Source organism: Massilia sp. Mn16-1_5 (assembly GCF_004798585.1).
In the GTDB taxonomy this organism is placed as follows: domain Bacteria; phylum Pseudomonadota; class Gammaproteobacteria; order Burkholderiales; family Burkholderiaceae_D; genus Telluria.
Map to the genome: position 1 here is coordinate 1 of NZ_PPXQ01000017.1, position 57,671 is coordinate 57,671.

The 57,671-nt window shown below is 64.5% G+C and carries 48 protein-coding genes and 1 rRNA gene (1 of these 49 running past the window's edge); 33 read left to right on the forward strand and 16 right to left on the reverse strand.

What is annotated here, in order from left to right; translation table 11 throughout:
• Positions 1–6: 6 nt before the first annotated feature.
• The 7 genes from rrf (at position 7) to C2862_RS19315 (ending at position 6,426) form a co-directional block, all read left to right on the forward strand.
• A 5S ribosomal RNA gene (gene rrf / locus C2862_RS19285) occupies positions 7–119 on the forward strand.
• A 226-nt stretch (positions 120–345) separates the two neighbouring features.
• The gene (locus C2862_RS19290; protein WP_168710113.1) at positions 346–1,578 is read left to right on the forward strand and encodes a metallophosphoesterase; all 1,233 of its coding nucleotides are present in this window, start codon (positions 346–348) and stop codon (positions 1,576–1,578) included.
• A gap of 38 nt (positions 1,579–1,616) precedes the next feature.
• A complete protein-coding gene (locus C2862_RS19295; RefSeq protein ID WP_136221769.1) occupies positions 1,617–2,306 on the forward strand; it encodes a response regulator transcription factor in 690 nt (229 codons plus the stop codon).
• The gene (locus tag C2862_RS19300; protein ID WP_136221770.1) at positions 2,293–3,579 is read left to right on the forward strand and encodes a HAMP domain-containing sensor histidine kinase; all 1,287 of its coding nucleotides are present in this window, start codon (positions 2,293–2,295) and stop codon (positions 3,577–3,579) included. Before C2862_RS19295 ends, C2862_RS19300 begins: the two co-directional genes overlap by 14 nt.
• A 66-nt stretch (positions 3,580–3,645) precedes the next feature.
• The gene (locus C2862_RS19305) at positions 3,646–5,286 is read left to right on the forward strand and encodes a phosphoethanolamine transferase (protein ID WP_136221771.1); all 1,641 of its coding nucleotides are present in this window, start codon (positions 3,646–3,648) and stop codon (positions 5,284–5,286) included.
• Between the two features lie 2 nt (positions 5,287–5,288).
• Positions 5,289–6,062: a phosphatase PAP2 family protein gene (locus C2862_RS19310; protein WP_136221772.1), complete on the forward strand. Its 774-nt coding sequence runs from the start codon at positions 5,289–5,291 to the stop codon at positions 6,060–6,062.
• A 70-nt stretch (positions 6,063–6,132) separates the two neighbouring features.
• Entirely contained in the window at positions 6,133–6,426 is a 294-nt protein-coding gene (locus C2862_RS19315) for a hypothetical protein (RefSeq protein ID WP_136221773.1), read from the forward strand.
• Positions 6,427–6,429: 3 nt separating this feature from the next.
• On the opposite strand, the gene C2862_RS19320 is transcribed toward C2862_RS19315, so the two are convergent.
• Together C2862_RS19320 and C2862_RS19325 are read right to left on the reverse strand one after the other, a co-directional pair.
• Positions 6,430–7,860 carry a DHA2 family efflux MFS transporter permease subunit gene (locus C2862_RS19320; RefSeq protein ID WP_267873541.1) on the reverse strand — a complete coding sequence of 477 codons (1,431 nt, stop codon included), beginning with the start codon at positions 7,858–7,860 and terminating at the stop codon, positions 6,430–6,432.
• 123 nt (positions 7,861–7,983) lie between these two features.
• Entirely contained in the window at positions 7,984–8,541 is a 558-nt protein-coding gene (locus C2862_RS19325; protein ID WP_136221774.1) for an acyloxyacyl hydrolase, read from the reverse strand.
• A gap of 107 nt (positions 8,542–8,648) precedes the next feature.
• Between C2862_RS19325 and C2862_RS19330 the strand changes: the two genes are divergently transcribed.
• Entirely contained in the window at positions 8,649–9,548 is a 900-nt protein-coding gene (locus tag C2862_RS19330; RefSeq protein ID WP_136221775.1) for an NAD(P)-dependent oxidoreductase, read from the forward strand.
• A gap of 119 nt (positions 9,549–9,667) precedes the next feature.
• Here the strand turns inward: C2862_RS19330 and C2862_RS19335 are convergent, their stop codons facing one another.
• Positions 9,668–10,861, reverse strand: a complete 1,194-nt coding sequence (locus tag C2862_RS19335; protein ID WP_136221776.1) for a M20 aminoacylase family protein — start codon at positions 10,859–10,861, stop codon at positions 9,668–9,670.
• A gap of 146 nt (positions 10,862–11,007) precedes the next feature.
• Here C2862_RS19335 and C2862_RS19340 point away from each other — a divergent pair, with 146 nt between their 5' ends.
• The 4 genes from C2862_RS19340 (at position 11,008) to C2862_RS19355 (ending at position 17,873) form a co-directional block, all read left to right on the forward strand.
• A complete protein-coding gene (locus tag C2862_RS19340) occupies positions 11,008–13,113 on the forward strand; it encodes a molybdopterin-dependent oxidoreductase (protein ID WP_136221777.1) in 2,106 nt (701 codons plus the stop codon).
• Positions 13,114–13,171: 58 nt separating this feature from the next.
• Positions 13,172–14,224 (forward strand): aminopeptidase, encoded by a 1,053-nt coding sequence (locus tag C2862_RS19345; RefSeq protein WP_136221868.1) that lies wholly within the window; start codon positions 13,172–13,174, stop codon positions 14,222–14,224.
• A 168-nt stretch (positions 14,225–14,392) separates the two neighbouring features.
• Positions 14,393–16,090: a long-chain-fatty-acid--CoA ligase gene (locus tag C2862_RS19350; protein WP_136221778.1), complete on the forward strand. Its 1,698-nt coding sequence runs from the start codon at positions 14,393–14,395 to the stop codon at positions 16,088–16,090.
• Between the two features lie 100 nt (positions 16,091–16,190).
• Complete coding sequence (locus tag C2862_RS19355; protein WP_136221779.1) at positions 16,191–17,873, forward strand: long-chain-fatty-acid--CoA ligase; 1,683 nt, start codon at positions 16,191–16,193, stop codon at positions 17,871–17,873.
• 69 nt (positions 17,874–17,942) lie between these two features.
• On the opposite strand, the gene C2862_RS19360 is transcribed toward C2862_RS19355, so the two are convergent.
• From C2862_RS19360 to C2862_RS19370, 3 genes are all read right to left on the reverse strand, one after another.
• On the reverse strand, positions 17,943–21,776 hold the full coding sequence (locus C2862_RS19360) for an ATP-binding protein (protein WP_210736071.1): 3,834 nt from the start codon (positions 21,774–21,776) through the stop codon (positions 17,943–17,945).
• Between the two features lie 115 nt (positions 21,777–21,891).
• Complete coding sequence (locus tag C2862_RS19365) at positions 21,892–23,454, reverse strand: alkaline phosphatase (RefSeq protein ID WP_136221781.1); 1,563 nt, start codon at positions 23,452–23,454, stop codon at positions 21,892–21,894.
• Complete coding sequence (locus tag C2862_RS19370) at positions 23,455–23,895, reverse strand: acyl-CoA thioesterase (RefSeq protein ID WP_136221782.1); 441 nt, start codon at positions 23,893–23,895, stop codon at positions 23,455–23,457.
• Between the two features lie 62 nt (positions 23,896–23,957).
• Between C2862_RS19370 and C2862_RS19375 the strand changes: the two genes are divergently transcribed.
• Positions 23,958–25,808: an ABC transporter ATP-binding protein/permease gene (locus C2862_RS19375; RefSeq protein WP_136221783.1), complete on the forward strand. Its 1,851-nt coding sequence runs from the start codon at positions 23,958–23,960 to the stop codon at positions 25,806–25,808.
• A 161-nt stretch (positions 25,809–25,969) separates the two neighbouring features.
• Here C2862_RS19375 and C2862_RS19380 read toward each other — a convergent pair whose 3' ends face one another.
• From C2862_RS19380 to C2862_RS19390, 3 genes are all read right to left on the reverse strand, one after another.
• Positions 25,970–27,055 carry a type II asparaginase gene (locus C2862_RS19380; protein WP_136221784.1) on the reverse strand — a complete coding sequence of 362 codons (1,086 nt, stop codon included), beginning with the start codon at positions 27,053–27,055 and terminating at the stop codon, positions 25,970–25,972.
• A gap of 19 nt (positions 27,056–27,074) precedes the next feature.
• A complete protein-coding gene (locus tag C2862_RS19385) occupies positions 27,075–28,358 on the reverse strand; it encodes an amidohydrolase family protein (protein WP_136221785.1) in 1,284 nt (427 codons plus the stop codon).
• A 73-nt stretch (positions 28,359–28,431) separates the two neighbouring features.
• On the reverse strand, positions 28,432–29,700 hold the full coding sequence (locus tag C2862_RS19390) for a dicarboxylate/amino acid:cation symporter (protein WP_136221786.1): 1,269 nt from the start codon (positions 29,698–29,700) through the stop codon (positions 28,432–28,434).
• A 197-nt stretch (positions 29,701–29,897) separates the two neighbouring features.
• Between C2862_RS19390 and C2862_RS19395 the strand changes: the two genes are divergently transcribed.
• The gene (locus tag C2862_RS19395; RefSeq protein WP_136221787.1) at positions 29,898–30,623 is read left to right on the forward strand and encodes an amino acid ABC transporter ATP-binding protein; all 726 of its coding nucleotides are present in this window, start codon (positions 29,898–29,900) and stop codon (positions 30,621–30,623) included.
• Between the two features lie 18 nt (positions 30,624–30,641).
• On the opposite strand, the gene C2862_RS19400 is transcribed toward C2862_RS19395, so the two are convergent.
• Both C2862_RS19400 and C2862_RS19405 read right to left on the reverse strand, forming a co-directional pair.
• Entirely contained in the window at positions 30,642–30,941 is a 300-nt protein-coding gene (locus tag C2862_RS19400; RefSeq protein ID WP_136221788.1) for a type II toxin-antitoxin system RelE/ParE family toxin, read from the reverse strand.
• On the reverse strand, positions 30,938–31,207 hold the full coding sequence (locus C2862_RS19405) for a YlcI/YnfO family protein (RefSeq protein ID WP_136221789.1): 270 nt from the start codon (positions 31,205–31,207) through the stop codon (positions 30,938–30,940). Before C2862_RS19405 ends, C2862_RS19400 begins: the two co-directional genes overlap by 4 nt.
• Before the next feature lie 122 nt (positions 31,208–31,329).
• Between C2862_RS19405 and pyrC the strand changes: the two genes are divergently transcribed.
• The 4 genes from pyrC to C2862_RS19425 all read left to right on the forward strand — a co-directional run bounded on the left by pyrC (position 31,330) and on the right by C2862_RS19425 (position 34,612).
• A complete protein-coding gene (gene pyrC, locus C2862_RS19410) occupies positions 31,330–32,379 on the forward strand; it encodes a dihydroorotase (RefSeq protein WP_136221790.1) in 1,050 nt (349 codons plus the stop codon).
• Positions 32,380–33,180, forward strand: a complete 801-nt coding sequence (locus C2862_RS19415) for a DUF3025 domain-containing protein (protein ID WP_136221791.1) — start codon at positions 32,380–32,382, stop codon at positions 33,178–33,180.
• An 11-nt stretch (positions 33,181–33,191) separates the two neighbouring features.
• A complete protein-coding gene (locus C2862_RS19420) occupies positions 33,192–34,184 on the forward strand; it encodes a Gfo/Idh/MocA family protein (RefSeq protein ID WP_136221792.1) in 993 nt (330 codons plus the stop codon).
• 86 nt (positions 34,185–34,270) lie between these two features.
• Positions 34,271–34,612 (forward strand): hypothetical protein, encoded by a 342-nt coding sequence (locus C2862_RS19425; RefSeq protein ID WP_136221793.1) that lies wholly within the window; start codon positions 34,271–34,273, stop codon positions 34,610–34,612.
• A gap of 51 nt (positions 34,613–34,663) precedes the next feature.
• Here C2862_RS19425 and recG read toward each other — a convergent pair whose 3' ends face one another.
• Positions 34,664–36,832: an ATP-dependent DNA helicase RecG gene (gene recG / locus C2862_RS19430; protein ID WP_373888267.1), complete on the reverse strand. Its 2,169-nt coding sequence runs from the start codon at positions 36,830–36,832 to the stop codon at positions 34,664–34,666.
• Between recG and queA the strand changes: the two genes are divergently transcribed.
• The 5 genes from queA to secF all read left to right on the forward strand — a co-directional run bounded on the left by queA (position 36,831) and on the right by secF (position 42,534).
• Positions 36,831–37,868 (forward strand): tRNA preQ1(34) S-adenosylmethionine ribosyltransferase-isomerase QueA, encoded by a 1,038-nt coding sequence (gene queA / locus C2862_RS19435; RefSeq protein WP_136221795.1) that lies wholly within the window; start codon positions 36,831–36,833, stop codon positions 37,866–37,868. The genes recG and queA overlap by 2 nt on opposite strands.
• A gap of 11 nt (positions 37,869–37,879) precedes the next feature.
• The gene (gene tgt / locus C2862_RS19440; protein WP_136221796.1) at positions 37,880–39,019 is read left to right on the forward strand and encodes a tRNA guanosine(34) transglycosylase Tgt; all 1,140 of its coding nucleotides are present in this window, start codon (positions 37,880–37,882) and stop codon (positions 39,017–39,019) included.
• A 200-nt stretch (positions 39,020–39,219) separates the two neighbouring features.
• The gene (yajC, locus tag C2862_RS19445; protein ID WP_136221797.1) at positions 39,220–39,552 is read left to right on the forward strand and encodes a preprotein translocase subunit YajC; all 333 of its coding nucleotides are present in this window, start codon (positions 39,220–39,222) and stop codon (positions 39,550–39,552) included.
• Between the two features lie 69 nt (positions 39,553–39,621).
• Positions 39,622–41,499, forward strand: coding sequence for a protein translocase subunit SecD (gene secD, locus C2862_RS19450; protein ID WP_136221798.1), 1,878 nt, complete (start codon positions 39,622–39,624; stop codon positions 41,497–41,499).
• A gap of 15 nt (positions 41,500–41,514) precedes the next feature.
• Complete coding sequence (secF, locus tag C2862_RS19455) at positions 41,515–42,534, forward strand: protein translocase subunit SecF (RefSeq protein WP_136221799.1); 1,020 nt, start codon at positions 41,515–41,517, stop codon at positions 42,532–42,534.
• A gap of 510 nt (positions 42,535–43,044) precedes the next feature.
• On the opposite strand, the gene C2862_RS19460 is transcribed toward secF, so the two are convergent.
• The 3 genes from C2862_RS19460 to C2862_RS19470 all read right to left on the reverse strand — a co-directional run bounded on the left by C2862_RS19460 (position 43,045) and on the right by C2862_RS19470 (position 44,708).
• Complete coding sequence (locus C2862_RS19460; protein ID WP_136221800.1) at positions 43,045–43,878, reverse strand: HDOD domain-containing protein; 834 nt, start codon at positions 43,876–43,878, stop codon at positions 43,045–43,047.
• Positions 43,879–43,959: 81 nt separating this feature from the next.
• On the reverse strand, positions 43,960–44,241 hold the full coding sequence (locus C2862_RS19465; protein ID WP_136221801.1) for a hypothetical protein: 282 nt from the start codon (positions 44,239–44,241) through the stop codon (positions 43,960–43,962).
• Positions 44,238–44,708 carry a MarR family winged helix-turn-helix transcriptional regulator gene (locus C2862_RS19470; protein WP_136221802.1) on the reverse strand — a complete coding sequence of 157 codons (471 nt, stop codon included), beginning with the start codon at positions 44,706–44,708 and terminating at the stop codon, positions 44,238–44,240. The genes C2862_RS19465 and C2862_RS19470 overlap by 4 nt, the downstream gene beginning before the upstream one ends.
• Positions 44,709–44,830: 122 nt before the next feature.
• Between C2862_RS19470 and C2862_RS19475 the strand changes: the two genes are divergently transcribed.
• From C2862_RS19475 to C2862_RS19490, 4 genes are all read left to right on the forward strand, one after another.
• Positions 44,831–45,733 carry a DMT family transporter gene (locus tag C2862_RS19475; RefSeq protein WP_136221803.1) on the forward strand — a complete coding sequence of 301 codons (903 nt, stop codon included), beginning with the start codon at positions 44,831–44,833 and terminating at the stop codon, positions 45,731–45,733.
• Positions 45,734–45,754: 21 nt separating this feature from the next.
• Entirely contained in the window at positions 45,755–46,696 is a 942-nt protein-coding gene (locus C2862_RS19480) for a GlxA family transcriptional regulator (protein WP_136221804.1), read from the forward strand.
• 191 nt (positions 46,697–46,887) lie between these two features.
• The gene (locus C2862_RS19485) at positions 46,888–48,525 is read left to right on the forward strand and encodes a mechanosensitive ion channel family protein (protein ID WP_136221805.1); all 1,638 of its coding nucleotides are present in this window, start codon (positions 46,888–46,890) and stop codon (positions 48,523–48,525) included.
• Between the two features lie 54 nt (positions 48,526–48,579).
• Positions 48,580–48,933, forward strand: a complete 354-nt coding sequence (locus C2862_RS19490; protein ID WP_136221806.1) for a hypothetical protein — start codon at positions 48,580–48,582, stop codon at positions 48,931–48,933.
• On the opposite strand, the gene C2862_RS19495 is transcribed toward C2862_RS19490, so the two are convergent.
• Positions 48,930–49,379 carry a DUF488 family protein gene (locus C2862_RS19495; protein ID WP_136221807.1) on the reverse strand — a complete coding sequence of 150 codons (450 nt, stop codon included), beginning with the start codon at positions 49,377–49,379 and terminating at the stop codon, positions 48,930–48,932. The two genes, C2862_RS19490 and C2862_RS19495, sit on opposite strands and share 4 nt — an antisense overlap.
• A 210-nt stretch (positions 49,380–49,589) precedes the next feature.
• Here C2862_RS19495 and astC point away from each other — a divergent pair, with 210 nt between their 5' ends.
• The 6 genes from astC to C2862_RS19525 form a co-directional block, all read left to right on the forward strand.
• Positions 49,590–50,834, forward strand: a complete 1,245-nt coding sequence (gene astC / locus C2862_RS19500) for an acetylornithine/succinylornithine family transaminase (protein WP_136221808.1) — start codon at positions 49,590–49,592, stop codon at positions 50,832–50,834.
• A 96-nt stretch (positions 50,835–50,930) separates the two neighbouring features.
• Positions 50,931–51,956, forward strand: coding sequence for an arginine N-succinyltransferase (locus C2862_RS19505; protein WP_136221809.1), 1,026 nt, complete (start codon positions 50,931–50,933; stop codon positions 51,954–51,956).
• Between the two features lie 10 nt (positions 51,957–51,966).
• Positions 51,967–52,998, forward strand: a complete 1,032-nt coding sequence (astA, locus tag C2862_RS19510) for an arginine N-succinyltransferase (protein WP_136221810.1) — start codon at positions 51,967–51,969, stop codon at positions 52,996–52,998.
• Complete coding sequence (gene astD / locus C2862_RS19515) at positions 52,991–54,460, forward strand: succinylglutamate-semialdehyde dehydrogenase (protein WP_136221811.1); 1,470 nt, start codon at positions 52,991–52,993, stop codon at positions 54,458–54,460. Before astA ends, astD begins: the two co-directional genes overlap by 8 nt.
• A 2-nt stretch (positions 54,461–54,462) precedes the next feature.
• Positions 54,463–55,806: an N-succinylarginine dihydrolase gene (gene astB / locus C2862_RS19520; protein WP_136221812.1), complete on the forward strand. Its 1,344-nt coding sequence runs from the start codon at positions 54,463–54,465 to the stop codon at positions 55,804–55,806.
• 303 nt (positions 55,807–56,109) lie between these two features.
• Positions 56,110–57,671 carry the beginning of an NAD-glutamate dehydrogenase domain-containing protein gene (locus C2862_RS19525; RefSeq protein ID WP_136221813.1) on the forward strand. 3,151 nt of this gene lie beyond the right edge of the window, so 1,562 of the gene's 4,713 nt are visible here — the first part of the coding sequence; the start codon lies at positions 56,110–56,112; the stop codon falls past the right edge of the window.

Sequence of the window (57,671 nt, forward strand, 5' to 3'; positions counted from 1 at the left end):
GTCATGCCTGATGACCATAGCAAGTCGGTCCCACCCCTTCCCATCCCGAACAGGACCGTGAAACGACTTTGCGCCGATGATAGTGCTGCAACCAGTGTGAAAGTAGGTTATCGTCAGGCTAGTTATAAGCGAAACCCCATCCAGTGATCTGGATGGGGTTTTTTGCTTTGTGCGGCTCAGTAAGGCAATTCAGCAGTTCATCGCAAATTCACGACCTTATATGCATCGCCCAATTATGATTTCCGGTCAGAAATGACTTAAAGGATAGGGCGCATGAAGCGTGCAAGCATATTGAAATGGTCGATAAGTGCTGTCTCCTTGCTCATCATCGGGACGCCGCTCCTCATGCTCACGCAATCCAGGGTCGAAATGACGCCGAACGGTGTCCACACGCGCCTGATGCTGCCCACCGGCCTGAATCGCCACATCGGCATCCACCTGTATTCCGGCACCGGCGACACGCCGCGCATTCCCCACTTCCTTGATGGTCCCATCGTCCGTACCGCGGCGAACGGCCAATGGGCCGCCACCTGGTTCTGCGAGAACGCCGTGCATCGGCAATCCGGCAGCAGTGACGTGCTCGAGATCGACTGCGCGGGCAAGCAGACGCGCTATCCCGTGCGCGCAGCCAGCGTCCAGCCGGCCAGCAGCATCGCCGCGCCGGCACGCATGCTGGTCCTGAGCGACATCGAGGGCAACGCCGCCTTTCTCGATAGCGCCTTGCGCGAACTGGGCGTGCAGGATGCCGATGGCCGCTGGGCCTATGGCACAGGCCACCTCGTCATCGCCGGCGATGCCGTCGACCGCGGGCGCGACGTGTTTGCCGTGCTCTGGCGACTGTATACGCTCAGCCTGCAGGCGGCCGAGCAGGGTGGGGCAGTGCACCTCGTGCTTGGGAATCATGAGCAGTACATGTTGCTAGGCAATATGTCGCGTGCAAACCGCGAGCATATCCACACCACCGAACGCATGGGCGGGTTCAGCCGGGCCTTCGACGCCGATACCATCCTCGGCGCCTGGTTGCGGCGCCAGCCGGTCATCCTGCGAGCCGGCAGAGTCGTGGTCACCCACGGTGGGATCAGCCCGCAGCTTGCCGCAAGCGGCCTATCCGGCGAGCAGCTCAACGAGACGCACCGGACCTACTGGCAAGATCCCGCGAAGCCGGCGACGGAACTCGGTGCGGTGTTCGGTCCGGCCGGCCTCACCCAGTACCGGGGCTACTTCGACAGCGACAGCGAGACGCCACGCGCGACGCCGGCCCAAGTGGCACAGGCGCTCGAGCAGTTTGATGCGGACACGATCGTCGTCGGCCATACACCGGTGGAACAGATCACTCCCTTGTATCAAGGGCGCGTCTACGCCATCGACGTGAACACCCCGAGCGCCGTTTCCGAGGCCCTGCTCTTCGAAAACGGCGTGGCGCGGATCGTTCCTTTGCGAACCCAGCGCATGCTGGCGTCCGAACGGCTGCCCGTCAAAACGCGCGCCCTGAACCTCGCCACGGCCGAGGACTGGCGCATCCTCGAGTGCTGGTTCGCACGCAGCCGCGCACTGTCCCAGCTGTCGCATCCTTACTGAGGCGCACGCTCTCCGCCAGCTCGTCTTACAATAGACCGATGCGCATCCTCATCGTCGAAGACCATCCCGACATCCTGGCCAACCTGTACGGCTTCCTGGAGCCGAAAGGACATGTCCTCGACTCCGCCCGCAATGGCTACGCGGGACTGGCCCTGGCCTCGGAAAACGAATACGACGTCATCGTGCTCGATATCGGCTTGCCCGGCCTGAACGGTCTCGAGCTGTGCGAGAAGCTGCGCGGCGAGCTGGCAATCGCCACGCCCGTGCTGATGCTTACCGCGCGCGATAGCGTGAACGACAAGGTTGCCGGCTTCGACAGTGGCGCCGACGACTACCTCGTGAAACCCTTCTCGCTGGTCGAACTCGACGTGCGCCTGAAAGCCCTGGTACGGCGCTCGGAAGGGAGAAACGCCGGCAGCAGCAAGCTGCGCTTCGGCGAGCTTGCCTTCGATCCGGACACCCAGCAGGCCAGCCGCGCCGGCCAGTCCGTCACGCTCACCCGCACCGGCTATGTCCTGCTGCAAGCCCTCTTGAGAACCGCGCCGCGCATCGTCACGCGCGAGACGCTCGAACAAGCCGTCTGGGGCGAGCACCGTCCGGACAGCGATGCGCTGCGCACGCATATCCACGCACTGCGCCAGGCGATCGACAAACCATTTACTTATCCCATGCTGCTCACCGTTCCCGGTGTCGGCTACCGTCTGGCACTTCCCGATGCAAGCGCGTGAATCCCTGCAGCGGCGCATCGTCGTCGCTTTTATTTCCTTCGGCATCGTGCTGTCGCTGTTCTTTGCGGTCCTGGCCGCGGTGGCGGTCGAAGGCATCGAAATGCACCTGGTCGACAATCGCCTGACGGAAGTCGCGAAATGGGCGCTGCCGCGCCAGGCGGCCGGACTCGCCGTCGACCTGCCTGCGGGCCTGCGCTTTCACCGCGGCGGCGCCATCCCTTTGTCGCTGCGCGGCTTGCCTGCCGGCGTGAGCGACGTCGAAGTCGATGGCGTCGGCCTGCACGTGCTGTCCGGCAGCGATGCCGCGGGTGCTTACGTCGTGGTCGACCACGAAAGCGACTACGAAAAGGTGGAGCTCGTCGTGTACTCGATGTTCGCCGCCTTCTTCATGGGCTTTTTGCTTCTTGCCGCCGGGCTCGGCGGCTTCGTCGCGCGGCGGATCGTGAATCCGATCAGCGAACTGGCCGATGCCGTCGGCCGTGGTGGCTCGCCCCTGCCTGGCCTCGAACGCAAGGACGAACTCGGCATCCTGGCGCGCGCCCTCGAGGCCCACACTACCGAATTGCGTGCTTTCCTCGACCGCGAACGCTTTTTTACGGGCGACGTCAGCCACGAACTGCGCAGCCCGCTGACCGTGATCATGGGGGCAGCCGAAATCCTGATGACGAACGCCGCCGACGAGGCGACCCGCGCACCGGCCGAACGCATCTACCGCGCCGCGCACGAGGCCGCCGAATGCGTCACCGTGCTGCTGTTGCTGGCCCGCTCGCCCGAATTGACACGCCTGCCGCCGGTCGACGTCAAGGCCATCGCCGCGCGTGAAGTGGAGCGCTATCGCCTGCTGGTGGACGCCAAACCCGTCGAGCTCGCGTACGAGGACGGCCCCGCGTTCGCGATCCAGGCGCCGGCCGAACTGTGCGCCGCCGCCATCGGCAACCTGATCCGCAATGCCTGCCAGTACACGGAGCAGGGCGTGGTCAGCGTCGCGCTGGGCTTGGGCCGTGTCGTAGTCGAAGACACCGGCCCCGGCTTACCCGCCGCCGTGCGCGAGACCCTGGCCGGTCATGGCGCGACGGCCCACGCGATTCCATCGCGCGGCTCGGCCGGCACCGGACTCGGTCTGTCGCTCGTGCTGCGCATCTGCGAATACCTCGGCGCCTCGCTCGCCTACGAAGACCGCCCCGGCGGCGGCAGCCGCTTCACCATCCACTTCGCCGGCGCGCATGCGGCGCCGATTTCACGCGATCTTAACGCCTCCCTGACCGGGCGCTGACAGGGTGTTCTCTATCCTCGTTGCATATGTGGCCGATTCCGGCCCTAATGCTTCGATGGATGAGTTTTGGACAAACTGTTTGCTCGGCGCATCAGCGCACCTTTCCTGACCCTGGCGGTTGCCCTCCTGCTGGCCTCGGCCGGCAATCTGCCGTTCTGGTCCACGCTCATGCGTGCGACCGGTGGCCTGACGCTGGATAACCTCCCGCTGCTGCTGGGTGCGTTTGCCATCGTTGTGCTGTTCTTCAATGCCTGCCTGACCCTGGCCAGTTTCCGCTTCGTCGCCAAGCCGGTGTTGATCGTGCTGGTCCTGACCGCGGCCAGCGCCAGTTATTTCATCGCCAACTATGGCATCGTGATCGACAAGGCGATGATCCAGAACGTGTTCGAGACCGATACCCGCGAGGCGGCCGAACTGTTCAGCTGGCACATGGTCTTCACGATCGGCCTGCTCGGCTTGCTGCCCGCGTTCCTGATCGCGCGCGTCAAGGTCGGCTTTCCGCAAGGGACGCGCGGCCTGATCAAGCGCGCAGGAATTGCCGGCGGCTCGCTGGCGGTCGCCTTGGTGCTGCTGGTAATGCTCTTTAAAAGCCTGGCGCCGGCCGTGCGCGAGCACCGCGAACTGCGCTTCCTGCTGACGCCCACGAATACCATCCAGGCCGTACACGGCTACCTGCGCGGCAAATGGGCAACGCCGGTCGTGGTCGCGCCGCTCGGACGCGATGCCATGAAGGGCCAATCTTGGGCCGGACAACAGCGGCGCACGGTGACGATCCTCGTGGTCGGCGAAACGGCGCGCGCCAAGAATTTTTCCCTGAACGGTTATCAGCGCGAGACCAATCCGCTGCTGGCGCGCCAGCAGGGCCTGATCAATTTCTCGCAGGTGTCCTCATGCGGCACGGCGACCGCCGTCTCCGTGCCTTGCGTGTTTTCCGCCCTGGGCCGTGAGCATTACTCGGAAACCAAGGCCACGAGCCAGGAAGGCTTGCTCGACGTCTTGCAGCACGCCGGCTTCCAGGTCCTCTGGCGCGACAATAACTCCGGCTGCAAGGGCGTCTGCGCCCGCGTCGGCTTCGAAGACCTGTCGCAGGCCACGCCGGGCGATCCGAATTGCGAAGGCGACGAATGCCACGATGAGCGCCTGCTGGCCGGCTTGCCCGAACTGATCCGCAAGAGCAGCGGCGACATGGTGATCGTGCTGCACCAGAAGGGCAGCCACGGCCCGGCCTACGCGCGCCGCTATCCCAAAGGTTTCGGACGCTTCGGTCCGGTTTGCGATACCAACGAATTCGAAAAATGCTCGCGCGAATCGATCGAGGCGGCCTATGACAACACCATCCTGTACACGGATTATTTCCTGAGCAAGACGATCGATTTGCTGCGCCAGACCGCCTCGAATGAAGGTGTCGACACGGCGATGCTGTATTTTTCCGACCACGGCGAGTCGCTGGGCGAAAACAATATGTACCTGCACGGCGCACCCTATCTGTTCGCGCCCAGCGAGCAGACCCGGGTGCCGATGATGCTGTGGATGTCGGACGGCTTCAGTTCGCGCTTCAGGATCGACCGCACCTGCCTGATGGCACGCCGCAATCAGCCGATGTCGCACGATAACGTGTTTCACTCGGTGCTCGGCATGCTGGACGTGAACACGGCGGTGCTGAATCCGAAGCTGGATTTGTTCCGCGCCTGCACCCGGGGCGCCTGACGATGCGCGCCTCCTTTGAACCCGCACCGAACCTGCTCGGTGCGCGCCAGATCCTGTTCCTGTGCGCCGGTTTGTTTGCCACGGCACTGGTGATCTTCTGGATAGGCCGCGCCACCGATCTCGATCTCGTACTGGCCGACTCCCTGTACGACGCCGGCGCCGGCACCTTCCCCTGGCGCCATGCCTGGCTGACCGAGACCTTCAATCACGTGATCCTGAAAAGCATCCTGACGCTGGCGGCCGCCTGGTTCGTCGCCACGGCAGCCTGGGATGTCTTCCGTCCGCGCGCCGGGCGCCAAGCCATCGACCGGCTGCGCCTGCGCGTGGTCGGCGCATCAAGCGTGCTGGTGCCGCTCGTGATCAGCATGCTGAAACAGGCGAGCGTGGCCCATTGCCCCTGGGACCTGGCGCGCTACGGCGGCACGCAACCTTACCTGCGCCTGTTCGAGGCCTTGCCGCTGGGCGTCCCTGCCGGTCATTGCCTGCCGGCGGGGCATGCCTCGAGTGCGCTGTGGCTGGTGTCCCTGTGCGTGTACTGGCTGCCGGGCCGGCCACAGGGCGCGCGTCAGGTGGCGCTGCTGGCGCTGCTGCTGGGGGGCCTGGTTGGATGGATGCAGCAATTGCGCGGAGCGCATTTTCTTACCCATACGCTGTGGTCGATCTGGCTCGCCTGTGCAGTGGTCCTGATCGTGATCGTCAGCCTGCAACGCCTGTCTGCGCGGCGTACAGCCAGCGTGCCCGAGTATCTGGCGGAAACGGTCGAAGACGCAGCCTGATTGCTTCAGCTCAGCGCGCAGTATTTTCCTGGCGGCAAACTTTCCTGGTTGCCCACCACTGGAGAAACCCATGCACGCCGTATCTGACGCATCCGCCCTGGCCGACAAGCTGGCCGCTCCCATGAATGCCATCGTCTCGCGCCATCGCGCCGCCCTGATGCCCATGCTGGGCGGCAGCAGCTCGGCCGCACGAAGTGCACTGGTGAACGACGAGGCCGTGCGCAAGGTAGCCGTGTTCTGCTATCCACTGCTGCCCGGCATCGTGCGCCTGGCGGTGAAGGAACACAGCTTCGTCAACTTCGTGATGAACCACCGCGAACACCTGCTTTCCCGCCTGACGGCCGATACCGCTCCGACTGCCTGAACGCTACTGCGCCACCGGTTCGGCTTCCTTGGCGACGGCACGGCCGCGGCTGATGCTGTCGCCATCCTGGCGCCGCAATCTCCAGAAAATCGCCGCCGACAAGACCGTCATCACGGCCAGCGCCCAGAAGGCATGGTGCAGGGCGCCGGTCACCAGCACTTGGTTCGTCTGCGGCACGCGGCCCAGGAACCAGGCCGTCACCAGCGATCCCGCCGCCAGGCCAAAACTCATCGACAATTGCTGGAAGGAGCTGGAAATCGTGCTCGCCATGCTGGTGTCATTCGCCTCGATGTCGGCATAGGCCAGGGTGTTCATGCTGGAAAACTGCAGCGAGTTAAAAAAGCCCTGCATCAGGCTGATGCACACGATCACGGCCAGCGGCGTGTTGCGCCCGACCATGCCATACAGGGCGATCGTCAAGCCAATGAACAAGGTATTGAAGACCAGCACCTGGCGGTAGCCGAAGCGGGCCAGCACTTTCGGGGCGATCAGTTTCATCCCCATGGCGGCCGCCGCCGACGGCATCATCAGCAGGCCCGATTGCCAGGCCGGCAAGCCCAGGCCCAGCTGGTACAGCAGCGGCAGCAGGAAGGGCAGGCCGCCCACGCCCAGGCGCGTAACGAAGCCGCCGACCACCGAGATGCGGAAAGTACGCACCTTCAGCAGGGCCAGACGCAGTAGCGGGAAGCGGATGCGGCTCGCATGCCAAGCGTAGGCGGCGAGCAGGCCGATGGAAACGGCCAGCATCAGGAACATCGTGGCGCCGCTCAAGGTATGTTCGCCGAAGATTTCCAGCAGCCAGGACAGGATGGCGGTTCCGGAACTGAACAGGATCAGGCCGAGCACGTCGAGCGGACGGCGTTCGTCGCCGTGGTAGTCCGGCATGTGGCGCCAGACCAGGTACATGGCGATCAGGCCGAAAGGCACGTTAATAAAAAAGATCGCCCGCCAGGACGTCCAGTGCACCATCAGGCCGCCGACGGTCGGTCCCAGCAGCGGACCGATCAGGGCTGGGATGATGACGAAGTTCATCGCCCCCAGCAGTTCGGATTTCGGGAAGGTACGGACGATGGCCAGCCGCCCGACCGGCATCATCATCGCGCCGCCCAGGCCCTGCAGCAGGCGCGCGGCCGTCATCATGGAAGCGTTCGGCGCCAGGCCGCACAGGACCGAAGCGAGCGTAAAAATACCGATCGCGGTGAGGAACACGCGGCGCGTGCCGAAGCGGTCGGCCATCCAGCCGCTGACGGGGATGCCGACGGCCAGGCCGAGGATATAGCTGGTGACGACCGATTTCAGGCTCAGCGGCGTGACCCCGAGGCTGGCCGCGATGCTGGGAATGGCGGTATTGACCACCGTGGCGTCGAGCTGCTCCATGAACAGGGCAGTGGCGACCAGCCAGGGCAGATAGGTCTTGACGGTGGAACTGTTCAAACGGGCCTCATCCAGCAAAGCGCGCGCGAATGCGCAAGCTTGTCTGGATTGTCACATAAATCATGAGAAGCCGATTTTCTGGCGGACGCCGTCTGTACGGCATCCGCTTACCCGACGGCGCTCTCAGAACTGGTAGCGGGCGCTGGCAACCAGGAAATTGGCGCCGCTGTTCGGACGCTTGATGCTGGCGTTCGAATAGTGCTGGATCTTGATGCCCAGATCCCATTTGCTCTGCGTGACGTAGCCGACGCCGATGTGGTCGCCGAACTGGAAGGCGGTCGACAGCTGGTTGTCGTCGTTGTTGTACAGCTCGGAGAACAGGTTGGCGCCGATACCGCCCTCGACATACCAGCCGAGCTTGTCATCGCGCTGGTAGCGTGCGACCGGCGTGAAGCCGACCACGAACAGGTTCTGGTGCTGGCCCGGCACGTTGCGGTAGGCCGTGCCGCGCCAATAGGCGGCCGAGAGGTCCCAGTAGCCGGACAGATGGCGTCCGTTCGAGGCGAACCAGCGCGCGTCCCAGTTCTTTTGCACGGCCAGGCGCGCCAGGCGTACCTTCGGGCCGGTGCCAAAATCGAAGGAGGCGGAATCGACCCAGCCGCCGCCGTCCGCGTGTGCGCCGCCGGCCAGCAAGGCGGTGACGATGCCGGACAGGATGGCAATCTTTTTATTAATGGCCATAATTGCTTTCATAATAAGGTATGCGCCAGTCCACGCTGGCGAATAGAAATATTGTACTAGCGCGAACAAAAGCGCGTAGCGCACGTCATATTTTTGAAAGGAACTCCATGCCGCATCCTGTTGTCGCCTTCCTTGGCATCGGCCTGATGGGCCGTCCCATGGCCGCCCGCCTCGCCGGCGCCGGCCTTTACCCGCGCGTCTGGAACCGGACCCTGGCCAAGGCCCAGGCGCTGGCCGGAAGCGGCGCCATTCCCTGCGCGTCCGTGGAGGAAGCGGTGAGTGGCGCGGCGATCGTGATCTCGATGCTGGAGGCGGGGCCGATCGTCGGCGCCACGATCGAGGCGGCCCTGCCGGCCATGACTCCAGGAACGCTCTGGATCGACATGAGTTCCACCCGCCACGACGAGGCGCTGGCTTTTCATGCGCGCCTGACAGGGCAGGGCATGCGCTTTCTCGACGCGCCGGTGTCGGGCGGCGTCGGCGGCGCCGAAGCAGGGACGCTCGCGATCATGGCCGGCGGCAGTCTGCACGATTTTAATGAGGCCGCGCCCGTGTTCGCACCCATGGGCAATGCGCAGCTGGTGGGACCGCAGGGCAGCGGCCAGGTCGCGAAACTGTGCAATCAATTGATCGTCGGCGCGACCATCAATGTAGTCGCCGAGGCCTTGTTGCTGGCGCAGGCGGCAGGCGCCGATCCAGGCGCGGTGCGCGAGGCGATCCGCGGCGGCTTTGCCGGCAGCCGCATTCTCGAGGTGCACGGGCAGCGCATGCTGGATCGCAATTTCATGCCTGGCGGGCAGGTGAAAAGCCAGTTGAAGGATCTACGCAATGTCCTGGCGGCGGCCGGGGAGGCGGGCCTGGTGCTGCCGCTGACGAGCGCGGCGGCGCAAAGCTACGAGTCGATCGAAGGGGAGTTGCCGCATGCGGACCATGCGGCGGCGTTATTGGCGCTGGAAAAGCTTAATCCAGGACAGCGAGTAGGAACCCAGGCCGATCAGTTGCCGTGATGTTGTAGCGGTGCGGGCGTGAATGGGTACGAACGCGCGGGCATGCCCGCCCTACGAAAATCAACCGTAGGGCGGGCATGCCCGCGCGGATTCACCGCGTGCACACCGGTGTCCTCATTTCAACCGACCGGCAACCCCGTCTCGACGAGCCGCACCCAATAACTCGCCCCGATCGGCAACAACTGGTCATTGAAATCATAACTCCCGTTATGCAACTGGCACGGCCCGAGCCCATGCCCGCCCGGGCGGTGCTCGCCGTCACCATTGCCGATAAAGACATAGCACCCCGGCTTCTCCTGCAGCATGAACGCAAAATCCTCCGCGCCCATGGTCGGTTCGACCTCGGTATTCACGTTGGCGGCGCCCACCACCGTGCGCATCGCCTCGATCGCAAACGCGGTTTGCTCGGGATGGTTGATCAGCGGCGGATAATTGCGCTTGAAGCCGAAATCGACGCTGGCGTTGAACGCCGCCGCAATCCCGTTCGCCATCTCCGACATGCGCTGTTCAACCAGGTCGAGGACGGAGGTTGAGAAGGTACGCACCGTCCCGATCATGACCGCCTCATCGGGAATCACATTGGTCGCGCTGCCGGAATGGATCTGCGTGATCGACAGCACCGCCGTCTCCAGCGGATTTTTTTCGCGCGAGACGATCGTCTGCCAGGCTTGCGCAATCTGCACCGCCACCATCACCGGATCGATGCCGCGATGCGGTTGCGCCGCGTGCGCTCCTTTACCTTTGACGACCACACGGAATTCGTTACTCGATGCCATCATCGGCCCCGGAATCACGCCGAAACTGCCGGTCGCCAGCCCTGGCCAGTTATGCATGCCGTACACGGCTTCCATCGGGAACTGGTCAAATAAGCCATCCTCGATCATGCGCCGCGCGCCGGCGCCGCCTTCTTCGGCCGGCTGGAAAATCAGGTAGACGGTGCCGTCGAAGTTGCGGTGACGCGACAAATAGTGGGCTGCGCCCAGCAACATCGCCGTATGACCGTCGTGGCCGCATGCATGCATCTTGCCGGGGTGGCGCGACGCATGGTCAAATGTGTTGAGTTCCTGCATCGGCAGTGCATCCATGTCGGCGCGCAGGCCGATGGCACGTGACGAATTGCCATTCTTGATGATGCCGACCACGCCGGTGCCGCCCAATCCGCGTACGACCGGGATGCCCCAGTCTTCGAGGCGCGCGGCGATGACGTCGGCGGTGCGGTGTTCTTCGTAGCAGAGTTCCGGATGCGCGTGCAGGTCGCGCCGGATGGCTTCCAGTTCGGTCTGGAATGCCAGGATAGGTTCCACGAGTCTCATCTTGTTCTCCCTGTTGCATGGACATGAATGCAAGCTGTTTGAAGATTGTAGCCCGCCTCAACCTGGGAAATCCAGCATCAGACACCGGCCCCGGCCGAATCAGCTAAAGTATTGGTTTGTCGACGTTTTTCCCAAGAATAGAACCGATGTCCATCACACAAGTCCGCGCCGCCTGCCCCCACGATTGCCCCGATACCTGCGCCTTGCTCGTCACCGTCGAAGATGGTGTGGCAACCGAGGTGCGCGGCGATCCCGAGCATCCGACCACGGCCGGCGTCTTGTGCACGAAAGTGTCGCGCTACGTCGAGCGCACCTATTCGCCGGACCGCCTGCTGCACCCAATGCGCCGCGTCGGCAAGAAGGGTGAGGGCAAGTTTGAACAGATCAGCTGGGACGAGGCGCTCGATGAGATCGCCGCGCGCCTGAAACCGATCGCTGAACGCGACCCGCAAGCGATCCTGCCGTACAGCTATTGCGGCACCATGGGCCTGGTGCAAGGCGAAGCGATGGCCATGCGCTTCTTCAACCAGCTGGGCGCCTCCCTGCTCGACCGCACCATCTGCGCCACCGCCGGTTTTACTGGCTACAAGTACACGATCGGCGCCTCCATCGGCACCGACATGGAGCAGTTCCAGGACGCGAAATTGATCATCATCTGGGGCGGCAATCCGATCGCCTCGAACCTGCACTTCTGGATGCGCGCCCAGGAAGCGAAACGCCGCGGCGCAAAACTGATCGCGATCGATCCCTACCGTTCCCTGACGGCCGAGAAGTGCCACCAGCACATTGCGCTGCTGCCCGGCACGGACGCCGCCTTCGCGCTCGGCCTGATGCACGTGCTGATCAATGAAGACTTGCTCGACCACGACTACATCGCGCAGTACACGCTCGGCTTCGAGGAGCTGAAGGAGCGCGCCAGCGAGTGGACGCCGGAACGCACCGCCGAGACCTGCGGCGTCACGGCCCAGGAAATCATCGACCTCGCGCGCCTGTACGGCGAGACCGCCAAGCGCGGCGAGCCGGTCGCGATCCGCTGCAACTACGGCGTGCAGCGTGCGCGCGGCGGCGGCATGGCGGTGCGCAACATGAGCTGCCTGCCGGCCCTGGTCGGCGCCTGGCGCCATGCGGCGGGCGGTATCCAGTTGTCGACTTCGGGCTCCTTTCCGGCGAACAAAGCCAAGCTGCAGCGTCCGGACCTGCTGGCCGGCCGCAACCCGCGCACGATCAACATGACCACCATTGGCGACGACTTGTTGAAAGACGCCTCGCCGGAATTCGGCCCGAAGGTCGAAGCCGTCATCGTCTACAACGCCAATCCGCTGGCGATCGCGCCCGATTCGAGCAAGGTGCAGAAGGCCTTCGAGCGCGAAGATTTATTTACCGTGGTGCTGGAACATTTCAGGACCGACAGCGCCGACTATGCCGACATCCTGCTGCCGGCCACCACCCAGCTCGAACACGTCGACGCACACCTCGCCTATGGCCACCTGTACATGATGGCGAATAACGCCGCCATTTCTCCGATGGGCGAAGCGAAGCCGAACACGGAAATCTTCCGCCTGCTCGCCGCGCGCATGGGTTTTACGGATCCGTGCTTCCAGGAGAGCGACGACGAACTGGCCGCGCAAGCTTTTGATAAGACCCACACCCGCGCCATCCACTTCGACTGGGAATCGCTGAAGCAAAAAGGCTGGCAAAAGCTGAACATGCCGGATGCGCCGTTTGCTGAAGGCGGCTTCCCGACCCCGTCGGGCAAGTGCGAGTTTTACTCAAGCACGATGGCGAACGACGGCCTCGATCCGGTGCCGACCTATATTGCGCCCTACGAATCGGTGGCATCGAACCCGATCCTGGCAAAAAAATATCCGCTGGCGATGATTTCTCCGCCGGCACGGAACTTCCTGAACTCGACCTTTGTCAATGTTCAGAGCCTGCGTGCAACCGAGGGCGAGCCGCACCTCGACATTCACCCGAACGACGCCGCCCCGCGCGGCATCGCCCACGGTGACATGGCCCGCATCTATAACGACCGCGGCTCTTTTGTTGCCAAGGCGCGCGTGACCGAGAAAGCGCGACCGGGCCTCGTGGTGGGCTTGTCGATCTGGTGGAAGAAACTCGCCAGCGACGGCAAGAACGCCAACGAAGTGACCAGCCAGCGCCTGACCGATATGGGCAGGGCGCCCACTTTCTACGACACCCTGGTGCAGGTCGAAAAGGCCGCACCCCGACCCGGACATGAAATCCTCACCTAAATATCCCCGCTTCTTCCGGCGCGGCGCCTTGGCCGCCGCTGTCATCGCCGCCGCCGGAATGCTTGCCAGTTGTTCTACTCTGAATTACTACACCCAGGCCGCCCAGGGCCAACTCGAACTCCTCTCCGACGCACGACCCATCGATGACTGGCTGGCCGACCCGGCCACCAACACCTCGCTCCGGCACCGCCTGGAAACGGCGCGCCAGATCCGCCGCTTTGCGGTCCAGCAGATGGGCCTGCCCGACAACGACAGCTACAAGAACTACGCCGCTTTGAAACGCCAGTACGTGCTGTGGAACGTCGTTGCTACGCCGGAACTGTCTCTGAAACCCCTGCAGTGGTGCTTCCCGGTGGCCGGCTGCGTCAATTACCGCGGCTACTACAGCAAGGAAGACGCGCAAGCCTATGCGAAGGAGTTGCGCGCCCAGGGCCGCGACGTCGAAGTCGGCGGCGTCAGCGCCTATTCGACCCTCGGCTGGTTCAGCGATCCGCTGATCTCGACGTTCATCAATTATCCCGACGCGGAACTGGCGCGCCTGATCTTCCACGAACTGGCGCACCAGGTGACCTATGTCGCGGGCGATTCGCGCTTCAACGAATCCTTCGCCAGCGCGGTGGAAGAGGCCGGCGTCGAGCTGTGGCTGGAGCGCTTCGGCAATCCGCAAATGCGCGAGGGCTATGCGCGCTACACGGCAAGGCGTAAGGATTTCCTGGCGCTGCTGCTGAAGTACCGCAAGGAGCTGGAGCGCACCTACGCGTCCATCATTCCGGACGAAGAAAAGCGTATCGGCAAGGCGCGCCTGTTCATTGCGCTGAAGGAGGAATACCAGGTGCTGAAGGCGAACTGGGGCGGTTACGCGGGCTACGACCGTTTCTTCGCCGAGCCGCTCTCGAACGCGCACCTGGCCTCGATTGCGACCTACAACGACTACGTGCCGGCCTTCCGCGCGATGCTGCGTGAAGAAAAGAATTTCAGCGCGTTTTACCGCAAGGTGAACCGCTTGGCGAAACTCGATAAAACCGAGCGCCAGGCTGCGCTGAAGCTCATTGACCTCGCTTCGCCCCCGGCGAATTTCATGGTGCAGCGCACCAATGCGGCCGCGCCATAGTTGACTCGTAGAGTCCCTGTTCCAATCGTGCCAAAAGCGCTTGCTTCCGCGAGCGCTGCCCGATAGCATCACAATCAGCAATAGCAAAGGCACAAGCACGCCTGGCCCTTTCGCTGTGCGGACGAGGCCACGGACGATAACGATACTATTCGAGACAGAGGGCACCTGATGGACAAAATTTGGCTGAAGTCGTATCCCCCCGGCGTACCCGCCGAGATCAATCCTGACCAGTACACCTCGCTTGTCCATTTGCTGGAGGAATCGTTCCAGAAGTACGCGCAGAACAACGCGTACGTTTGCATGGACAAGTTCCTGACCTACGCCGAACTCGACGCGTGTTCGAAGCGCCTGACCGCCTGGCTGCAAAGCCGCGGCATGGCCAAGGGCGCGCGCGTGGCGGTCATGATGCCGAACGTGCTGCAGTACCCGATCGCGATCGCTGCCATCCTGCGCGCCGGCTACACCGTCGTCAACGTCAATCCCCTCTACACCGCGCGCGAACTCGAGCACCAGCTGAAGGACTCGGGCAGCGAAGCGATCATCGTGCTGGAAAACTTTGCGCACACGGTCGAGCAGGTGCTGAAGAACACCGCGGTGCGCCATGTGGTCGTGGCCAGCATGGGCGAACTGCTCGGCGGCGCCAAGGGCATGCTGGTCAACTTCGTGGTCCGCAACGTCAAGAAGATGGTGCCGGACTTCGCGCTGCCGAACATGGTGCGCTTCAAGGATGCGCTGAGCCAGGGCGGCAAAATGCCGTTCACGGCGCCGACCCTCGGCTCGTCCGACATCGCCTTCCTCCAGTACACGGGCGGCACCACGGGCGTCTCGAAAGGTGCCACGCTGACCCACCGCAACGTGATCGCCAACGTGCTGCAGGCCGAAGCCTGGGCCGAACCGGCGAATTCGCAGCCGCCGCACGTCGAGTTCCCGACCATCGTCTGCGCACTGCCGCTGTACCACATCTTCGCGCTGACGGCCTGCGCCATGTGGGGCATGCGCGTCGGCGCCCTGAACATCCTGATCCCGAACCCGCGCGACATCCCGGGCTTCATCAAGGAACTGCAGAAGTACCAGATCACCACGCTACCGGCGGTAAACACGCTGTACAACGCGCTGGCCAACCATCCCGACTTCGCCAAGCTCGACTTCTCGCACCTGAAAACCGCGAACGGCGGCGGCATGGCCGTGCAGCAGGCGGTCAACGACAAGTTCAAGCAGGCAACCGGGAAGAGTATCATCGAGGGTTACGGTTTGTCGGAAACCTCGCCGGTCGCGACCTGCAACCGCGCGGACGAACAAGGCTTTACCGGCACGATCGGCCTGCCGGTGCCGTCGACCGACATCGCCATCCTGGATGACGACGGCAACCCGGTCCCGCTCGGCCAGACCGGCGAGATCGCGATCCGCGGCCCGCAGGTGATGGCCGGCTACTGGAACCGTCCGGACGAAACGGCCAAGGTCATGACGGCCGACGGCTTCTTCAAGTCGGGCGACGTCGGCATCATGGACGAACGCGGCTACGTAAAAATTGTCGATCGCAAGAAGGACATGATCCTGGTGTCGGGCTTCAACGTCTATCCGAACGAACTCGAAGGCGTGATCGCCGGCCATCCGGGCGTGCTCGAATGCGCGGTTGTCGGCGTGCCGGACGAGCACTCGGGCGAGGCCGTGAAAGTGTTCGTGGTGCGCCGCGACCCGAACCTGACGGAAACCGCGCTGATGGACTACTGCAAGCAGCAGTTCACCGGCTACAAGAAACCGAAGTACATCGAATTCCGCGACGAACTGCCGAAGACCAACGTCGGCAAGATCCTGCGGCGCGCGCTGCGCGACGAGCAGCCGCAAAAACAAAAGCAAGCAGCCTGACGCTTCATTATTGGAGCGTCTGGTTGGCAAAGCCGCCCGGCTGTTCGGGCGGCTTTGCATTTTTATCGGACAAAGAGTTTTAAAGAAGGCGAGGCATCAGATGGACAAGTTTTGGCTCAAGTCGTACCAGGGAGGCGTGCCGTCGGAGATCGACCCGACGCAGTACCGTTCACTCACCCATTTGCTGGAAGAGTCCTTCCGCAAGTACGCGAACCAGAACGCCTTTGCCTGCATGGACAAGACCCTGAGCTACGCCGACCTCGACCGCCTGTCGGCCGGAATGGCCGCCTGGTTCCAGAGCCGCGGCCTGCAGCCGGGCGCGCGCGTGGCGATCATGCTGCCGAACGTGCTGCAATACCCGGTGGCGATGGCGGCGGCCCTGCGCGGCGGCTACACCATCGTGAATGTGAATCCGCTGTACACCCCGCGCGAACTGCAGCACCAGCTGAAGGATTCCGGCGCCGAGGCCCTGGTGGTGCTGGAAAATTTTGCTCATACGGTCGAGCAGGTGATCGCCAACACCCCGGTCAAACACGTCATCGTCGGCACCATGGGAGATTTGCTGGGCGGCGTGAAGGGCGCCATCGTCAACTTCGTCGTCCGTAAAGTGAAAAAGATGGTCCCGGGCTGGTCGCTGCCGGGTGCGACCAGTTTCAAGAAGGTGCTGGCCGAAGGCGCGCGCCTGACGTTCAAGCCTGTCAAACTGGGCCACGACGACATCGCCTTCCTGCAGTACACGGGCGGCACCACGGGCGTCTCGAAGGGCGCCGTCCTGCTGCACAAGAACGTGCTGGCCAACGTGCTGCAGAACGAAGCCTGGTTCGGTCCTTCGCTGGGCGGCGCCCCGAGTGGCAAGCAGCTCGAATTCATGTGCGCGCTGCCGCTGTACCACATCTATGCGCTGACCGTCTGCGCCTTGCTCGGCATGCGCCTGGGCGGCATGAACGTGCTGATCCCGAATCCGCGCGACATGGACGGTTTTATCAGGGAACTGGGCAAGTACCGCATCAACGTGTTCCCGGCCGTGAACACCTTGTATAACGGCCTGGTCAACCAGCCGGCCTTTGCGAATCTCGATCACTCGAGTTACCTGGTCTGCCCGGGCGGCGGCATGGCGGTGCAGCAGGCGGTGGCCGACAAGTGGCTCAAGATCACCGGCACCCCGATCGTCGAAGGTTACGGCCTGTCCGAGACCTCGCCGGTGGTCACCGCCAACCGCTGCGACATCAGCGACTTTACGGGCACCATCGGCCTGCCGCTGCCGTCGACCGAGGTGCTGATCCTCGACGAAGCGGACAAGCCTGTCCCCTTCGGGCAGTCCGGAGAAATCGCCGTGCGCGGCCCGCAGGTGATGGCCGGCTACTGGAAGCGCGACGACGAGACGGCCAAGGTCATGACCGCCGAGGGCTTCCTGAAAACGGGCGACATCGGCATCATGGACGAACGCGGCTACACCCGCATCGTCGACCGCAAGAAGGACATGATCCTGGTCTCGGGTTTCAATGTTTACCCGAACGAAGTCGAGAACGTGGTCGCCTCGCATCCGGGCGTGCTGGAAGTGGCCTGCGTCGGCGTGCCCGATAAACACTCGGGCGAGGCGGTGAAGCTGTACGTGGTCAAGAAGGACCCGGCGCTGAGCGTCGAGACGCTGATGGAATTCTGCAAGGAAGAGCTGACCGGCTACAAGCGCCCGCGCCTGATCGAGTTCCGCGACACCCTGCCGAAGACCAATGTCGGCAAGATCCTGCGGCGCGAACTGCGCGACGAGAAGCAGAGCGCCTGACGCGTCGTAAAGGCCATGAGAAAGCCGGGAAGCCTGCGGGCCCCGGCTTTTTTTATTTCATCGCGGCGTTCAGTGCGTGCGCTGATTCGCCATCCGCTCCGCGCGCCGCTTCGCCACGTCGCCCAGCACGGCGTGCACATGGTCCAGGTTCGCCGGCTTGGTGAGGTGGGCGTCGAAGCCCGCGGCGGACGAGCGCTGGCGGTCCTCGGCCGCACCCCAGCCAGTCAGGGCGACCAGGGTCGCCTGGGCCATGCCGTCGAGCTGGCGCAGCGCCAGCGCCACTTCCAGGCCGCTCTGGTCGGGCAGGCCGATGTCGAGGAACACCGCGTCCGGACGCAGCGCACCGGCCTGCGCCAGCGCCGCCGCGCCGTCGTGGGCGAGCGTCACGGTGTGGCCGTGCATCTCGAGCACGGCGCCCATCATCTGCGCCGCATCGACGTTGTCGTCGACCACCAGGATGCTCAGGCCGGCCACCTGAGGCAGGGGCTGCGCAGGAAGCGGGGCGGCGTCCAGCGGCGCCTGCAGCGCGTCGAGCGGCAGGACCACGGTGAAGCGGCTGCCTTGTTTCAAGCCCGCGCTCTCGGCCAGCACGCGTCCGCCGTGCAGTTCGACCAGGCGCTTGACCAGGTTCAGGCCCACGCCCAGGCCGCCCTGCGCCATGCCGGCGTCGTCGTGCACCTGCGCGTACATGTCGAAAATGACGGGCAACATCTCGGGCGCGATGCCGATGCCGTTGTCGGTCACCGAGAGCACCACCTCGCCGCCGGCCAGCCGCGCCGCGACCTCGATCCGCCCGCCGCGCGGCGTGTACTTGGCCGCGTTGTTGACCAGGTTGCTCAGCACCTGGGCGATGCGGTGGCGGTCGAGATCGAGGACCACCGGCAGCTGCGGCAGTGCCAGCGAGAGCCGATGCTGGCCGGCCGTGACCAGGGGCGTGCTCATCTCGACCGCGTCCTTGACCACCTCGTCCAGGCGCACGTGGCTGCGCCGCAGTTCGACCTTGCCCTCGGACAGGCGCGCCATGTCGAGCAGGTCGTCGACCAGGTGCACCATGTGGTCGACCTGGCGCTTGATCATGTCCTGCACCTTGCCCGACTGCGCCGCCGACGGATTCACCCGCATCAGCTCCAGGCCGGTGCGGATCGGCGCCAGTGGATTGCGCAGTTCGTGCGCCAGCGTGAACAGGAACTCGCTCTGCATGCGGTTCTTCTTGGCCAGTTCGTGCGCCAGGCGCTGCAGTTCTTCCTCCGCCTCGGTGCGCGCGTGCACGTCGGTGACGGTGCCGACATAGCCGCTGAAGCGGCCGTCGTCGCCGAAGCGCGGCGTGCCGGCATCGATGAACCAGCGGTAGGTGCCGTCGTGGCGGCGCAGGCGGTAGTCGATCCGGAACGCCTCGCCTGCGGCGGCCGCGGACAGGAAGGTGTCGCGCGTGCGTTCCAGGTCGTCCGGATGGACGTTCTCGATCCAGCCGAGTCCCCGGTCCTGCTCCCAGCTGCGGCCCGTGTACTCGTACCAGCGGCGGCTCAGGTAAGTGCACAGGTGCTGTTCGTCGGTGGTCCACAGCATGACCGGGGCGACGTCGACCAGGGTATGGAAGTAGGACTCGCGCATGGCCGCCGTCTGCAGCTGCTGGCGCCGTTCGCGGCCCTGCTGCACCTGGCGCTGCACGCGCGCGAGCAGCTCGCCGGCCGCGAAGGGTTTCACCAGGTAGTCGTCGGCGCCGGCCTGCAGGCCTTCGACCTTGGCTTCCTCGCCGGCGCGCGCCGACAGCAGGATCACCGGCAGGTCGCGCAAGACCTCGCTCGCGCGAATGCGCGCGATCAGGCCGAAGCCGTCGAGCCTGGGCATCATCACGTCGCTCAGCAGCAGGTCGGGTGGATCGCGCAGCAGGCGCTCGAAGGCGGCTTCGCCGTCGGCGCAGACGGCCACCTCGGCATGCGGATCGAGCAGGGCCTTCAGGTAGGCGCGCATGTCGTTGTTGTCGTCGGCGATCAGGATGCGCGGCAGCGGCGCGGCCGGCAGCAGCAGGGTGGCGCCGGACAGGCGCGCGCTGGAGGGGGCCTGTTCGTCGGGCAGCCAGCGCAGCGCTTCCTCGACGAAGGCGGCGCCCATGCGCTGCGTCCCGGACGGCTCGGTTCCCGGCGCGTCCAGGAGCCTGTCCTCGGGCAGGTGCGCATGACCGAAAGGCAGGTCGACGTCGAAGCGCGTGCCTGCGCCCTCGACGCTGTGCACCTGGATGCTGCCGCCGTGCAGGCGCACCAGTTCCTGGATCAGCGCCAGGCCGATGCCGGTGCCTTCGTAGGTCCGTCCGGGCGTGCCCTCGATGCGGTGGAAGCGCTCGAACACGCGCGGCAGTTCGGCGCCCGGGATGCCGCTGCCGGTGTCGCGCACCGACAGGCGGGCCATGCCTTCATGCCGGCCCAGCGACACGGTGACGCTGCCGGCAAGCGTGAATTTAAAGGCGTTCGACAGCAGGTTGAACACGATTTTTTCCCACATGTCGCGGTCGACCCAGACCGGTTCGTTCAAGTCCTGCAGGTCGACCTCGTAGCGCAGGCCTCCCTTGGCCATGGCCGATTCGAACACGCTGGCGAGATCCGCCGTCAGGCGTGCGAGCTCGGTTGGCGCATAGGTCGCCTGCACCCGGCCGGCTTCGATGCGCGAAAAATCGAGCAGCGAGTTCACCAGCTTCAGGAGGCGCAGCGCGTTGCGGTGGGTGACGTCGATGCGCCGGCGCTGGACGGCGCCGAGCGGCTCGTCCAGGTCGGCCAGGGCATCGTCGAGCGGTCCCAGGATCAGCGTCAGCGGCGTGCGAAATTCGTGCGAGACATTCGAGAAGAAGGCGGTCTTGGCGCGGTCGATCTGCGCCAGTTCCTCGGCGCGGCGCTGCTCCTTTTCGTAAGCGACGACGTTGCCGACGGCCGTGTTCAGGGCCGCGCCCAGCAGGTCATAGAAGCCGAGATAGTCGGCATCGAGCGCACGCGCGGCGCTCACGCCGGCAACCGCAAAGCCAAATAATGCTTCCTGTCCGGGCAGGGCAATCGGAAGCACCAGCGCCGCATCGGGCGGCGCCTCGTACATCCCGCATGGCGTGCCGCCGAAACGCGGCGCCAGGCCACCGACCTGTTGCGCTTTGCCGATCTGCGCGGTGCGTGCGAAGGGCCAGCAGGCGTCGTCCAGGGCCAGGCGCTGCGGCGCCAGCAGCGGGTGTGCTTCCAGGCCGACGCCGCAGCGCAGGACGAGCTGACCGCTGTCGGCGTCGATCTGGTAGACCAGCAGGAAGGGCAGGTCGAGCGTCATGTGCGCGTGCTGGGCCACGATGCCGTGACCGATCTCGTCGAGCGTGCGGGCGTCGGCAATGTCGACGCTCAGGTCGCGCAGGGCCTTGGTGCGGCGTGCGTTCAGCACCGTCGGCGTCGATTCGGTAATCGGGTGGAAGATGCCGCCCACTTCGCCCGACTCGTCGCGGATCGGCGAAAACGAGAAGGTCATGAAAGCTTCCTCGAGGTAGCCGAGGCGGTCGAGGAACATGCGCTGGTCGCGGATGTAGGCGCCTTCGCCCTGGTGGGCGCGATCAAAAGCGTCGCCCACTACCGGCAGCGCGCTGGCCCAGATTTCCTTGAACGGCGCCCCCATCGCCTGCGGATGCAGGTCGCCGCAGATCGGGCGGTAGGCGTCGTTATAGATCTGGATGTCGTCGGGACCCCAGGCCACCAGGATCGGGAAGGTCGAGGACAGGCACAGGCTGACCGAAGTGCGCAGGCTCTGCGGCCAGCTTTCGAGGGGACCCAGGGGCGTCTTCGACCAATCCATCGAACGGATCAGGGCGCCCATCTCTCCGCCGCCCGCAAGCCAGCCAAGGTCGTCGTTCCCGGCAGCCGGGGAGGGGGGAAGCGAGGGCATTGTCATCGGACTGGGCTTACGAAATGATGAAAAAATAGCAGCACATTCTAAGCGAAATGGATGAAATTAAAGAAATTATCGAATTTAATTGTGTTGTTAGGCAGCCATACCGGCATCAGCCACGCTGCAGGCGCGGGCTGCGCGCCGCCGCGGTGAAGGCAGCCAGCTCCGACTGGCTTGACGCCGGATCGCGCACGTCGTCGAGCGCCATGAAGCGCGTGCGCGTCGCACTTGGCGTCACCTCCATCAGCATGTAGCCGCGCCGGTCGCTGCGCCCGTACAGCATGTGCGGATTGCGCCCAAGGTTTTCCGCGGTGCGCGCCTGCGGCCGCGAACTCGAGGTGACCGAGGTGCCGCACAGTTCCGCCGCGACGACCGGGTTCGCCTTCGACACCGGCCGCGAGAAATCGCGCCGCAGTTCGCTCGCATAGAAGGTGTGGACGTCGCCCGCCAGCACCAGCGGATTCCTGGCGCCGCTCTTCACCAAGGTATCGAGCAAACGCCGCCGCGCCAGCGGATAGCCGTCCCAGCCATCGGTCCAGAAGCGGCCGTCCTCGGGAGATTGAACGGGAACGCCGCTCGACTGCGCCATCGGCGTCTGCTGCGCCAGGATGTTCCAGTACGCGCGCGACGACTGCAGGCCCTGGGCCAGCCAGGCTTCCTGTTCGCCGCCCAGCATCGTGCGTGCGGGGTCGCGCAGCGCGTCGCAGGCGCGCGCCAGCACGACATTCGAGCCGCCGCGGCCCGGCTTCGAGCAGGGTAGTGGCGAACGGTACTGGCGGTCGTCGAGCACGTGGAAGCGCGCCAGGCGGCCCCAGTCATAGCGCTGGTACATGCGCATGCTCTTGAGGCGGCCATCGCGCGGCGGCGGCAGGCGCAGCGGCATGTGTTCGTAAAAGGCTTGATAGGCCGCGGCGCGGCGGGCGGCGAAATCCTCGGATAGACGCTCGTCGATGTCGCCGGCGTAGTCGTTGGCGACTTCATGGTCGTCCCAGGTCACGATCCAGGGCGCGGCCAGGTGCGCCGCCTGCAGGTCGCGGTCGCTTTTGTATTGCGCATAGCGCGCGCGGTACTGGGCCAGCGTGAAGGATTCGTCGCTGCGCACCGCGCGCGGCGGATGCTGCAGGCGATACGGGCCCCATTCATAGATGTAGTCGCCGAGGAAGGCGACCAGGTCGGGTGCTGCGGCGGCAATGTGGCGGTGCGCCGCGTAGTGGCCGAATTCCCAGTGCTGGCAGGAGGCGACCGCCAGCTTCAATCGCGACGGCAGGGCGCCGGGTGCGGGCGCCGTACGCGTGCGCCCGACCGGGCTGACCGCGTCGCCCAGCATGAAGCGGTACCAGTACCAACGGTCCGGCTGCAGCCCCTTCGCGTCGACATGTACGCTGTGGGCGAGCTCGGGGGAGGCGACCGCGCTGCCGCGCGCTGCAATCTTCCTGAACGCTTCGTCCTCGGCCACTTCCCAACGCACATTCAGGGCCAGCGGCGGCACCGATGCGGCGTTCAGGGGATCGGACAGGATGCGGGTCCAGAGGATGACCGCATCGGGAAGGGGAGAACCGGAGGCGACGCCGAGGGAGAAAGGATAAGCGGGACTGGCAGCAGCTGCACCGGAAGGTACGGCGACTGCGGCCGTCAGGCGCGCCGCGTCAAGTAGGAAGCTGCGGCGCGTGTTCAATTAGGGATGCGAGATCAGCGACTCGATCGGCGGCAGCTGGCGCGGCTTGCGGTCCGGGCCAGTGGCGACATAGGTCAGGGTCGCCTCGGTGACCTTGACGATGTTCGACTGCAGGCGGTTGCGCTCGGCGTAGACCTCGACGTAGACCGTGATCGAGGTATTGCCGACCTTGACGATGTCGGCGTAGAAGGAGAGCAGGTCGCCGACGAACACCGGGTTCTTGAACAGGAAGGAGTTCACGGCAATGGTGGCGACGCGGCCGTTGGCGCGGCGGGTGGCCGGCAGCGAGCCGGCGATGTCGACTTGCGCCATGATCCAGCCGCCGAAGACGTCGCCGTAGACGTTCGCGTCCGGCGGGCCCGGCATCACACGCAGCTGCGGCATTTTCCCCTCCGGCAGACGGTTGGTGTGGACAGGGGCGGTGTTTTCGGGCGTCGTCATCTTGAAATCTCGTGAAAAGCTACAATCGTCCCGAATTGAACCATAAATCCCGGACCCCTGCCATGCGACGCTCCTCCCCCAGTTCCCTCCCGCCCGCGCCGAACGCGACAGGCCGCCAGCGCAGCGACTGGGCCACCCTGAAAACCCTGTTCCCCTACCTCTGGGTCTACAAATGGCGCGTGATCGCCGCGCTCGGCGCGCTGATCGGCGCGAAGATGGCCAACGTCGGCGTGCCGCTGGTGCTGAAACAACTGATCGACCAGCTCGCCATCGATCCCGCCCACCCGCAGGCCCTGCTGGTCCTGCCGCTGGGCGCGCTGGTCGCCTATGGCCTGCTGCGCTTGTCGACCACCGTGTTTACGGAACTGCGCGAATTCCTGTTCGCGCGCGTGACCCAGCGCGCGGTGCGCACGATTGCCTTAAAGGTGTTCCGGCACCTGCACGCGCTGTCGCTGCGCTTTCACCTGAACCGCCAGACCGGCGGCATGACGCGCGACATCGAACGCGGCACGCGCGGCGTGAACTCGCTGATCTCGTACTCGCTCTTCAACGTGCTGCCGACCCTGGTCGAGATCACGCTGGTGCTGGGCTACCTGGTCATCCATTACGACAAGTGGTTTTCCATTATTACGGCCGCGGCGCTGGCTACTTACATCACCTTCACCGTGCTCGTCACCGAATGGCGCACCCATTTCCGGCGCACGATGAACGAGCTCGACTCGAAAGCCAATACCAAGGCGATCGATTCCCTGCTCAACTACGAGACCGTCAAATACTTCGGCAATGAAGACTACGAAGCAAAACGCTACGACCAGGGCCTGCAGCACTACGAGAACGCCGCGGTGCGCTCGCAGACCTCCCTGTCGGTACTGAACACCGGCCAGTCGCTGATCATCGCGACAGCCGTGACGCTGATCCTGTGGCGCGCGACCGAGGGCGTGATTGCCGGGACCATGTCGCTGGGCGACCTGGTGCTGGTGAACTCCTTCATGATCCAGCTGTACATCCCGCTGAATTTTTTAGGCGTGATCTACCGCGAGATCAAGCAGGCGCTGGCCGACATGGAGAGGCTGTTCGGCCTGCTCGACCAGAACCGCGAAGTGGCCGATTCGCCGGACGCGCAGCCGCTGGTGACGCAGGGCGCGCGCGTCGAATTCTCCCACGTGGAATTCAGCTATGAGACCAAGCGCCAGATCCTGTTCGACGTCGACTTCGCGATTCCGGCCGGGACCACCACGGCCGTCGTCGGCCACAGTGGTTCCGGCAAGTCGACCCTCTCTCGCCTGCTGTTCCGTTTCTATGACGTGAACAAGGGCGCGATCAGCATCGACGGCCAGGACATCCGCCAGGTCACGCAAGCCTCGCTGCGCGCGGCGATCGGTATCGTGCCGCAGGATACGGTGCTGTTCAACGACACCATCGAATACAACATTGCCTACGGCCGCCCGGGCGCGAGTCGCGAAGACATCGTCGCCGCCGCGCGCGCGGCCTCGATCCACGATTTTATTGAAAGCCTGCCGGACGGGTACGCGACCATGGTCGGCGAGCGGGGATTAAAACTGTCGGGCGGAGAAAAGCAGCGGGTGGCAATCGCGCGCACCTTGCTGAAAAATCCGGCGATCCTGATTTTCGACGAGGCGACGTCGGCGCTCGATTCGAAGTCGGAGCAGGCAATCCAGGCGCAGCTGAAGGAGATTGCGCGCAACCGCACGACGCTGGTGATCGCGCACAGGTTGTCGACGATCGCGGATGCGCAGCAGATCATCGTGCTCGATCATGGCAAGATCGTCGAACGCGGCACGCACCAGAGCTTGCTGGCGGCGCGTGGCCTGTATGCGCAGATGTGGGAGCGGCAGCTGGCGCGGCCGGATGAGGAGTTGGCGAGTCCGCCGCTGGAGTTGCAGGGGGAATGATGTTGGGCGCTGTTGCGTAAGGCGCCAGCGGTTCGCACGGTCCCCGCGGGCATGCCCGCCCTACGGTACGCTTCTACCCGTGGCGGTGGTGCACCGTAGGGCGGGCATGCCCGCGGATTCAATCCACCATTAACGTTAAACGCGCCAGCGCCACCAACACATCAATACGTCCAGAACATCTTCTGGATATCGCGCGTATTGGTCGTCTTGGTCAAGGCCAGCATCAGCAGGATGCGCGCCTTCTGCGGCGACAGGTTATCGCCCACCACGAAGTCCAGCTCATCGTCGTTCGCCTCGCCGTTGCGCGCCACGATGCCCTGGCCGACGCGGCTCGAGCGCACGATGAGCACGCCCTTCTTGCGCGCGGCGGAGAGCGCCGGACGCACCTTCGCCGGCAGCGAACCGTCGCCCACGCCCGCATGCACCAGCCCCTTGGCTCCGGACGCCACCAGCGCATCGATCGCGACCGGGCCCACGTTCGCATGGGCGTAGGCGACTTCCACCTGCGGCAGCACGGACAGGTTCATGACGTCGAACTCGGTGTCGACCGTATGCTTGCGCGTCGTGGCGCGGTAGAAGAAGGGCTTGCCGCCGACGATGTAGCCGAGCATGCCCAGTTCCGTCGTCTTGAAGGTGTCGAGCGAGGTGGTATTCGTCTTGCTGACATCGCGCGCGCCGTTGATCTGGTCGTTCAGGACGACCAGCACGCCGCGTCCGACCGCATCTTGCGAGCCCGCCAGCAGCACGGCGTTGTAGAGATTGGCCGGGCCGTCGGCCGACATGGCGGTCGAAGGACGCATCGAGCCGACCAGCACCACCGGCTTTTTACTCTTGACGACCAGGTTCAGGAAATACGCCGTCTCTTCCAGCGTGTCGGTGCCGTGGGTGATGACGATGCCGTCGACATTCGATTGCGCCAGCAGGGTGTTGACGCGCTTGGCCAAGGTCAGCCAGTGCTCGTTGCCCATGTTCTCGCTGGCGATCTGGAACACCTGCTCGCCGCTGACGTTGGCGATTTTCGTCATCTCGGGCACGGCCTGGATCAGCGCCTGCACGCCGACGGTGGCGGCCGTGTAGCCGACCGTGGTGGTACTGGTCGCGCCGGTGCCGGCGATGGTCCCGCCGGTGGCGAGGATGGTCACGTTCGGCAGTTTTACCGAAGCGGTTTGCGCCTGCGCGGCCAGCGCAAGGCAGAACAGGAAGCCGAACAGCGCGGCGGCCGAGCGGGCGGTTTGACGGAACAACATGGTACTTCTCCTTTAAAACTTACGGCTTCTTGTAAACGACGCCGTCCTTCATCACAAATTTCACGTTCTCGAGCAGCTTGACGTCGCGCAGCGGATCGCCGTCGACGGCGACGATGTCGGCCGCGAAGCCCGGCGCCACGAGCCCCAAGCGCTGCGACTGGTCGAGCAGGGTAGCCGCGTGGATGGTCGCGGCGCGGATCGCCTCGATCGGCGCCATGCCCGCTTCGACCATGTAGCCGAACTCCTTCGCGTTCTCCCCGTGCGGGAACACGCCGGCATCGGTGCCGAAGGCGATCTTGACGCCGGCCTTGTGGGCGCGCGCAAAGGTTGCCTGCAGCTGCGGGCCGATGGCGGCCGCCTTCGGGCGCACCAGCGCGGAATAATACGAGGGGTCTTTCGCCTTGTCGGCAACATAGCGGCCGGCCGAAATCGTCGGCACGTACCAGTGGCCGGTCTTCTTGAAGAGGGCGATGGTCTCGTCGTCCATCAGCGTGCCGTGCTCGATCGAATCGACGCCGGCGCGCAGGGCGCGCTTCATGCCCTCGGCGCCGTGCGCATGGGCGGCGACGCGAAAGCCATAGTCCTTCGCGGTGCTGACGATGGCGCGCAGCTCGTCCTCGGTGTACTGCGAGTTCTGGCCATTCGCCGCCTGGCTCAGCACGCCGCCGGTGGCGGTGATCTTGATCAGGTCCGCGCCTTCCTTGTAGCGGGCGCGCACCGCTTGCCGGCCCTGTTCGGGACTGTCGATCACGCCTTCGCTCGGCCCCGGCGTGCCGATGGCCTCGCCCAGGAAGTGCGACAGGTTGTTGGTCGGGTCGGCGTGGCCGCCGGTGGTGGCGATCGATTTCCCGGCCGTGAACATGCGCGGGCCGGGAATCGACCCGGCGGCGATCGCGCGCTTGAGCGACACGTTCAGGGCCTGCTCGGCGCCGAGGTCGCGCACAGTGGTAAAGCCGGCCAGCAGGGTGCGCTCGGCATACTTGACGGAGCGGTAGGCCATGTCGGCCGGATCGGCGGTCAGGCGGTCGCGGTAGGCGTCGACGGCCGGCTGGGTCTCGCTGGTGAGATGCACGTGCATGTCGATCAGGCCCGGCAGGCAGGAGCGGTTCGACAGGTCGATGTGGTCCGCGCCTTGCTTCATCGGCTCCACCGAGGTGACGACGCCGTTCTCGATCACGATGCTGACGCGTTCGCGCCAGGTGCCGCTTTTCACGTCGAGCAGGCGGCCGCAATCGACCGTCTGGGGGGCGCCATGGGCGCTATTCAAAGCAAGCAGCATCGCTGCCGCGGCCAGTTGTTTCATGCGTGTCTCCCGTCTTCTTATATGAAAAAAAGGCCTTCCATCGCTGGAAGGCCTTGTCCGTGTCCCGTTGCGATCAGCGCAGCGGCGAGGTGGCGACGTCCTTGTGCGGCACCGGCTCTTCGAGGTCGCCTTCCCACTTCGCGACCACCGCGGTGGCGATGCCGTTGCCGATCACGTTGGTGGCCGAGCGCGCCATGTCGAGGAAGTGGTCGATGCCCAGCAGGAGCAGCAGACCCGCTTCCGGGATGTTGAACTGGGCCAGCGTGGCGGCGATCACGACCAGCGAGGCGCGCGGCACGCCGGCCATGCCCTTCGAGGTCAGCATCAGCACCAGCATCATCATGATCTGGGTCGACATCGGCAAGTCGATGCCGTAGGCCTGGGCGATGAAGACTGCGGCGAAGGTGCAGTACATCATCGAGCCGTCCAGGTTGAACGAGTAACCGATCGGCAGCACGAAGGCGGCCAGGCGATTCTTGACGCCGAACTTTTCCAGGCCTTCCAGGGTTTTCGGGAAGGCCGCTTCCGACGAGGCGGTAGAGAAGGCCAGCAGGGTCGGTTCCTTCAGCAGGCCGATCAGGCGCAACACGCGCGGGCCGAGGAAGGCCATGCCGATCAGGATCAGGATTACCCACAGCAGGATGATGCCGAGGTAGAACTCGGCCATGAAGATGCCGTAGGTTTGCAGCACGCCCAGGCCGCTCTTGGCGACGATGCCGGCCACCGCCGCGAAGACGGCGATCGGCGCGAAGTTCATCACGTAGCCGGTCACTTTCAGCATGATGTGGGCGACGCCGTCGACCGCGTCGATCAGGGGCGTGGCGCGCGCGCCGACGGCGGCGGCGGCGGTGCCGAAGAAGATCGAGAACACGACGATCTGCAGGATCTCGTTCTTGGCCATGCCGTCGACGATGGACGAAGGCACCAGGTGGGTGATGAATTCCTTCAGGGTCAGGCCCGAGGTGACGATGCCCGAGGAGGTGCCGACGGCCGGCAGGTGGCCCGAGACCGCCATCGCGTCGCCCGGGCGGAACAGGTTCACCAGGATCAGGCCCAGCGACAGGGAAATCACGGAAGCGATGATGAACCAGCCCAGCGCCTTGACGCCGATGCGGCCGACTTCCTTGGCGTCGCCCATCTTGGCGATGCCGACCACCAGGGTCGAGAAGACCAGGGGCGCGATGATCATCTTAATCAGGCGCAGGAACAGCGTCGTCACCAGCGACATCGTGTCGGCGAAGCCGGTCGGATTGGCGGTATTCGCATTGACGAAGTAGCCGACGATGACCCCGAGTACGAGGCCAATCAGGATATAAGTGGTGAGACGGTTTCGATTGTTCATAAACTGCTTCCTGTGTCAGCCTGCGCGTTTAGCCCGGCATGCAGGATGGGTCCTGGGCGTGCCGGGGCGGTTCAAGATCTAGGTGGTTCTGCGTGCGAACGAGGACTCGTTCTGACTATATTGGCAAGTTCCGCAGTATCCTAGGGGCTGTTAGTGCTGTCAAGCACGCTCAGAAATGTCGCGCGAATGGTGAACGGATGATCGAAATCGAGAAGGTCAACAAGTGGTATGGCGACTTCCAGGTGCTCGCCGACTGCAGCACGCGGGTGGCGCGCGGCGACGTCGTGGTGGTCTGCGGACCCTCGGGTTCCGGCAAGTCGACCCTGATCAAGACCGTCAACGGCCTGGAGCCGGTGCAGCAGGGCGCGATTCGGGTCGACGGCATCACGGTGACCGACCGCAAGACCGACCTGCCCAAGCTGCGCGCGAAGATCGGGATGGTATTCCAGAACTTCGAACTGTTTCCGCACCTGTCGGTGCGCGAGAACCTGACGCTGGCGCAGATAAAAGTGCTGGGGCGCGCGAAAGGAGAAGCGATCGAGCGCGGCCTGCACTATCTGGACCGGGTCGGCCTGCTGGCGCACCAGGACAAGTTCCCGAGCCAGCTGTCGGGCGGCCAGCAGCAGCGGGTGGCCATCGCGCGCGCACTGTCGATGGACCCGGTGGCCATGCTGTTCGACGAGCCGACTTCCGCGCTCGACCCGGAAATGATCGGCGAAGTGCTGGACGTGATGGTGAACCTGGCCCAGGACGGCATGACGATGATGGTCGTCACCCACGAAATGGGCTTTGCACGCAAGGTGGCGGACCGGATCGTGTTCATGGACCAGGGGCGCATCGTCGAGGATACGCCGGCGGACGCGTTTTTCAGCGCCCCGCGCTCGGAGCGCGCGCGGGAGTTCCTGGCCAAGATCATCCACTGACCGGGATGGGCGCCCCTCCTACAAATAATCATCCTCGTGCTGATGCCGCACCGCCAGGATCGTCACCGTACTGTGGTCGTCGATCTGGAACAGTGCTACATATCCGGCACCACCGAACGGGATGAGCAGTTCGCGCAGGAAGGGATTGTTCTGGTCAGCCTTCCTGCACGTGAACGAAAAGTCCTTTAACAGCTCCGACCCTTTTGCGATCGTGTCGCGTGCCCGCCTGGCAGATTGAAGGCTGTGCTGTAGTTGATACGCGTACAACTCACGCAAATCTTCCCGCGCCGCCCTCGTATAGCGGACTTTGAACGTCATTCCTTGGCCTTGGTCGCATCCTCGAGCATCACGTCCAGTTCGCGCAGGACGTCGTCAGCATCGACATATTCACCTGTGCGTTCTGCTTCCGCGGCCGATGCCAAACCGCGTGCAATGAATTCCTGCTGAGCCTGACGACGCTGGATGTTCTGGCGCAGCGATTGTTCGACGAAGCCCGACAAGGTTTCGCCGTCCTGAAGCACGCTTTCCGCTGCGATGCGCAGCTCCGGCTTGACGCGCAGCGAGGGAATCGTTGACGTTTTCATGTGAACTCCAATAATGCATTGCAATTGCGATGCAGCCTCCCATATTCTGGAGGCAGGTGCAAGCGCGCTCTACATCCTCTATACAGGTAAAATGACGCCGTCCCGCAATCCGAGAGCCCGCCATGTCCCCCATCGAGACCCCCAATTCCATCACCATCACCCGTCCAGACGACTGGCACGTGCACCTGCGCGACGGCGCCGGGCTGGCCAGCGTGGTATCGCACACGGCGCGCCAGTTCGCGCGTGCGATCGTGATGCCGAACCTGAAGCCGCCAGTCACGACCGCCGCTGCCGCGCAGGCCTACCGCGAGCGCATCCTGGCCGCGCTCCCAAGCGGCATGCCCTTCGAGCCGCTGATGACGCTCTACCTGACGGACAACACCGATCCGGACGAGATCCGCCGCGCCCAGGACACGGGTTTCATTCACGCGGTGAAGCTGTATCCGGCCGGCGCGACCACCAATTCGGATGCCGGCGTGACCGATCTGAAGAAGTGCTACAAGGTGCTGGAAGTGATGCAGGAAGTCGGCATGCCGCTGCTGGTGCATGGCGAAGTCACCGACCATGACATCGACCTGTTCGACCGCGAGGCCGTCTTCATCGAGCGCGTGATGCGTCCGCTGCGCCGCGACCTGCCGGCCTTGGCCGTCGTCTTCGAGCACATCACGACCAAGGATGCGGCCCAGTACGTGGCCGAGGCCGAAGGCCCGATCGCCGCAACCATCACCGCGCACCACCTGCTCTACAACCGCAACGAAATCTTCCGCGGCGGGATTCGTCCGCACTATTACTGCCTGCCGGTCCTGAAGCGCGAAGAACACCGCCTGGCGCTGGTGACGGCCGCCACCAGCGGCGACGAGCGCTTCTTCCTCGGTACCGACTCGGCCCCGCACGCCGTCGGCGCGAAAGAGTCGAGCTGCGGCTGCGCCGGTTGCTACACGGCCCTGCATGCGATGGAGCTGTACACGCAAGCCTTCGCCGACGCCGGCGCGCTGGATAAACTCGAAGCCTTCGCCAGCCTGAACGGCCCGGCCTTCTACGGCCTGCCGGTCAACGAAGGCACGATCACCCTGACGCGCGAGTCGTGGACCCTGCCGGCCACCGTGCCCTTCGGCGAGAACGCGCTGGTGCCGCTGAACGCGGGCGAGCGCATCGACTGGAAGATGCTGTAAGTGTCGTCCGAATTTGCGCAGATCGACTGGTCGCGGCCGTGGTATGAGGCCGTGCGCCCGGCCTACGAGGCTCTCGGCCTGGAAGGCACGGATTTCGCCGGCGCCTTCAACCGCCAGGCCGCGCAGCTGGCGCTGCGCAACCACCGCGATCTGCCCATCACCTTCGTCCCGCAGGAATCGCTGCCCGAAGGGATGGCGTATGAAGAATTCATCAGCGCCACGGGCAATGTGCCGACGCGCGAGAACCTGCACGACTTCTTCAATGGCCTCGTGTGGCAAACCTTCCCGGCGATCAAGCGCGAGCTGAACGCCTTGCAGGCGGCCCAGATTGAGGCGTTCGGGGGCAGTAAAGCCCGCGGTCCGGCGCGCGATGCCGCCACCATTTTTGACGAGAACGCGGCGTTGCTGATCGTGCGTGCCTCCAGCGCGGGACGTGAACTGGTCGACGAGCTGCGCGCCCACTGCTGGGACGCGGCACTGTTCGAAAAGCGCGCCATGTTCGGCCCCGACGCCCAGCTGTGGCTGTTCGGGCACGCCTTGATGGAAAAGCTGGTGGCGCCGCGCAAGGCGATCACGGCGCACGTGCGCGTCGTGTTCGCCCCCGATGACTATTTCGGCTTCGATGCGCACGCCCAGCGCGCCTGGATCGACGACACGGTGGCGCAGACGCTGCGCGCCGAGGGCCTGAGCACTTCCGGCTTCACGCCGCTGCCGGTGCTCGGCGTGCCGGGCTGGTGGCCGGGACAGGACCAGGCCTTTTACCTGGATACGGGCGTCTTCCGGCCCAAGCGGGCGAGTTGAGGAGAGTGGCCATGGACAAGCCGGTTCGTTGGGGCATACTCGGCACGGGCAAGATCGCGCGCGCCTTCGCTACCGCGCTGCAGGACGTGCCCGATGCCGTGCTGGCCGGCGTCGCCTCGCGCAGCCGGGACAAGGCCGAAGCCTTCGCCGCCGAATTCCACGCGGGCGCGGCCTATGGCTCCTACGAGGCGCTCGCGCAAGCCGACGGCATCGACCTGGTCTACGTCGCCACGCCCCACCCCCAGCATGTGAGTAATGCGCTGCTGGCGCTGCGCGCCGGTAAGGGCGTGCTGGTCGAAAAGCCCTTCACCATGAATGCGAACGAAGCCGAACAGCTGGTCGCGGCAGCGCGCGCCAATGGCCTGTTCCTGATGGAGGCGATGTGGACGCGCTTCATGCCCGCGCTGGCGGAAGTGAAACGCCTGATCGCGGCCGGCGAGATCGGCAGCGTCCAGCAGGTCGTGGCCGACTTCGGCTTTACGGCCAGCTTCGGTCCCGAACACCGCGTCTTCAATCCGAAGCTGGGCGGCGGCGCGCTGCTCGACCTCGGCATCTACCCGCTCTCGATCGCGGCCAGCCTGCTCGGTCCGGTGCTTGAAGTCAAAGCGCAGGCCCAACTGGGCCCGACCGGTGTCGACGTCCAGACCGGCTTCACGATGAAGCACGCAAGCGGCGCCATGTCGGCCTGCAGCTGCTCCTTCCTGGCGCGCACGCCGGGCGAGCTGACGGTTTCCGGTTCGCGCGGCCACATCCGCATGAACACCATGTTCCACCGCGCCCGCTCGATCACGGTGGCGCTCGATGATGGCAGCACGCGCACGATCGCCACGCCCTATCTCGGCAATGGCTACGTGCACGAAGTGATCGAAGCCCAGCGCTGCTGGCGCGCAGGACTGATCGAAAGCCCCGGTATGACGCATGAGGAGACCCTGGCCTTGATGCGCGTGATGGACGAGATCCGGCGCCAGATCGGGCTGCGCTACGACGCCGACGACGCGTCTTGAAGAAGCAACGCCGCTCGGCGTATGCATGTTGACAACATATCGTGATGGGCGAATACTCGGCAGCTCATCGCTTCCGTGAGTTCATCATGCATCTGCTTCGCCCCCTTATCCTCAGCGCTTGCCTGCTGCCGCTGGCCGCCCAGGCCGATCCTGTCCCGGTCCCGCCCGAGAAGATCGCCTATGTCGGCGACTGGCAGGGCAAGGACATGCGCATCCAGCTGGCCAAGGACGGCAAGGTCAAGTACAAGCGCAACCAGCCCGGCAAGAATCTCGACCTCAGCGTCGACCTGCAGGGTTTTAATGGCGATAACTTCGACGTCGGTGTCTTCCTGGTGCGCTCGACCTTCGTGGTCAGCAAGCCGCCGCATCGCGAGAACGGCAAGTGGAAGATGACGGTGGATGGGGTGGAGTTGACGAAAGTCGATTAACGCGGGTGCATGGTGGGCCGGGCCGCGATCGGACCCTGTGCCCACCATGCGTTACACCTTCAAGAATTCTTCCCGTCCACCGAGCCAGCGCGCCAGGTGCGCATCCACGATCTCCACATTCGGACCGGTCTCGCTCTCCAACAAGCTCGCGGCGATGTCGCGCGCATGCTCCACCAGCCACTGGTCGGTTTCTAAATCGGCAAAACGCAGCATCGCCTGTCCCGACTGGCGCGCGCCCAAAAACTCGCCCGGTCCGCGGATCTCCAGGTCGCGCCGTGCAATTTCAAAACCGTCGGTGGTCTCGCGCATCGTCATCAATCTCTGCTTCGCCACCTGGCCCAGCGGGCTTTGGTACAGGAGCAGGCAGACGCTGGCGGCCGAACCGCGTCCGACGCGCCCGCGCAGCTGGTGCAACTGCGACAGGCCGAAGCGCTCGGCGTGCTCGATCACCATCAACGAGGAGTTCGGCACGTCGACCCCGACCTCGATCACGGTGGTCGCCACCAGCACGTGTACCTCGCCCGCCGAGAATGCATCCATCACCGCCTGCTTTTCGAGCGGCTTCATGCGGCCGTGGACCAGCCCGACCTGCAAGTCGGGCAGGGCTTCGGCCAGGGTTTCGTAGGTTTCCGTCGCCGTCTGCAATTGCAGCGCTTCGGATTCTTCGATCAGCGGACAGACCCAGTAGGCCTGGCGCCCCTCGAGCACGGCCGCGTGCACGCGTTCGATGACTTCATCCCGACGATTCTGGTCGATGGCGCGGGTGACGATCGGCGTGCGTCCGGGCGGCAGTTCATCGATCACCGACACCTCGAGGTCGGCGTAATAGGTCATGGCCAGCGTGCGCGGGATCGGCGTCGCCGACATCATGAGCTGGTGCGGCACCAGGCCTTCGCTGCCCTTGTTGCGCAGGGTGAGGCGCTGACCGACGCCGAAGCGGTGCTGTTCGTCGACGATCACCAGGCCCAGTTTCGCAAACTGCACCGTGTCCTGGATCAGGGCGTGGGTGCCGATCACCAATTGTGCTTCGCCCGATTCGACCATCTCGCTGGCCGCCGTCTTTTCCTTTTTCTTCAGACTACCGGTGAGCCAGGCGACCTTCACGCCGAGCGGCTCCATCCAGGCCGCGATCTTCCTGAAATGCTGTTCGGCCAGGATCTCGGTCGGCGCCATCAGCGCCGCCTGGTAGCCGGAATCGATGGCCTGGGCGGCGGCCAGCGCCGCCACCACCGTCTTGCCGCTGCCGACGTCGCCCTGCAGCAGGCGCTGCATCGGATAGCCTTCATACAAGTCCTTGCGGATCTCCTTCACCACGCGCTGCTGGGCGCCGGTGAGCGAGAAGGGCAAGGCACGCAGGAAGCCTTCGGACAGCTCGCCTACCGCGCGCAGGGTCGGCGCGCCCTTGTCGCGGCGCGCACGCTGGGCCCGTTTCAGGGAGAGCTGCTGGGCCAGCAGCTCGTCGAACTTCATGCGCGTCCAGGCCGGATGCGACTTTTCCATCAGCGCATATTCGTCGACGTCGACCGGCGGGTAGTGCAGCAGCTTCACCGCCGGCTCGAAGTCCATCAGGCCCATCTGTCGGCGGATCGCGGCCGGCACCGTGTCGACCCAGCTGACGCGCCGCATCGCTTCTGCGATCGCACGGCGCAGGATCGGCTGCGACAGGCCTTCGCCCGACGGGTACACGGGCGTGAGCGAAGTCGGCAGAGGCGCGTTTTCGTTGACGACCTTATAGGTCGGGTGCACCATCTCGGCGCCGAAGAAGCCGTGCTTGATTTCGGTCCGCGCCCGCACGCGCACGCCCTCGGCCAGCTGTTTGACCTGGCTGCCGTAGAAGTTCATGAAGCGCAGCAGGAGTTCGCCGCTGTCGTCGGCAATCGTCACCAGCAGCTGCCGGCGCGGTTTCAGGGCGATCTCGTTCTTGATGACGACGCCCTCGACCTGCGACACATGGCCGCCGCGCAGGCAGGCCTCGCGGATCGGTACGATCTTGGTCTCGTCCTCGTAGCGCATCGGCAGGTGCAGGATCAGGTCCATGTCGCTGCGCAGGCCGAGCTTGGCGAGCTTGGTTTGTGTCGTTTTCGGGGCGGCAGGGGTTTTAGATGCAGGCATAAATGCGGCAGATTGACGTGTATCGGCGTAAAATAGAGGGTTCGCCGCACGTACTTGGGGCCATATTGTAAGGCTGCCAGCACTTATTTTCCCAGAATTGAACAGAATGTACTCGCTCTCCGATTTCGATTTCGACCTGCCGCCCGAACGCATCGCCCAATTGCCGCTGCCGGACCGCAGCGCTTCGCGCCTCCTGCAACTCGATGGCGAGCAGATCACCGACCGCCATTTCGCCGACATCCTCGACCAGCTGCAGCCGGGCGACCTGCTGGTGATGAACAATACCCGCGTTTTAAAAGCGCGCTTCTTCGGCGTGAAGGAAACCGGCGGCCAGGTCGAGGTGCTGGTCGAGCGCGTGCTGGACAACCGCACCGTGCTGGCCCAGGTACGCGCCTCGAAGTCGCCCAAGCCCGGCAACCGCATCCGCCTGGCCGACGCCTTCGACGTGACCACCGGCGAGCGCGCCGGCGAATTCTTCACCCTGCACTTCGAGGGCGACGTGTTCGAGCTGATCGAAGCGCACGGCCGCCTGCCTCTGCCACCCTACATCGAGCACACGGCCGACGAATTCGACGAGCAGCGTTATCAAACCGTGTATTCGAAGGAGCCGGGCGCCGTCGCCGCGCCGACCGCCGGCCTGCATTTTGATCAGCCGCTGCTCGACAAACTCAAGGCAAAGGGCGTCAACTTTGCCTACGTCACCCTGCACGTGGGCGCCGGCACCTTCCAGCCCGTGCGCGTGGAAGACCTCTCGCAGCACAACATGCACACCGAGTGGTACACGATCGCGCAGGAGACGGTGGACGCCGTGCGCGCCGCGAAAGCGGCTGGCCGCGATGTGGTCGCCGTCGGCACCACCTCGCTGCGCGCACTGGAATCGGCCTCCCAATCGGGCGAACTGGTGGCCGGCAGCGCCGACACCGCGCTGTTCATCACGCCTGGCTATCAATTCAAGACGGTGACGCGCCTGATCACCAACTTCCACCTGCCGAAGTCGACCCTGCTGATGCTGGTGTCGGCCTTTGCCGGCTATGCCGAGATCCGCAAGGCCTACGCCCATGCGATCGCCAACGAATACCGCTTCTTCAGCTACGGCGACGCCATGCTGCTGACGACCCGGGCCACGCTGGCCAATCCCACTTAAGATTTTCCCCGATGCTCGAATTTACCCTTCTTAAAAAAGACACCAGCGGCCTGTCGCACGCGCGCCGCGGCCGCCTCAAACTGAACCACGGCACCATCGAAACCCCGATCTTCATGCCGGTCGGGACCTACGGTTCCGTGAAGGCGATGGATCCGACGGAATTGAAGGAAGTCGGTTCCCAGATCATCCTCGGTAACACGTTTCACTTGTGGCTGCGCCCCGGCACCGAGGTGCTGAACAAGTTCGGCGGCCTGCACGGCTTCATGGGCTGGGACAAGCCGATTCTCACCGACTCGGGTGGCTTCCAGGTGTTCTCGCTGGGCGCGATGCGCAAGATTACGGAAGAGGGCGTGACCTTTGCGTCGCCGATCGACGGCTCGCGTAAATTCCTGTCGCCGGAAGTGTCGATGCAGATCCAGCGCGCGCTGAACTCGGACATCGTGATGCAGTTCGACGAATGCACCCCCTATGAGATCGACGGCCGCGCCGCCACCGCCGAAGAGGCGGCGAAGTCGATGCGCATGTCGCTGCGGTGGGCCCAGCGCTCGATGAACGAGTTCAAGGGCGGAGAAAATCCGAACGCGCTGTTCGGCATCGTCCAGGGCGGCATGTACGAGCACCTGCGCGACGAATCGCTGGCGGGACTGGAAGACATCAACTTCCCGGGCCTGGCGATTGGCGGCCTGTCGGTCGGCGAGCCGAAGGAAGACATGCAGCGCATCCTGGCCCACGTCGGCCCGCGCCTGCCGGAAAACAAGCCCCATTACCTGATGGGCGTCGGCACGCCGGAAGACCTGGTCGAAGGCGTGGCGAACGGCGTCGACATGTTCGACTGCGTGATGCCGACCCGGAATGCCCGTAACGGCTGGCTGTTCACGCGCTTCGGCGATGTGAAGATCAAGAACGCGCGCTATAAGGAAGACATGGCGCCGCTGGACGAGTCCTGCGACTGCTACTGCTGCAAGAATTTCTCGCGCGCTTACCTGCACCACCTGCACCGCTCGAACGAGATCCTGGGTGCGCGGCTGAATACGATTCACAACCTGCACTACTACCTGAAGCTGATGCAGGAGATCCGGGATGCGATCGATGCCGATGGCTTCCATGGCTTCCGCCTGAAGTTCGCTGCGGACCGGGCGCGCGGGGTGTAAATACTGGCGCGGCAACGCTGCCGTCTGTTGACGCGTGGAGTCCCGACTCCACGCGTTTTGTACATTCGATCGGCCAACTTATCTGCGATTTCCATCTTGCAATTTATGAATGTCATTCCCACCTACCGCGGAATGGCCGCTGGCAGTTAGCCGGTGCTAGAATACAGCGCTGTTTTTTTTATCTCACAATCGGAGTCCTTGTGTTCATTTCCAACGCGTACGCGCAAACCACCACCGCTGCCGACCCTGGCCTGATGGGCAACCTGACGACCTTTGCACCGCTGCTGATCATGTTCGTGGTCATGTATTTCCTCATGATCCGCCCGCAGCAGAAGCGCCAGAAAGAACTCAAGTCGATGATGGACGCGCTGGCCAAGGGCGACGAAGTCGTCACGGCAGGCGGCATCCTGGGCCGCGTCGTGCAGGTGAAAGACGCCTACGTCACCCTGGAAATCGCGGCCGGCACCGAAATGATCGTGCAGAAGAACGCGGTCACCACGCTGCTGCCGAAGGGTACGCTGAAGTCCCTGTAAGCCTGCGCCACGGCCCGCGATCGATCCCGACCGGGCCGTTGTCGCTTCAACACCCAACGCTGGAACACTATGAATCGCTATCCCGTCTGGAAATACATACTGATCGCTGTCGCGCTCCTGCTGGGCGCGCTGTACACGGCGCCTAATTACTTCGGCGAATCGCCGGCGTTGCAGGTCACGACCGGCAAGACGGCCGTCAAGATCACGAGCGACACCACGGCCCGGGTCGCGGACGTGCTGAAACGTGAAGGTGTTCCGGCAAACCAGGTGACCCTGGACGGTTCGAGCAACTCCTCGGCCGTGCGCGCCCGCTTCGACACCACCGATGCCCAGTTCAAGGCCAAGCTCGCGCTCGAGCGCCAGCTGAACCGCGACGCGACCGACCCCGACTACATCGTCACCGTCAACCTGGTCAAGAATACGCCTGCCTGGATGCAGAAACTGCGCGCGCTGCCGATGAACCTCGGCCTCGACCTGCGCGGCGGCGTCCACTTCCTGCTGCAGGTCGATGCCAAGGCCGTGCTGGAAACCAAGATGAAGGGCACGCAAGCGAGCGTGCGCAGCATCCTGCGCGACAAGAACGTTCGCCACGCCGGTATCGAGCGTAACGGCAACACCGTCGAAGTCACGTTCCGCGATGCCGAAACCCGCAATGCCGCGCGCAATGTCCTGTCGAGCCAGATCCAGGACCTGCAGCTGGCCGACGCCGCCGACGGCAGCGACCTGAAACTGCTCGTCACCCTGAAGCCGGAAGCGCTCAAGCGCACCGTCGAAGAAGGCGTGAACCAGAACATCACGACCCTGTCCAAGCGTATCAACGAACTCGGCGTGACCGAGCCGGTCATCCAGCGCCAGGGCGCCGACCGCATCGTCGTGCAGCTGCCGGGCGTGCAGGACGTGGCCCGTGCAAAGGACATCATCGGCCGCACCGCGACCCTGGAGATGCGCATGGTCGATTCCAGCGTGACCCCGGGCACCGAACTGTCGGCCGCGATTCCGCTCAATTCCGAACTGTTCACCGAAGGCCGTGGCGCCCCGGTCGTGGTCTCGAAAGACATCATCCTGACCGGCGACTACATCTCCAGTGCGGTTGCCACCTTCGACCAGAACCAGCAGCCGGCCGTCTCGATCGACCTGAACGGCGACGGCGGCCGCAAGATCCGCCTCGTGACCCGCGAAAACATCGGCAAGCGCATGGCGGTCCTGCTGAAAGAGAAGGGCAAATATACGGTCCCGACCGCCCCGACCATCCAGGGCGAACTCGGCTCGACCTTCCAGATCACCGGCATCGGCAGCATCCAGGACGCCAATGAACTGGCGCTGCTGCTGCGCTCGGGCGCGCTGTCGGCACCGATGGAATTCATCGAAGAACGCGTGGTCGGCCCGCAGCTCGGCGCCGAAAACATCAGCCGCGGCCTGCACTCGACGGTATGGGGCTTCGTCGCCATTGCCATCTTCATGATCATCTACTACCACGTATTCGGCGTGTTCAGCTCGCTGGCACTGGCCGCCAACGTGCTGTTCCTGCTGGCGCTGCTGTCGATGCTGCAGGCAACGCTGACCCTGCCGGGTATCGCGGCAATCGCGCTCGCGCTGGGTATGGCGATCGACGCGAACGTGCTGATCAACGAGCGTATCCGCGAAGAGCTGCGCGCCGGCGCCACGGCGCAGCAGGCCATCACGCAGGGCTTCAGCCATGCCTGGGACACGATTTTCGACTCCAACGTGACCACCCTGATCGTCGGCCTGGCGCTGCTGATCTTCGGTTCGGGCGCGGTGCGCGGCTTCGCCGTCGTCCATACCCTGGGCATCCTGACCTCGATGTTCTCGGCCGTGTTCGTCATGCGCGGCATCGTCAACTTCTGGTACGGCCGCCGCGGCAAGAAAGTGTCCAAGCTGTCGGTGGGCACTGTCTGGACCCCGGGCCTGCCCGCTGAAAAGAAATAAAGACTAGGAATCGTCATGGAATTTTTCAAAATCAAGCGGGACATCCCGTTCATGCGCCACGCGTTGATCTTCAACGTGATCTCGGCGCTGACCTTCGTCGCCGCCGTGTTCTTCCTGGTGACCAAGGGCCTGCATCTCTCGGTCGAGTTCACCGGCGGCACCGTGATGGAACTGCGTTATCCGCATGCGGCCGACCAGGAAAAGATCCGCGCCACGCTGCGTTCGATCGGCCATGAAGCGCCGGAAGTGGCCAGCTTCGGCACCGCCCAGGACATCATGCTGCGCCTGCCGCCGGTGAAGACCGCCGCCGGCGCCACGGTGTCGTCGGAAGCCTTCGCTGCCGTCTGCGCGTCCGAAGGCGGCACGCCGAAGCAGGTAACCGTGACGGAAAAGGGCCAGCCGGTGGCACGTACCAGCTGCGCAAACGCGGCCGGTGCCGAACTGGTGACGCTGCAGCGTGTCGACTTCGTCGGACCGCAGGTCGGCGACGAGCTGGCGCACGACGGCCTGAACGCCCTGATCATGGTCGTGGTCGGCGTCGTGATCTACCTGGCCGTGCGCTTCGAGTGGAAGTTCGCCGTCGCCGCCATCCTGGCGAACCTGCACGACGTCGTCATCATTCTCGGCTTCTTCGCCTTCTTCCAGTGGGAATTCTCGCTGACGGTGCTGGCGGCCGTGCTGGCGGTGCTGGGCTACTCGGTGAACGAATCGGTCGTCATCTTCGACCGGATCCGCGAAACCTTCCGCAAGCAGCGCAAGATGAGCGTGACCGAGGTCATCGACCACGCGATCACCAGCACCATCTCGCGTACCATCATCACCCACGCCTCGACCCAGATGATGGTGCTGTCGATGCTGTTCTTCGGCGGCCCGTCGCTGCACCACTTCGCCTTGGCGCTGACGATCGGCATCTGCTTCGGTATCTATTCGTCGGTGTTCGTGGCCGCCGCGCTGGCGATGTGGTTCGGCGTCAAGCGCGAAGACCTGATCAAGCCGGTCAAGGAAAAGGACGAAACGGACGGCGCCGTCGTCTGATCGTGTCACGGCATGCCTGCATGCCGATCCAAAAAAAATGCCGCGCGATTAACAATCGGGCGGCATTTTTCATTATTGTGTCGCTTTCTCAGCCATTTCACCCGCTTTGCATATCGATTTTCACAAAGAAATTACTCAAAAGTGAAATTTAGCTCGCCTGTGTGAGTTATCGCACAGAGTGTATGGATAGCGAAACCTTATAGTGGAACCGTCTCTTTCAGGACATCCCTAGTTTTGGACTTCACCCGCTCCCCCTCGGAGCGGGTTTTTTTTGCCCCAACGATAAATTGTGAAAACGGTAGAGAAAGATGTTACAAGTGTGAAGTGGCGCACAGAGTGTGCGGGAACCGGGAACTAATATGGACTCGTCTCTTTCAGGACATCCCTAGTTTTGGACTTTGCCCGCTCCCTGAGCGGGCATTTTTTTTTGGGACGTAGGGTGGGCGCCCCGTGCCCACCATATATATGCGCACCGTGGCACGCCAGGTGGGCACAGGGCGCCCACCCTACTCACAGCAAGGCCGACGTCAGGCTCTGCACTTCGTGCGCCGACTCTTCCATGATGCGCGCCAGCGTGCCGTCACCGACGGCGAAGTCGATGGTCGCCGCAGCCTGTACCGTGGTCGCGCCCGGACGTTCCAGCAAGGGAGAGGGAACCGGCGACAGGTCATTCGCCAGCAGCAGGGTATCGCCCAGGGTTTCCGGCGGCAGCGCGCGCATGCCGTTCCACATGGCTTCGATCGCGCCCATCACCGGCGCCGGCACGCCCAGTCTCAGCAGCACGCCGCGGCCGACCGCCACTTCGCCATGTTCCAGCCACTCGTCGGCATCGCCATCGAGCAGGCCCGGGTACAAATGCGCCTGCGACAGCATGTAGAAGCCGCCGACCTCGTGCACGATACCCGCGAACATCGCCGTTTCCGGATCGACGAAGGAAACGCGGCGCGCGATCACCTGGGCCAGCGCGGCCACGTGGGCCGAGTGGCGCCACAGCGCATCGGCACGGGCGCGCAGGTCAGGATCGGTGATTTCGCTGCTCAGCTGACGCACGATGACGCTGGCCGCCAGCGCGCCCAGCGTGCGGAAACCGACGCGCTGGACCGCTGCACGCACGTTGGTCACGTCGTTGCCGGAGCGGTTATAGGTAACGGAGTTGGCAATCGCCACGGTGCGCGCCGCCAGCAGGGGCTCGGCCTGGACCAGGCGGGCCGCCGCATCGGCATGGCATTCGGGATCGTTCAGGGCTTGCTGCAGCCTGAGCGTGGCGTCGACATTCGTCGGGAAGCTGAGTTCGCCGCGAATGGCCTGTGCCGCGATACTCTTGAGGGCGTCGAGTCTGTCCATCGAAAAATTATACCTGCAATGGTCAGACTCACCCCAGGCAAAATTTGCCGTGGGGCACTTTTACAACGGCAGAGTAGGTACTTACTCTTCGCTGAAGATGGCGTCGCAGCCTTCCTTCAGCTCCTCGGTGTCCTGCAGCTCGTCCACCAGGCCGAGGTCGATCAGCTCTTCGACGGCATTCATGAAGTTGTTCAATTTCGCTGCGCCGATCAGGCGATAGATTTCGCCGGCTTCGTTGCGCACGCCGATCAGCATCTTGTGCTGGCGGACTTCTTCCTCGGTAGCCACGTCGAGCAAGATATTGCCGATGATATGCTTGTCGAAGTGGGCGGGCTTTTTGCCCTCGAGCAGGGTGGTTTTCAAGATTCTTCCTTTTGTTGTAGTGATAAGGGGGACGGGCGTCCGGCGTTGCCAATGCGCTCGCGCAGCTTCTTCAAAGCGCCATCCATCTCGTCGAACTCGGCCTCGCTGTACTCCGCAAACAATTGCTTGCCATGGGCGACCACTTTCGGGAACACCTCCCGGAACACGGCATCGCCCGCGGCGCTCAGGCGCACGTGGAAAGAGCGCTTGTCGTCGCTGCTGCGTTCGCGCAGCACGATGCCCTTCTGTTCGAGGCGCTCGATGACGCCGGTCAGCGTGCCCTTGGTGATCAGGGTGCGCTCGCCGAGTTCCTTGTAGCTCATGCCCTCGGTATTGCCCAGTGTCGCGATGATGTCGAATTGCGCGTGCGTCAAACCGTATTGCCGCACTGTCTCGCCCGAATACCGCTCGAAACCTTGCAGGCATTCGGCCAGCAAGCGGACGCTTTTTAAATATCGTTCCCCCATGACCCAGGATTATAGCTGTCCAGGGGCGAGGGGCGCGCCTGTCAGCAAGCATAGGTCAGCCCGCGGTTCGCCTTTTATGGAAGAGGCGCGTACCATAGACGCTTTTGCCGGTTTTACTACGAATGACCCGTCACCTCCACGGCATCCTCGCCCTGTTGCTCGTCACCCTGGTCTGGGGCACGACTTTCCCCGCCATGAAGGATTTGACGGGCCACTTCTCGGCGGTGTGGATCATCCTGGTGCGGTTTGCCCTGGCGGCACTCTTGCTGTCGCCCTTCCTGTGGCGCGCGAAACTGGCCGACGCGAAATCGGGCGCCATCCTCGGCGGCTTGCTGTTCTTCTGCTTCGTGTTCCAGGTCGAGGGCCTGGCGCTGACCAGCTCGAACCGCAACGCCTTCATTTGCGGCCTGAACGTGCTGGTCGTGCCCCTGCTCGGCGTGCTGGCCGGACGCCTGCCCGAGCGGCGCATCGTGCTGGCCCTGGTCATGTCGATCGCCGGCCTGGCCGCCCTGTGCTGGGACGGCGGCGCCTGGGGCCTGGGCGATTCGCTCGCCCTGATGAGCGCGCTGTGCTTCGGTGTCTACATCAAGGTGATGGAAGTGCGCACCCGCAGCGCCACCAGATTACTCAGCGTTACCGCCTCTCAAATCGGCACCGTCGCCCTGTGCGCGATGGTGTGGCTGCTGGCGAGAGAAGTGCCGGGCGATGCTGCCGCCCGCGGCGCCCGGATCGGCGGCGTGGTCACTGCCATCGGCCAGCACGTGTGGAATTTTGCTTATCTCGGCGTGATCGCCACCGCCGCCATCATCTCGCTGCAAACCTGGGGTCAGTCGCGCACGACGGCCAACGAGGCGGCCGTCGTCTACGCATTCGAGCCGGCCGCCGCCGCCTTTTTCGGCTACTTCTGGCTGGGCGAGGCGATGACGGCGCGGGGCTGGCTGGGCGGCTTGCTGTTGATCTCCGGTATGATAGTCAGCCAATGGAATTCCGAACGCCGGCCCGCCGCCGCGCTGGCCCCCGAGTGATGACGCGCCTGACCTGTCCCGATGCCGCAAGCTGAACTGTCCGTCCTGGCGCAGGAACGGCCGCTGCGCATTTTATTGGTCAACGCCGGCGAACCGGACGCCCTGACCTGGTCCGGCCTGGTGCAACCGCTGCGCCAGGCCGCGAAAATCCTCGGCCCCGAGCGCCTGCACGTCGACGTGCGCAGCCCGGACAAGTTCACGAGCGATGCGCAGCGGCACTGGCACCTGGTGCTGCTGGCTGCCGACGAGGCGCAATCCGGTCTCAAACCTGCCAACTTCCGCGCGCTGGTCGAGCGCTGCCGTGCTGCGCCGTTCTGGGGCGGCGTTGGCGCCGGGGTGTTGTGGCTGGCGGAAGCGGGCGCGCTGAACGGCGTGCGCACGGCGTTTCCGTGGTCGCTGTATGCCGATGCCGACAGCCGGGCGGACCAGGCGATTTTTACGCCGCACCTGTATGAGATCGATGGGAATCGGCTGACCTGCTGTGGTGGCGCCGCATCCGTGGATTTCGCGCTGACCCTGATCGACATCATCTTCGGTTCCAACGTGCAGGCGCCCGTCAAGGAGTTGCTGTGCGTGGACCGCGTGCGCGGTCGCGAGGAGCGCCAGCGCGTTGCCCTGCAGGCGCGCTTCGGGACGCTGCAGCCGAAGTTGACGGAAGCCGTGACCCTGATGGAGGCGAATATCGAGGAGCCGCTGTCGACCGATGAGATTGCCCAGCTGGCCGGTGTCTCCCGGCGCCAGCTCGAAAGACTGTTCAAGCAGTATCTCGGCAGCTTGCCGTCGCGTTATTACCTGGAACTGCGTTTGAACCGGGCGCGGCAGTTGTTGTTGGATACGAATTACTCGATCGTGCAGGTGGGACTGATGTGCGGCTTTTCGTCGGGGTCGCACTTTTCGACGGCCTTTGGCGCCTTGTTCGGGAATACGCCGCGGGAAGAGCGGCAGCGCAAGCTGGCGGAGTAAGCGTGCGGGCGCCTGCCGTGCTCGGTGCTAGACTTGTGGCCGTCTGACATCCGATACCGGCTGAGGTCGCGCCCATGCGCCGCGTGCCTCACCCGTACCCCGCGTTCCGGTTTTCGCCGGCAGCGCCCTTGGCCCAAGCCCGCAGGCTGCGCCCGCTATTCCCATTTCAGCTTCAAGGAGTTCCATTGAGCATGCGGTTTTCTTCTCTCCTCTTCGTGCTTCTCTTCCTGCTTGCACTGGTTTCGCCGGCGCGCGCCGGCCTGCTGCCCGGTGCGCAGGCGTCCGCGCCTCCTCAACCCGTCGTGCTGCCCGATCCCCTCAAGCGCGAGACGCCGCGCTCGATGATCTCCGGCCTGATCGCCGCCCTGGCCGAGCACGACTACGACCGCGCCGCCCAGTATTTCGATTCGCCGCTGAACAGCAACCGCCAGCGCATCAACGCCGCCACGCAAGCCCGCAATTTCCAGGCGCTGCTCGATAACGGCGGCTCGCTCGAACCCTACGCCGCCGTCTCGAACGACGCCGTCGGCCGCATCGACGACGAACTGCCGGTCGAGCAAGAGCGCGTCGGCCAGGTCAGCATCGGCGGCAAGAAAGTCCCGGTGCTGCTGAGCCGCGGCGAAGAAGACGGCGTGCAGGTCTGGAAAATCTCGCGCGACACCGTCAGCCAGATTGCCGCGGCGGGCCAGCGCGTGCAGGCGGCCACGCAGGACGAGCTGATCGTCGCCGGCGCCCCGCTCAAGGATTGGGGCATGCTGATCGGGCTGGGCGTGATGCTGTTCGGCGGCCTGTGGGTGGTAGCCGCGCTGCTGGTCGCCATCATGCGGCGCCTGGTCGCCGATCCTGCGGCAAGCGGCTTGTACCGCTTCTTCGAGGCGGCCTTGCCGCCATTTAGCCTGCTTATTGCCGGCTTCGTGTTCTTCACCTGGGCCGAACGGCTGCCGGTCGCCATCGTCGCGCGCCAGGCCTTGCTGCGCTACGCGGGCATCGTTTCCGTCATCGCCTTTGTCTGGTTCGGCCTGCGTATGGTCGATGCCATCTCCCAGCTGGCCATCGCCCGCATGCAGCGCCGCCAGCGGCGCCAGGTCGTCTCCGTGATCACCCTGCTGCGGCGCACGGTCAAGGTGCTGTTGCTGCTGTTCTCCGGCATCGGCATCCTCGACACCTTCGGCATCGACGTCACCACCGGTATCGCCGCCCTCGGTATCGGCGGTATCGCCCTGGCCCTCGGTGCCCAGAAGACCGTGGAAAACCTGGTGGGCAGCGTGACCGTGATTGCCGACCGTCCCGCGCAGGTGGGCGACTTCATCAAGGTTGGCGACCTGGTCGGGACCGTCGAGGACGTCGGCATCCGCTCGACCCGCATCCGCACCCTGGAGCGCACCCTGGTCACGATCCCGAACGGCGACTTGTCGGCGCGCCAGATCGAGAATTTTGCGGCGCGCGACCGCTTCCTGTTCAATCCCGTGATTGCCATCGACTACCAGGTGCCCTCCGCCAAGCTGCGCGAGGCGCTCGGCATCGTCCATGGGGTGCTGGCCGAGCACGACAAGATCGCCGAAGGTTTCCGCGCGCGCCTGGGCCGGATCGCCGAGCGCGCGTTCAATATCGAAGTGTTTGCGTATATCGACGTGAGCGACTTCGAGGTCAATGTCGTCATTCGCGAGGAACTGTTATTGACGATTTACGAGCGGCTGGAGAAGGCGGGGATCGGGCTGGCGTTCCAGACGCAGATGACGGTGTTTTCGCCGGAGCAGCTGGGGGTGTTGACGCGGGACCGGTCAATGCTGCGGGAGCGGGCGGCGAATGCGTCGCGCATCGGCTCCTGAATACAAAGGCCGATGCCGGGAGTAGACTGGCTGTATGCAAAAAGGAGGTGCGCCATGAAAGCTGTTATGGCCGCGCTGCTCGCCAGCGTCGCCTTTTCCGCCCACGCCGATTTTACCTCCGCCCACCAGGTCGACCTCGACACACCCGGGGCACTCGAGCGCGTCCAGCGCGACCATCCCGCCCATGTCCGTGCCATTACCGAGATCCTGCGCGAAGCGCCGTATCAGCGGCCACAGGCGCTGTCGGGCTGGGTGCGCACTGCGTTCGACGCAAAAATGGCGTCAGCCATGCTGATCAAGACCAGTTATCCGCCGCAGGCCCGGCTCCAATTCGTGCTGGACGATACCGAATACCGGGCGCTGGTTACGCTGCGCAATGTCGAACCGTCCCTGTCTCCTACACGCTAGAAAAGATGAGAGACGTTCAGTTTGCCGCCCCACCTGGCATTGAGATACTCGGTAGCAAGCCGCCGATGGCAGTGGTGAGGCTTGTCTTCGCTGCATAGCAGACATCCTCCCACGAACAGGGATATGTCCAAATGATCTTCCACGCGGCGCCGTTCGAGCAAGTCGATATAGGCCCGCGCATACGTGTCCCACGGCATCTCTTTCGATCGGTAACGCTTGAGCATCTCTCCCTCTGGTGCCAGGTCAGGCAATTCGATGTATTGCGCTCCAAGCAGTTCAGAGAGAAAAAATTTCAGGTCTGCCTTTTTGGCGAAACCCGCCAGTTGCGAGGTGTTGTTCAAGCGTACGTCCAGCAGGGTGCGCACGTTTGCTGTCCGCAGGAGCTTGAAAAAAGTTTCTGCCGACTTGTTGGTGAAGCCAATTGTCGAAACTGCAATTTTCGTCATAGCCTGCTCCTTCTTTCGTCAGCGGTGCGGACAAGCTGGCACTGAGCCATTTTACTTTGTTGAGGTAGCCAGCGCCCCTTCATTCCCTGCCAAAAATGAAAATCCCCGTCGCACTTCTGCAAGAACCCGCTACCCCTCCCTCCGTATAATGCCCAGACTCGGCGCCCGCGTCCCGGCGCGCCTGTCACTACATAGGATGAGGAAAAAGTCATGAATGCAAAGCTTGATTCGGGTGTCACAACGCGGCCTGTCACTCGGCAGACCTTCGACGAAGTCCTCGTTCCGACCTACGCTCCCGCCGCGATGGTGCCGGTGCGCGCCTCGGGCCTGGACGTGTGGGACCAGGAAGACAAGCATTACCTCGACTTCACCTCGGGCATCGCGGTCTCGAGCCTCGGCCACGCCAACCCGGTGCTGGTCGATGCGCTGACCAAGCAGATCGGAACCCTGTGGCACCTCGGTAACGGCTACACCAACGAGCCGGTGCTGCGCCTGGCATCGGCCCTGGTCGAAGCGACCTTCGCCGACCGCGCCTTCTTCTGCAACTCGGGCGCGGAAGCGAACGAAGCGGCCCTGAAATTGGCCCGCAAGTACGCGCACACCAAGTTCGGTCCGCACAAATCGCGCATCATTTCCTGCCTGTCGTCCTTCCACGGCCGCACGCTGTTCACCGTCTCGGTCGGCGGCCAGCCGAAGTACACCGAAGGCTTCGAGCCGCTGCCGCAGGAAATCAACCACATTCCGTACAACGACATCGAAGCGGCACGCGCCGCCATCCTCGATGATGTCGCCGCCGTGATCGTCGAGCCGATCCAGGGCGAGGGCGGTGTCATCCCGGGTAACAAGGAGTACCTGAAAGCGCTGCGCGAGTTCTGCGACAAGACCGGCGCGCTGCTGGTCTTCGACGAAGTGCAGTCGGGCGTGGGCCGTACCGGCGCCTTCTACGCCTACATGGACACTGGCGTGACCCCGGACATTCTCACCAGCGCCAAGGCCCTGGGCAACGGCTATCCGATCGGCGCCATGCTGACGACGAACGAGATCGCCCAGCACTTCAACGTCGGCTCGCACGGCACCACCTACGGCGGCAACCCGCTGGCGGCAACCGTCGCGCTGAACGTGGTCGAGATGATCAACCAGCCGGCCTTCCTGGCGCGCGTCAAGGAAGCCAGTGCGAAAATCTTCGGCAACCTGGAGAAGCTGAGCGCCGACTACCCGCAGCTGTTCGGCAAGGCACGCGGCCTGGGCCTCCTGATCGGTCTCCCGCTGGCCGAAGGTTTCAAGGGCCGCGCCAAGGACGTCACCAAGATCGCCGAGAAGATGGGCCTGATGCTGCTCATCGCCGGCCCGGACGTGATCCGCATGGCGCCGGCGCTGATCGTGTCGGATGCGCAGATCGCGGAAGCCGATCGCATCCTGCGCGCCGCGGTCGAGGAATTTCTCGCTACCGCGTAAGCCTTAGCGCTTGAACTACCGTCCCGGCTTGTCGCTGCAGAGCGCGGCCGGGATCCGTTCGCATTCACCCCGCAGTGACCCTTTGAGGGAGACCCCATGTATGTTGTCCGTCCGGTAGAACTTGCGGATGTCGACGCGCTGGTGAGCCTGGCCGCCGTGCTGACGGGCGGCGTGCACACGCTGCCGCGCACGCCCGAGACCATCGGCGCCTTCGTCGAACGTTCGATCGCCTCGTTCGCGGCGCAAGTCGATATTCCGAGCGAGGAGTCCTACCTGTTCGTGCTGGAAGAGACAAGCAGCGGCGAGGTCGTCGGCACGGCCGCCGTGCATGCGTCGGCGGGCTCGAACGGCACCTATTTCGCGTTCCGCAACGACGTGATCCAGCAGGTCTCGCGCGACCTGAACATCTCGCACAGCGTGCATGCCTTGACGCTCTGCTCCGAACTGACGGCCTGCTCGCAGCTGGCCGGTTTTCACCTGCGCGACCGCGAACATGCCGGCATCGAAGCCGCGCTGCTGTCGCGCGCGCGCCTGCTGTTCGCGGTGCTGGCGCCGCACCGCTTCGGCGACCGCTTCTTCGTGCCGCTCGCCGGCGTCACCGATGGTGATGGCCAGTCGCCGTTCTGGAATGCGCTGGGCCGTAAATTCTTCAAGATGGACTTCCTCGACGCCGAACGCGTCATCGGCGGCGCGCGCAACCGCACCCTGATCGTCGAGCTGATGCCGCACTATCCGGTCTACGTGCCGCTGCTGCCGGGCGATGCCCAGGCGGCGATGGGCCAGATCCATCCGAGCGGCCAGCTGGCTTTCAAACTGCTGACGGAAGAGGGCTTCGAAGCGGACGAATATGTCGACATCTTCGACGGCGGTCCGATCCTGGCGGCCCACAAGCTCTCCTTGCGTTCGTTCTGCGCCTCGCAGAAGCGCCGCGTCGAGAACGCGTCGCGGGGGAGTGCGGAGAACCTCGTCACCTACGCGGTGGCGACGAACGCCGAACGCTTCCGCGCCATCACCGTGTCCTGCCCGCCTTGCGACACTTCCGACGCCTTGTGCCTGCCCGCGGCAGCACAGCAGGCGCTGGGCGTGGCGCCGGGCGACAGCGTCATTTGCGTCCGAATCTGAGGAAAGCACCATGCTAGTCATCCGTTCCATTGCTGCCTCGGACCTCGACCCGCTGATCGACATGGCGCGCGAAGTCGGCGGCGGCATGACCACCCTGAAACCGGACCGCCAGATGCTGGGCGACCGCGTCGCCTGCGCCGTGGCCTCGTTCCAGGAAACGATTCCGCCCGAAGAGCGCGACTACATGTTCGTGCTCGAGGATACCGAGACCGGCAAGCTGGCCGGCGTCTGCGCCATCAAGGCCGCGGTCGGCCTGAACGAACCCTTCTACAACTACCGCATCGGCACCCTGGTGCACTCCAGCCGCGAACTGAACGTGTTTACGCGCATGGAGACCCTGTACCTGTCGAACGATCTGACCGGTGCGACCGAACTGTGCTCGCTGTTCCTGCAGCCGGATTACCGTGTGGGCTACAACGGCAAGTGGCTTTCCAAAAGCCGTTTCCTGTTCATCGCCCAGTTCCAGCAGCTGTTCACCGAGAAGATCATCGCCGAGATGCGCGGCTACCTGCTGGAAGACGGCACCAGTCCCTTCTATGAAGGCCTGGGCCGCCACTTCTTCAAGATGGATTTCAACCACGTCGACGGCCTGACCGCGATGGGCAAGAAATCCTTTATCGCCGAGCTGATGCCGCGGCAGCCTTTATATGTTGACTACCTGCCGGAGTCGGCGCGCGAAGTCATCGGCCAGGTGCACCGCTCGACCCTGCCTGCCCGCAAGCTGCTGGAGCAGGAGGGCATGCACTACGAGGGCTATGTCGACATCTTCGATGCCGGCCCGGTGCTGCAAGGACGCGTCAAGGAACTGCGTTCGGTGCGCGACAGCGTGCTGCGCGTGTCCCGCGAAGGCCGCGCCGAAGGCGAGACCGAATGCCTGCTGGTGTCGAACACGAAGCTCGACGATTTCCGCATGGTGCTGGCGCAGACCACGGTCGAAGGTGCGGAGGTCTGCCTCTCGGCCCAGGAACTGGCGCTGCTGCACGTCCAGGCGGGCGACCCGGTGCGCACGCTGACACTCAACGTAAGGAAGAACAATGGCTAACCTGTCGAATTTTATTAACGGCGCGTGGCTCGCCGGCAGCGGCGCGGAACTGGTCACGATCGACCCGTCAAATGGCCGCCAGACCTGGACCAGCAAGGAATCGACTGGCGAGGACGTGGCGCGCGCCGCCGAAGCAGCCCGCGACGCCTTCGAAGACTGGGCCCTGCGTCCACTGGAAGAGCGCATCGCCATCGCCACCCGTTTCCGCGACCTGCTGAAGGAACACGCGGAAGAGCTGGCGGGCATCATCGCCGAGGAAGTCGGCAAACCGCTGTGGGAAGCGCGCACGGAAGTGGCGACCATGGCGAATAAAATCGACATCTCGGTCCAGTCCTATGGCGCCCGCACGGGCGAATCGAACGCCAAGGTCGCCGACGGCAATGCCGTGCTGCGCCACCGTCCGCACGGCGTGTTCGCCGTCTATGGCCCGTATAACTTCCCGGGCCACCTGCCGAACGGCCACATCGTGCCGGCCCTGATCGCCGGGAACACGGTCGTCTTCAAGCCGAGCGAGTATGCGCCGCGTACCGCCGTCAAAACCGTGCAGCTGTGGGAGCAGGCCGGCCTGCCGAAAGGTGTGCTGAACCTGGTGAACGGCGGCCGCGACACCGGCATCGCCCTCGGCCAGAACCCGCTGATCGACGGCGTGCTGTTCACCGGCAGCAGCCAGACCGGCGCCGCCCTGCATAAGCAGTTCGGCGGCCAGCCGGGCAAGATGCTGGCGCTGGAAATGGGCGGCAACAACCCGCTCGTCGTCTGGGATGTCGAGAACATCGACGCCGCCGTGCACCACGCCGTGATGTCGGCCTTTATTTCGGCCGGCCAGCGCTGCACCTGCGCGCGCCGCCTGATCGTGCAGGACTCCCCGGCAGGCCAGGCCTTCGTCGAGCGCCTGGTGGAAGTGGCGTCGAAATTGCAGGTTGGCGCCTCGACTGCCGAGCCGCAGCCATTCATGGGCCCAGTGGTCTCGGCGGCGGTGGCCAAGCGTCTGGTGCAGGCGCAGGCCGAGATGGAAGCCAAGGGTGGAAAAGTGCTGCTGCAGATGCGCCAGCTCGACCCGAACGCAGGCTTCGTCACCGCCGGCATCGTCGACGTGACCGATGCGCAAGGGATTCCGGACGAAGAGTGGTTCGGTCCGCTGCTGCAGATCATCCGCGTCAAGGACTTCGATGCGGCGGTGAAGGCGGCGAACGCCACCGAATTCGGCCTCGCCGCCGCGCTGCTGTCGCCATCGGAAGAATTGTGGAAACGCTTCGCGATCAAGGCGCGCGCCGGCATCGTCAACTGGAACCGCCCGACCACCGGCGCGGCCAGCTCGGCGCCGTTCGGCGGCGTCGGCAAATCGGGCAATCATCGCCCAAGCGCGTATTATGCTGCCGATTACTGCGCTTACCCGGTCGCCTCGATCGAGACCTCCGAACTTGAACTGCCGGCCAAGCTGTCGCCGGGACTGGTGCTTTAACTATGCGTAACGCTCGCGAATATAACTTCGACGGCCTGGTAGGCCCTTCGCACAACTATGCCGGCCTCTCCTTCGGCAACGTCGCCTCGTTCAGCAATGTGCGCAGCGCCTCGAATCCGAAGCTGGCCGCGCTGCAGGGCCTGGCCAAGATGCGCGATCTGGCCGCGCGCGGTTTCGCCCAGGCGGTGATGCCGCCGCAGGCGCGTCCGAATTTCCGCCTGCTGCGCAGCCTCGGCTTCTCGGGGACCGATGCCGACGTGCTGGCGCAAGCCTGGCGCGAAGCGCCGGTGATCCTGTCCTGCGCCTGGTCGGCCGCGCCGATGTGGACCGCCAACGCCGCCACCGTCAGCCCTTCCGCCGACACCCGCGACGGCCGCGTGCACTTCACCGCGGCGAACCTGAACAACAAGCTGCACCGCTCGGAAGAGCATGTGCAGGCCACGCGCACCCTGCGCGCCATTTTCAAGAACCACGACCACTTCGTCGTGCACGACCCGCTGCCATCGACCCCGGCATTCGGCGACGAGGGCGCGGCGAACCACACCCGTTTCGCGGCGAATCACGGCGCGGCAGGCGTGGAGTTCTTCGTGTACGGCCGCGTCGAGTTCGATCCGTCGGCGCCGTTCCCGAAAAAATACCCGGCACGCCAGACCCTGGAAGCCTCGCAGGCGGTGGCCCGCCTGCACGGGCTCGATCCGGCGCGCACCGTGTTCGCGGCGCAGAACCCGGACGTGATCGACCAAGGCGTGTTCCACAACGACGTCATCGCGGTCGGCAACGGCAACGTGCTGTTCTATCACGAGGAAGCCTTCGCCGACGAAGCCTCGACCATCGACGCGCTGCGCCGTTCGGTCGCTGGCGTCGGCGCCGATTTTATTCCGGTGCGCGTCGCCAGCGGCATGGTGCCGGTGGCGGATGCGGTGGCCAGCTACCTGTTCAACAGCCAGCTGCTGACCAAGGCGGACGGCAAGATGGCTCTGCTGGTGCCGCACGAGTGCCGCGAGAACGCGGCCGTGTCGAACTACCTGGCGAATCTCGTGAGCAGCGGCGGCCCGATCGACGAACTGCTGGAATTCGACCTGCGCCAGAGCATGCGTAACGGTGGCGGGCCTGCCTGCCTGCGTTTGCGCGTGGCGCTGACGGATGAGCAGGCGGCGGCGATGCATGGCGGTGTGATCATGACCGAAGCGCTGTATGCGCAGCTGGTCGCCTGGGTCGAGAAGCATTACCGGGATCACGTGGAGCCGAAGGATCTGGCGGATCCGCAGCTGGCGATCGAGTGCTATACGGCGCTGGAGGCGTTACAGGGCATTCTTGGTTTGCCCGGGTTGTACGATTTGAGTTAATTCGCTGCAGATCGAGCGGTGCAAACGCGTGGGCATGCCCACCCTACGTTACGCATCTGCCATGGACTGCGGTGCACCGTAGGGTGGGCATGCCCACGCGGTACGGCAGCAGAAAACAGATACAGCAGCAAAGAACCGGAACCGGCGCACAACGCGCTGTTCCGATCGAAACGAATCACAAGCTTCCGGAACAAGGAAGCCCAGGACCTGGACGGGACAACCCTGTCCACATAAACGCCGGTGTGCGCAAAGCCACAAGCCGTAGCGCACACGGGCGACAACATTAGCTTTGGAGAAGCAACAATGAACGACATGTCGCACGATTTGCGTACGCAGACCCTCAACCTGGTGACCAACCAGCCCGCCGCCGGCGCGACCGACAACGTGCGCGCCCTGATCAGCGCCTGGCTCGGCGCGCTCGACGAGGAAGACCTGGCCGGCACCGCGCCGCAAGCGCTGGCCCCCGTCCTGTGGGACGGCTTCACGCAGGCCGCGAAGCGCAGCTCGCAAGGCTGCCAGATCACCCAACTGCGCTACACCGATACCCGCGGCGGCATGGCGACCGCACTGCTGATCCTGAACGACGACATGCCTTACCTGGTCGACTCCTTCGTCATGGCCCTGCGCAAGGAACGCGTCACCGCCACCGGCGTGATGAACGCCGTGCTGCCGGTGCAGCGCGATGCGAACGGCGTCGTCACGAGCGTCGGCACCGCCGGCGCACCGCTCGAATCCTATGTGCTGGTGCTGCTGAACGACGAACTCGCCTTCGAAGAACTCGACAAGCTGACCGCGCGCATCCGCATGGTGGCCAATGACGCCGCCGTCGTGCACCGCGATGCCCTTGCCATGGGCGACCGCATGACCGAAGTGGCTGCCGCCGCCGCGGCCCACGGCACCCCGGCCGGCCAGGAAGTGGCCGCCTTCCTCGAGTGGGCCAAGAACGAAGGCTTCGAGCCCTTCGGCTACGCCTATTACGAAGTGCAGCCCGGCCAGCCGCAGCTGGTGCGCGACATCCCGAGCCGTATCGGCGTCCTGAAGGACACCGCGCATCCGGTCTACGGCACCTGCCTGGCCAACATCCCGGGCGAACTGGCCACTTTGTCGGCCCGCGCCGAGACCCTCTCGATCGTCAAGGCAGACGTCGAAGGTACCCTGCACCGCGACCAGCCGCTCGACTTCATCGGCGTGCGCAACACCGACGCCCAGGGCAACATCCTGGGCGAGCACTGCTTCGTCGGCCTGTTCACCCGCGCCGCCACCTCGACCCCGCTGGCGCGCCTGCCGTTCGCGCGCGGCCGCGTGGCGAAGGTCCTGAGCCTGGCCGGTGTGCGCCAGGAAGGCTTCCGCGCCGAGAAGTTCCTCGAGATCCTCGAATCGCTGCCGCGTACCGAAACGGTGGAAGCCGATCCGGAATGGCTGGCCCAAGTCTGCGGTTCGGTCGTCTCGCTGTATAAACAGCCGCGTCCGAAAGTCTTCGCGCGCCGCGACGTTTACGGCCGCCACCTGAACGCGCTGGTCTACCTGCCGCGCGAGCGCTACAGCGCGGCCGTTGCCGCTTCGCTGGCGCAAGCCCTGAAGGAAAGCTCGGGCGCGCACGACGTGCGTTCGTTCACCCTGGTCGCCGACGGCCCGCTGGCCCGCGTCTACCTGATCGCCCACGGCGCGCGCTATCCACTTGACCTGGAAACCGACATCCAGCAGCCGCTGCTGGCGGTGCTGGACGGCTGGCATGACCGCTTCGCCACCATGACCAACGGCGTCGAAGACCACGCCCAGCGCAGCAGCCTGCGCAAACTCGGCACCAACCTGCCGGTCTCGTTCGTGACCGCCACCGCCCCGGACGTCGCCTTCCGCGACCTGCA

What these genes read in the sequence shown, in the direction of transcription:
- C2862_RS19290 (WP_168710113.1), top strand. Translation starts at nt 346, where the DNA reads ATGCTCACGCAATCCAGGGTCGAAATGACGCCGAACGGTGTCCACACG.
- C2862_RS19295 (WP_136221769.1), top strand. Translation starts at nt 1,617, where the DNA reads ATGCGCATCCTCATCGTCGAAGACCATCCCGACATCCTGGCCAACCTG.
- C2862_RS19300 (WP_136221770.1), top strand. Translation starts at nt 2,293, where the DNA reads ATGCAAGCGCGTGAATCCCTGCAGCGGCGCATCGTCGTCGCTTTTATT.
- C2862_RS19310 (WP_136221772.1), top strand. Translation starts at nt 5,289, where the DNA reads ATGCGCGCCTCCTTTGAACCCGCACCGAACCTGCTCGGTGCGCGCCAG.
- C2862_RS19315 (WP_136221773.1), top strand. Translation starts at nt 6,133, where the DNA reads ATGCACGCCGTATCTGACGCATCCGCCCTGGCCGACAAGCTGGCCGCT.
- C2862_RS19325 (WP_136221774.1), bottom strand. Translation starts at nt 8,541, where the DNA reads ATGGCCATTAATAAAAAGATTGCCATCCTGTCCGGCATCGTCACCGCC.
- C2862_RS19330 (WP_136221775.1), top strand. Translation starts at nt 8,649, where the DNA reads ATGCCGCATCCTGTTGTCGCCTTCCTTGGCATCGGCCTGATGGGCCGT.
- C2862_RS19335 (WP_136221776.1), bottom strand. Translation starts at nt 10,861, where the DNA reads ATGAGACTCGTGGAACCTATCCTGGCATTCCAGACCGAACTGGAAGCC.
- C2862_RS19340 (WP_136221777.1), top strand. Translation starts at nt 11,008, where the DNA reads ATGTCCATCACACAAGTCCGCGCCGCCTGCCCCCACGATTGCCCCGAT.
- C2862_RS19345 (WP_136221868.1), top strand. Translation starts at nt 13,172, where the DNA reads ATGCTTGCCAGTTGTTCTACTCTGAATTACTACACCCAGGCCGCCCAG.
- C2862_RS19350 (WP_136221778.1), top strand. Translation starts at nt 14,393, where the DNA reads ATGGACAAAATTTGGCTGAAGTCGTATCCCCCCGGCGTACCCGCCGAG.
- C2862_RS19355 (WP_136221779.1), top strand. Translation starts at nt 16,191, where the DNA reads ATGGACAAGTTTTGGCTCAAGTCGTACCAGGGAGGCGTGCCGTCGGAG.
- C2862_RS19360 (WP_210736071.1), bottom strand. Translation starts at nt 21,776, where the DNA reads ATGCCCTCGCTTCCCCCCTCCCCGGCTGCCGGGAACGACGACCTTGGC.
- C2862_RS19370 (WP_136221782.1), bottom strand. Translation starts at nt 23,895, where the DNA reads ATGACGACGCCCGAAAACACCGCCCCTGTCCACACCAACCGTCTGCCG.
- C2862_RS19375 (WP_136221783.1), top strand. Translation starts at nt 23,958, where the DNA reads ATGCGACGCTCCTCCCCCAGTTCCCTCCCGCCCGCGCCGAACGCGACA.
- C2862_RS19380 (WP_136221784.1), bottom strand. Translation starts at nt 27,055, where the DNA reads ATGTTGTTCCGTCAAACCGCCCGCTCGGCCGCCGCGCTGTTCGGCTTC.
- C2862_RS19385 (WP_136221785.1), bottom strand. Translation starts at nt 28,358, where the DNA reads ATGAAACAACTGGCCGCGGCAGCGATGCTGCTTGCTTTGAATAGCGCC.
- C2862_RS19390 (WP_136221786.1), bottom strand. Translation starts at nt 29,700, where the DNA reads ATGAACAATCGAAACCGTCTCACCACTTATATCCTGATTGGCCTCGTA.
- C2862_RS19395 (WP_136221787.1), top strand. Translation starts at nt 29,898, where the DNA reads ATGATCGAAATCGAGAAGGTCAACAAGTGGTATGGCGACTTCCAGGTG.
- C2862_RS19400 (WP_136221788.1), bottom strand. Translation starts at nt 30,941, where the DNA reads ATGACGTTCAAAGTCCGCTATACGAGGGCGGCGCGGGAAGATTTGCGT.
- C2862_RS19405 (WP_136221789.1), bottom strand. Translation starts at nt 31,207, where the DNA reads ATGAAAACGTCAACGATTCCCTCGCTGCGCGTCAAGCCGGAGCTGCGC.
- pyrC (WP_136221790.1), top strand. Translation starts at nt 31,330, where the DNA reads ATGTCCCCCATCGAGACCCCCAATTCCATCACCATCACCCGTCCAGAC.
- C2862_RS19420 (WP_136221792.1), top strand. Translation starts at nt 33,192, where the DNA reads ATGGACAAGCCGGTTCGTTGGGGCATACTCGGCACGGGCAAGATCGCG.
- C2862_RS19425 (WP_136221793.1), top strand. Translation starts at nt 34,271, where the DNA reads ATGCATCTGCTTCGCCCCCTTATCCTCAGCGCTTGCCTGCTGCCGCTG.
- queA (WP_136221795.1), top strand. Translation starts at nt 36,831, where the DNA reads ATGTACTCGCTCTCCGATTTCGATTTCGACCTGCCGCCCGAACGCATC.
- tgt (WP_136221796.1), top strand. Translation starts at nt 37,880, where the DNA reads ATGCTCGAATTTACCCTTCTTAAAAAAGACACCAGCGGCCTGTCGCAC.
- secD (WP_136221798.1), top strand. Translation starts at nt 39,622, where the DNA reads ATGAATCGCTATCCCGTCTGGAAATACATACTGATCGCTGTCGCGCTC.
- secF (WP_136221799.1), top strand. Translation starts at nt 41,515, where the DNA reads ATGGAATTTTTCAAAATCAAGCGGGACATCCCGTTCATGCGCCACGCG.
- C2862_RS19460 (WP_136221800.1), bottom strand. Translation starts at nt 43,878, where the DNA reads ATGGACAGACTCGACGCCCTCAAGAGTATCGCGGCACAGGCCATTCGC.
- C2862_RS19470 (WP_136221802.1), bottom strand. Translation starts at nt 44,708, where the DNA reads ATGGGGGAACGATATTTAAAAAGCGTCCGCTTGCTGGCCGAATGCCTG.
- C2862_RS19475 (WP_136221803.1), top strand. Translation starts at nt 44,831, where the DNA reads ATGACCCGTCACCTCCACGGCATCCTCGCCCTGTTGCTCGTCACCCTG.
- C2862_RS19480 (WP_136221804.1), top strand. Translation starts at nt 45,755, where the DNA reads ATGCCGCAAGCTGAACTGTCCGTCCTGGCGCAGGAACGGCCGCTGCGC.
- C2862_RS19485 (WP_136221805.1), top strand. Translation starts at nt 46,888, where the DNA reads ATGCGGTTTTCTTCTCTCCTCTTCGTGCTTCTCTTCCTGCTTGCACTG.
- C2862_RS19490 (WP_136221806.1), top strand. Translation starts at nt 48,580, where the DNA reads ATGAAAGCTGTTATGGCCGCGCTGCTCGCCAGCGTCGCCTTTTCCGCC.
- C2862_RS19495 (WP_136221807.1), bottom strand. Translation starts at nt 49,379, where the DNA reads ATGACGAAAATTGCAGTTTCGACAATTGGCTTCACCAACAAGTCGGCA.
- astC (WP_136221808.1), top strand. Translation starts at nt 49,590, where the DNA reads ATGAATGCAAAGCTTGATTCGGGTGTCACAACGCGGCCTGTCACTCGG.
- C2862_RS19505 (WP_136221809.1), top strand. Translation starts at nt 50,931, where the DNA reads ATGTATGTTGTCCGTCCGGTAGAACTTGCGGATGTCGACGCGCTGGTG.
- astA (WP_136221810.1), top strand. Translation starts at nt 51,967, where the DNA reads ATGCTAGTCATCCGTTCCATTGCTGCCTCGGACCTCGACCCGCTGATC.
- astD (WP_136221811.1), top strand. Translation starts at nt 52,991, where the DNA reads ATGGCTAACCTGTCGAATTTTATTAACGGCGCGTGGCTCGCCGGCAGC.
- astB (WP_136221812.1), top strand. Translation starts at nt 54,463, where the DNA reads ATGCGTAACGCTCGCGAATATAACTTCGACGGCCTGGTAGGCCCTTCG.